The 57,671-nt window shown below is 68.4% G+C and carries 47 protein-coding genes (1 of these 47 running past the window's edge); 16 read left to right on the top strand and 31 right to left on the bottom strand.

Features of this window, described 5'->3' with window-relative positions; all coding sequences use genetic code 11:
- From V8201_RS15645 to V8201_RS15620, 6 genes are all read right to left on the bottom strand, one after another.
- Positions 1 to 153 carry the beginning of an alpha/beta hydrolase family protein gene (locus V8201_RS15645; protein ID WP_037531772.1) on the bottom strand. It extends 1,005 nt beyond the left edge of the window, so the window shows 153 of its 1,158 coding nt (coding positions 1-153); it begins with the start codon at positions 151 to 153; its stop codon lies off the left edge, out of view.
- Between the two features lie 4 nt (positions 154 to 157).
- Positions 158 to 1,060, bottom strand: coding sequence for a VOC family protein (locus tag V8201_RS15640; protein ID WP_037531771.1), 903 nt, complete (start codon positions 1,058 to 1,060; stop codon positions 158 to 160).
- A 40-nt stretch (positions 1,061 to 1,100) separates the two neighbouring features.
- Positions 1,101 to 2,216, bottom strand: a complete 1,116-nt coding sequence (locus tag V8201_RS15635; protein ID WP_336545876.1) for an FAD-dependent oxidoreductase — start codon at positions 2,214 to 2,216, stop codon at positions 1,101 to 1,103.
- 41 nt (positions 2,217 to 2,257) lie between these two features.
- The gene (locus V8201_RS15630) at positions 2,258 to 4,675 is read right to left on the bottom strand and encodes a TonB-dependent receptor (RefSeq protein WP_336545875.1); all 2,418 of its coding nucleotides are present in this window, start codon (positions 4,673 to 4,675) and stop codon (positions 2,258 to 2,260) included.
- A 96-nt stretch (positions 4,676 to 4,771) separates the two neighbouring features.
- Positions 4,772 to 5,698 carry a LysR family transcriptional regulator gene (locus V8201_RS15625; protein WP_336545874.1) on the bottom strand — a complete coding sequence of 309 codons (927 nt, stop codon included), beginning with the start codon at positions 5,696 to 5,698 and terminating at the stop codon, positions 4,772 to 4,774.
- Positions 5,699 to 5,800: 102 nt separating this feature from the next.
- A complete protein-coding gene (locus V8201_RS15620) occupies positions 5,801 to 7,132 on the bottom strand; it encodes a family 1 glycosylhydrolase (protein ID WP_336545873.1) in 1,332 nt (443 codons plus the stop codon).
- 279 nt (positions 7,133 to 7,411) lie between these two features.
- Here V8201_RS15620 and V8201_RS15615 point away from each other — a divergent pair, with 279 nt between their 5' ends.
- The 4 genes from V8201_RS15615 to V8201_RS15600 all read left to right on the top strand — a co-directional run bounded on the left by V8201_RS15615 (position 7,412) and on the right by V8201_RS15600 (position 12,088).
- Complete coding sequence (locus tag V8201_RS15615) at positions 7,412 to 7,585, top strand: hypothetical protein (protein WP_336545872.1); 174 nt, start codon at positions 7,412 to 7,414, stop codon at positions 7,583 to 7,585.
- Positions 7,585 to 8,568 carry an alpha/beta hydrolase gene (locus tag V8201_RS15610; protein ID WP_336545871.1) on the top strand — a complete coding sequence of 328 codons (984 nt, stop codon included), beginning with the start codon at positions 7,585 to 7,587 and terminating at the stop codon, positions 8,566 to 8,568. Before V8201_RS15615 ends, V8201_RS15610 begins: the two co-directional genes overlap by 1 nt.
- Positions 8,569 to 8,681: 113 nt before the next feature.
- Complete coding sequence (locus tag V8201_RS15605; protein ID WP_336545870.1) at positions 8,682 to 9,740, top strand: alpha/beta hydrolase; 1,059 nt, start codon at positions 8,682 to 8,684, stop codon at positions 9,738 to 9,740.
- Positions 9,741 to 9,832: 92 nt separating this feature from the next.
- Positions 9,833 to 12,088 (top strand): TonB-dependent receptor, encoded by a 2,256-nt coding sequence (locus V8201_RS15600; RefSeq protein WP_336545869.1) that lies wholly within the window; start codon positions 9,833 to 9,835, stop codon positions 12,086 to 12,088.
- Positions 12,089 to 12,157: 69 nt separating this feature from the next.
- Here the strand turns inward: V8201_RS15600 and V8201_RS15595 are convergent, their stop codons facing one another.
- From V8201_RS15595 to V8201_RS15580, 4 genes are all read right to left on the bottom strand, one after another.
- Positions 12,158 to 13,912, bottom strand: a complete 1,755-nt coding sequence (locus V8201_RS15595; protein ID WP_336545868.1) for a tannase/feruloyl esterase family alpha/beta hydrolase — start codon at positions 13,910 to 13,912, stop codon at positions 12,158 to 12,160.
- A 26-nt stretch (positions 13,913 to 13,938) separates the two neighbouring features.
- Positions 13,939 to 14,646: a DUF3237 family protein gene (locus V8201_RS15590; protein WP_336545867.1), complete on the bottom strand. Its 708-nt coding sequence runs from the start codon at positions 14,644 to 14,646 to the stop codon at positions 13,939 to 13,941.
- A 40-nt stretch (positions 14,647 to 14,686) separates the two neighbouring features.
- Positions 14,687 to 15,004, bottom strand: a complete 318-nt coding sequence (locus V8201_RS15585; RefSeq protein ID WP_271299999.1) for a 2Fe-2S iron-sulfur cluster-binding protein — start codon at positions 15,002 to 15,004, stop codon at positions 14,687 to 14,689.
- 79 nt (positions 15,005 to 15,083) lie between these two features.
- A complete protein-coding gene (locus V8201_RS15580; protein ID WP_336545866.1) occupies positions 15,084 to 17,519 on the bottom strand; it encodes a TonB-dependent receptor in 2,436 nt (811 codons plus the stop codon).
- A 205-nt stretch (positions 17,520 to 17,724) separates the two neighbouring features.
- On the opposite strand from V8201_RS15580, the gene V8201_RS15575 reads away from it, so the two are divergent.
- From V8201_RS15575 to V8201_RS15565, 3 genes are all read left to right on the top strand, one after another.
- Positions 17,725 to 18,093: a hypothetical protein gene (locus V8201_RS15575; RefSeq protein WP_336545865.1), complete on the top strand. Its 369-nt coding sequence runs from the start codon at positions 17,725 to 17,727 to the stop codon at positions 18,091 to 18,093.
- 109 nt (positions 18,094 to 18,202) lie between these two features.
- Positions 18,203 to 18,532, top strand: coding sequence for a UrcA family protein (locus V8201_RS15570; protein WP_200870339.1), 330 nt, complete (start codon positions 18,203 to 18,205; stop codon positions 18,530 to 18,532).
- A 135-nt stretch (positions 18,533 to 18,667) separates the two neighbouring features.
- Complete coding sequence (locus tag V8201_RS15565; protein WP_336545864.1) at positions 18,668 to 19,537, top strand: MBL fold metallo-hydrolase; 870 nt, start codon at positions 18,668 to 18,670, stop codon at positions 19,535 to 19,537.
- Between the two features lie 11 nt (positions 19,538 to 19,548).
- Here V8201_RS15565 and V8201_RS15560 read toward each other — a convergent pair whose 3' ends face one another.
- From V8201_RS15560 to V8201_RS15490, 15 genes are all read right to left on the bottom strand, one after another.
- Positions 19,549 to 20,478 (bottom strand): Vgb family protein, encoded by a 930-nt coding sequence (locus V8201_RS15560; RefSeq protein ID WP_373276493.1) that lies wholly within the window; start codon positions 20,476 to 20,478, stop codon positions 19,549 to 19,551.
- 30 nt (positions 20,479 to 20,508) lie between these two features.
- Positions 20,509 to 21,396 (bottom strand): sterol desaturase family protein, encoded by an 888-nt coding sequence (locus V8201_RS15555; protein ID WP_336545863.1) that lies wholly within the window; start codon positions 21,394 to 21,396, stop codon positions 20,509 to 20,511.
- Between the two features lie 115 nt (positions 21,397 to 21,511).
- A complete protein-coding gene (locus tag V8201_RS15550; protein ID WP_336545862.1) occupies positions 21,512 to 23,086 on the bottom strand; it encodes a tetratricopeptide repeat-containing sulfotransferase family protein in 1,575 nt (524 codons plus the stop codon).
- Between the two features lie 14 nt (positions 23,087 to 23,100).
- Positions 23,101 to 24,030, bottom strand: coding sequence for a response regulator (locus V8201_RS15545; protein WP_336545861.1), 930 nt, complete (start codon positions 24,028 to 24,030; stop codon positions 23,101 to 23,103).
- Positions 24,020 to 25,444 carry a hybrid sensor histidine kinase/response regulator gene (locus tag V8201_RS15540; RefSeq protein ID WP_336545860.1) on the bottom strand — a complete coding sequence of 475 codons (1,425 nt, stop codon included), beginning with the start codon at positions 25,442 to 25,444 and terminating at the stop codon, positions 24,020 to 24,022. The genes V8201_RS15545 and V8201_RS15540 overlap by 11 nt, the downstream gene beginning before the upstream one ends.
- Entirely contained in the window at positions 25,441 to 27,225 is a 1,785-nt protein-coding gene (atzF, locus tag V8201_RS15535; RefSeq protein WP_336545859.1) for an allophanate hydrolase, read from the bottom strand. Before atzF ends, V8201_RS15540 begins: the two co-directional genes overlap by 4 nt.
- On the bottom strand, positions 27,222 to 30,839 hold the full coding sequence (gene uca / locus V8201_RS15530) for an urea carboxylase (protein ID WP_336545858.1): 3,618 nt from the start codon (positions 30,837 to 30,839) through the stop codon (positions 27,222 to 27,224). The genes atzF and uca overlap by 4 nt, the downstream gene beginning before the upstream one ends.
- Positions 30,839 to 31,462: an urea amidolyase associated protein UAAP2 gene (locus V8201_RS15525; protein ID WP_373276492.1), complete on the bottom strand. Its 624-nt coding sequence runs from the start codon at positions 31,460 to 31,462 to the stop codon at positions 30,839 to 30,841. Before V8201_RS15525 ends, uca begins: the two co-directional genes overlap by 1 nt.
- Positions 31,463 to 31,471: 9 nt before the next feature.
- Positions 31,472 to 32,281: an urea amidolyase associated protein UAAP1 gene (locus tag V8201_RS15520; RefSeq protein WP_336545857.1), complete on the bottom strand. Its 810-nt coding sequence runs from the start codon at positions 32,279 to 32,281 to the stop codon at positions 31,472 to 31,474.
- On the bottom strand, positions 32,278 to 33,066 hold the full coding sequence (locus tag V8201_RS15515; RefSeq protein ID WP_271299988.1) for an ATP-binding cassette domain-containing protein: 789 nt from the start codon (positions 33,064 to 33,066) through the stop codon (positions 32,278 to 32,280). The genes V8201_RS15520 and V8201_RS15515 overlap by 4 nt, the downstream gene beginning before the upstream one ends.
- Positions 33,063 to 33,881 carry an ABC transporter permease gene (locus V8201_RS15510; protein WP_037531742.1) on the bottom strand — a complete coding sequence of 273 codons (819 nt, stop codon included), beginning with the start codon at positions 33,879 to 33,881 and terminating at the stop codon, positions 33,063 to 33,065. Before V8201_RS15510 ends, V8201_RS15515 begins: the two co-directional genes overlap by 4 nt.
- A 141-nt stretch (positions 33,882 to 34,022) precedes the next feature.
- Positions 34,023 to 35,117 (bottom strand): putative urea ABC transporter substrate-binding protein, encoded by a 1,095-nt coding sequence (locus V8201_RS15505; protein ID WP_373276491.1) that lies wholly within the window; start codon positions 35,115 to 35,117, stop codon positions 34,023 to 34,025.
- Positions 35,118 to 35,279: 162 nt separating this feature from the next.
- Positions 35,280 to 36,203, bottom strand: coding sequence for a LysR family transcriptional regulator (locus V8201_RS15500; protein WP_336545912.1), 924 nt, complete (start codon positions 36,201 to 36,203; stop codon positions 35,280 to 35,282).
- 116 nt (positions 36,204 to 36,319) lie between these two features.
- Positions 36,320 to 36,994, bottom strand: a complete 675-nt coding sequence (locus V8201_RS15495) for a hypothetical protein (protein WP_336545856.1) — start codon at positions 36,992 to 36,994, stop codon at positions 36,320 to 36,322.
- Positions 36,991 to 37,980: a sterol desaturase family protein gene (locus V8201_RS15490; protein WP_336545855.1), complete on the bottom strand. Its 990-nt coding sequence runs from the start codon at positions 37,978 to 37,980 to the stop codon at positions 36,991 to 36,993. Before V8201_RS15490 ends, V8201_RS15495 begins: the two co-directional genes overlap by 4 nt.
- A 181-nt stretch (positions 37,981 to 38,161) precedes the next feature.
- Here V8201_RS15490 and V8201_RS15485 point away from each other — a divergent pair, with 181 nt between their 5' ends.
- Positions 38,162 to 39,448, top strand: a complete 1,287-nt coding sequence (locus V8201_RS15485) for a PQQ-dependent sugar dehydrogenase (protein ID WP_336545854.1) — start codon at positions 38,162 to 38,164, stop codon at positions 39,446 to 39,448.
- A 37-nt stretch (positions 39,449 to 39,485) separates the two neighbouring features.
- Here V8201_RS15485 and V8201_RS15480 read toward each other — a convergent pair whose 3' ends face one another.
- Positions 39,486 to 41,192, bottom strand: a complete 1,707-nt coding sequence (locus V8201_RS15480; RefSeq protein ID WP_271299984.1) for a cation acetate symporter — start codon at positions 41,190 to 41,192, stop codon at positions 39,486 to 39,488.
- A complete protein-coding gene (locus tag V8201_RS15475; RefSeq protein WP_336545853.1) occupies positions 41,189 to 41,497 on the bottom strand; it encodes a DUF485 domain-containing protein in 309 nt (102 codons plus the stop codon). The genes V8201_RS15480 and V8201_RS15475 overlap by 4 nt, the downstream gene beginning before the upstream one ends.
- A 229-nt stretch (positions 41,498 to 41,726) precedes the next feature.
- Between V8201_RS15475 and V8201_RS15470 the strand changes: the two genes are divergently transcribed.
- Positions 41,727 to 42,746 (top strand): cupin-like domain-containing protein, encoded by a 1,020-nt coding sequence (locus tag V8201_RS15470; RefSeq protein WP_081792888.1) that lies wholly within the window; start codon positions 41,727 to 41,729, stop codon positions 42,744 to 42,746.
- An 18-nt stretch (positions 42,747 to 42,764) separates the two neighbouring features.
- On the opposite strand, the gene V8201_RS15465 is transcribed toward V8201_RS15470, so the two are convergent.
- Positions 42,765 to 44,264: a tryptophan halogenase family protein gene (locus tag V8201_RS15465; RefSeq protein ID WP_336545852.1), complete on the bottom strand. Its 1,500-nt coding sequence runs from the start codon at positions 44,262 to 44,264 to the stop codon at positions 42,765 to 42,767.
- A 3-nt stretch (positions 44,265 to 44,267) separates the two neighbouring features.
- Complete coding sequence (locus V8201_RS15460) at positions 44,268 to 45,779, bottom strand: tryptophan halogenase family protein (RefSeq protein WP_336545851.1); 1,512 nt, start codon at positions 45,777 to 45,779, stop codon at positions 44,268 to 44,270.
- Between the two features lie 684 nt (positions 45,780 to 46,463).
- Here V8201_RS15460 and V8201_RS15455 point away from each other — a divergent pair.
- Positions 46,464 to 49,865, top strand: coding sequence for a TonB-dependent receptor (locus V8201_RS15455; RefSeq protein WP_336545850.1), 3,402 nt, complete (start codon positions 46,464 to 46,466; stop codon positions 49,863 to 49,865).
- A 60-nt stretch (positions 49,866 to 49,925) separates the two neighbouring features.
- Positions 49,926 to 50,525 carry a CC0125/CC1285 family lipoprotein gene (locus V8201_RS15450; protein WP_336545849.1) on the top strand — a complete coding sequence of 200 codons (600 nt, stop codon included), beginning with the start codon at positions 49,926 to 49,928 and terminating at the stop codon, positions 50,523 to 50,525.
- Between the two features lie 98 nt (positions 50,526 to 50,623).
- Here the strand turns inward: V8201_RS15450 and V8201_RS15445 are convergent, their stop codons facing one another.
- Together V8201_RS15445 and V8201_RS15440 are read right to left on the bottom strand one after the other, a co-directional pair.
- Entirely contained in the window at positions 50,624 to 51,469 is an 846-nt protein-coding gene (locus V8201_RS15445; RefSeq protein ID WP_336545848.1) for an undecaprenyl-diphosphate phosphatase, read from the bottom strand.
- Positions 51,456 to 52,424: a lysylphosphatidylglycerol synthase domain-containing protein gene (locus tag V8201_RS15440; protein ID WP_336545847.1), complete on the bottom strand. Its 969-nt coding sequence runs from the start codon at positions 52,422 to 52,424 to the stop codon at positions 51,456 to 51,458. The genes V8201_RS15445 and V8201_RS15440 overlap by 14 nt, the downstream gene beginning before the upstream one ends.
- Before the next feature lie 318 nt (positions 52,425 to 52,742).
- On the opposite strand from V8201_RS15440, the gene nhaA reads away from it, so the two are divergent.
- The 5 genes from nhaA to V8201_RS15415 form a co-directional block, all read left to right on the top strand.
- On the top strand, positions 52,743 to 53,960 hold the full coding sequence (gene nhaA, locus V8201_RS15435) for a Na+/H+ antiporter NhaA (RefSeq protein WP_336545846.1): 1,218 nt from the start codon (positions 52,743 to 52,745) through the stop codon (positions 53,958 to 53,960).
- Positions 53,961 to 54,324: 364 nt separating this feature from the next.
- The gene (locus V8201_RS15430) at positions 54,325 to 55,488 is read left to right on the top strand and encodes a tyrosine-type recombinase/integrase (RefSeq protein ID WP_336545845.1); all 1,164 of its coding nucleotides are present in this window, start codon (positions 54,325 to 54,327) and stop codon (positions 55,486 to 55,488) included.
- Positions 55,489 to 55,812: 324 nt separating this feature from the next.
- The gene (locus tag V8201_RS15425) at positions 55,813 to 55,986 is read left to right on the top strand and encodes a helix-turn-helix domain-containing protein (protein ID WP_336545844.1); all 174 of its coding nucleotides are present in this window, start codon (positions 55,813 to 55,815) and stop codon (positions 55,984 to 55,986) included.
- Positions 55,986 to 57,065 (top strand): CHC2 zinc finger domain-containing protein, encoded by a 1,080-nt coding sequence (locus V8201_RS15420; protein WP_336545843.1) that lies wholly within the window; start codon positions 55,986 to 55,988, stop codon positions 57,063 to 57,065. The genes V8201_RS15425 and V8201_RS15420 overlap by 1 nt, the downstream gene beginning before the upstream one ends.
- Positions 57,065 to 57,671, top strand: a 607-nt coding sequence (locus V8201_RS15415) for a DUF3987 domain-containing protein (RefSeq protein ID WP_336545842.1), incomplete at its 3' end; no start/stop codon positions are given. The genes V8201_RS15420 and V8201_RS15415, both read left to right, overlap by 1 nt.

The raw sequence follows: 57,671 nt of genomic DNA, 5'->3' as shown, positions 1-57,671 counted from the left end.
GAACTGCGGCGTGCCGGCATCGCCGCCGCCCGCCGCCGCATCGCGGATCGGCTGGCACATATCGACGATCTCACCGATCCGCCCGCCGCTCTCCAGCGCGATCGCGACCGACAGATTCCAGATGTAGTTCGGGAAATATTCGAACAACGCCATCGGATCAGACCCCCGCCGCGGTGAACAGGCGCGGATCGGGCTTGGGATGCGGCATCGTCTGCGGGCCGCCGACGCCGATCCCCCATTGGTCCATCGTCGTCGGTCCGGGGGCATGGACCTGATCGACATGCGCGTCGAAATCGACGTGCTCCAGCTCCGAACTATATTCGACCGCGAAGCCGTTCGGCGTGGTGAAATAGCTGAACGTGTTGTTGCCCGCGGTATGCCGCCCCGGCCCCCACAGGATGTCGGTGCCGGCACGCTTCAGCCGGCGGATGCCCGCCATCATGTCGTCCACCGTCAGCATGTCATAGGCGACGTGGTTGAGGCAGGCCGGCCCCGGCAGCAGCGCGAGCCGGTGATGCGCGCTGTTGCAGCGCAGGAAGCACATGAAATCGCCGAGCCAGTCGCTGACCCGGAAGCCCAGCACCTCGACGAAGAAGCGCACCATCGCCCGATGATCCGGAGAATGCAGGACGATATGGCTGATCTTCTGCGGGATGCCTTCCCAGCGGTTGAGCTGGCGCGGCGTGCGCCGGTCGACGCCGGCGGACACTTCGAACGGCAGCCCGTCGGGCGAGAAGAAGCGGAAGCCATAGCCGCCGCCGAGCGTATCGAGCGCGCGCGGGGCGAAGATCACCCGGCAGCCGGCGGCGACGACCCGGTCGTGCAGCGCCTCGACATCGGCATCGCCGTCGGCGGCGAGCGCGATGACGTCGATGCTGTTGGTGTCGTCGGCCCGCAACCGGACGACATAATTCTCGTCATGGCCCTCGGCGGCGAAATGCACCATCCCGTCCTTCTCGCCCGCGTCGATCAGTTTCCAGTCGTCGCGATAGAAGGCACGTTCGGCGTCGAGGTCGGCCACCGCATAGCCAACGTAACGGATTTCGGTCACTCGGCTCATCACATCAGCTCCTGTGCGCAATCATGTCGATGGGGGGGGGTCAGATCGGGGCGGTGACCATGTCGAACATGGCCTTGGTCGCGGCGGCATTGTCGACCGCGGGGGCGCGCCCGATCTGGCCGTGGCAGATGGCGAGGCTCGAGCGCACGATATAGGCGCAGCGATCGAAGCGCCGGTCGCGATAGGCGGTCAGCGCCGCCGCCAGCGTGTCATGCCGGCCGAGTTCGTCGGCGAGCACGATCGCATCCTCGATCGCCATCCCCGCGCCCTGCCCGAGATGCGGCGTGGTCGCATGCACCGCGTCGCCGAGCAGCACGACCCGCCCCTTGTGCCATGGCCCCTCGACCAGCAGCGCTTCGAGCGGGCGGTAGACGACGCCGGCATCGTCGGTGATCCCCTCGGCGAGCGCGCGGATCGCCGGCGCGGAGGCGGCGAGCTTGCCGCGCATCGCCGCCGCCAGCCCCTCGGTGGGGTAGAAGGGATTGCCCGGCTCGCTGGTGGTCACGAACAGGTACATCAGCGTGGCGGAGATCGGCACCAGCCCGACGCCGTTCGGCCCGTTATAGACCTGCAAGGCGTCCATGTCGGCGAGCCGCGGCAGATTGTACCGCCACACCGCCTGGCCGGTGAATTCGGGTACCGGCGCATCGGGGAACAGCCTGCCCCGCGTCTGCGAATAGGCGCCGTCCGCGCCGATGACGAGATCGTAGCGGCCGCGGCTACCGTCGGAGAAGGTCACCGTCACGCCGTCGCCGTCATCGGCGAGATCGGTCGGCATGATCCCCAGCCGCACGGTCGCGCCGCTCGCCAGCGCGCGGTCGCCCAGCACGCGGTGCAGCGCCGGTCGGCCGATCCCGACGTTCGCCGGCCGGTCCTCGACCAGCCGCGGCGACGGGATGCGCGCGACCTTCTGCCCGCTCGGCACGAACACCTCGACCGCGTCGAAGCCGACGCCCGCCGACAGATAATCGTCGAGCAGGTCGAGCTGCGCCATCGCGCGGACGACATTGGCCTGCTGGATAATGCCGACGCCATAGACCGACCAGCCCGGATCGCGCTCGACCACCTCGACCGTGTCGCCGCGCCGGCGCAAGGCGATCGCCGCGGTCAGTCCGCCGATCCCGCCGCCGATCACGAGGATCTTCATCGCATCCATCGTTTCGCCTCCCCCTGAGATTTCACCCGGCGAACCACCGATCAATACCGCACCCGCGCCCGGATGCCGAAGTAACGGCGCGAGTCGCGGCTGAGGAATTGTGCCGTCGCCAGCCCGGTGTTGGTGACGCCGGCGTCGGTGTTGCTTCCCGATGCGGCGGTGATCTGCGTCGCATAATGTTTGTCGAGAAGATTGTTGGCGAAGAGACTGATCTGATAGCCGCGCCCGTCATCGGCCTTCAGCCCGATACTGCCGTTGAGCACGCCGTAACCACGCTGGAAGGTCAGCGGATTGCCGCCGATGTCGAAATTGACGGAGCTCTGATACGACCAGTCGGCCTGGACGAAGCCATCGAACGGCAGGCTGGGCAGGGTGACGTCATACGTCCCCGAGACGGTGTATTTGAACTTCGGCGCATTGGCGAGCCGCGCACCGGCGAGATTCTGCACGCCGGTCGAGGTCGTCGCGCCGACGCAGACGCCCGGCGTGGTCGCCACCGTGCCGACGACGAACGGTTCGCCCGGATAGCAGGTGGCGGTCGAGAATTCCTGGATGCGCGCGTCGGTGTAGGAGGCTCCGCCGTCGAGGCGCAGCGCGCGGAACGGGCGGATCGACACGTCGCCCTCGATGCCGCGGCTGCGCAGGCGCGGCGCGTTGGCGAGCAGGAAGGTCAGCACGCCGCCGACATTGGCCGCGGTCTGCGTCTGGAAATCCTTATAGTCGGTCCAGAAACCGGCGAGGTTGAGCTGGACGTGATTGTCGAAGAACTGGCCCTTCAGCCCGACCTCATAGGCCTTGGAATGTTCGGGGCGGATCGGCGTCGACGCGCGGGTCGGCGTGAAGCCGCTCGACACGTCATAGCCCTGCCCCTTGTAGCCCGTGGCATAGGAGGCATAGACCATCGTCGACCGGTTGAGGTCCTGGCGCAGCGCCGCCTTGTAGGTGATCTGGTCGTCGCTGCTGTCGCCGGCGCAGCCGGTGCCGCAGGTCGCCGCGGTCGCGCTCGACCGCAGATCGGTGAAGCGGACGTCGATGGTTTCGCGGTTGAAGCGGATGCCGCCGTCGACATGGGTGGTGCCGGTGATGTTGAGCGTCGCCTGGCCGAAGGCGGCATAGCTCTCGGTCCCGGCCCGGCCCGTCCATTGCTGCGCGCCCGGCCCGAAAGCGAAGCGCTGGAAGCTGCGATCGGTATGGCCGTTGGCGTAATAGAGGCCGCCGACATAGCTGAACGGCCCGCCGCCGCTCGAGACGAGGCGCAGCTCCTGCGAGAATTGCCGCGCGTTATAGTCTGAGATCTGGCTGACGCCGCCGGCATTGCCGGCGATCGAGGCGAGGTCGGTCAGATCGGTGTCCTCGCGCGTCGCCAGATCCCAGGTCTGATACCCCGTCACCGAGATCAGATTGGCGAAACCGAGGTCGAGCGTCGCGCGGCCGATGTAGAGCGACTGCTCGCTGTCGCTCTTCGGCCGGACGTTGACCCGCGTCTCGTAATTGCCGGTCCCTGGCACGATCCCGACCAGTCCGGGCGCGAGCAGATTGCCGGCGAAATAGGGCTGCACCGCGAAGATGCGCGTATTGGCGGACTGGATATAGCGGAAGGTGCGCACCGGCTCGGTCACGTTGCGCGAGGTGCTGGCGATCAGCGCGATGTTGAGCCGCGAGGTCGGGTCGATGTCGACGCGGATGCGCACGCCATTGCTCTTCTCGCCGCCGAGCCGGTCGCCGCCGGCGCGATTGTTGATATAGCCGTCGCGGTCGACGACGAAGAAATTGGCGCGCACGCCGAGCCAGTCGGTCACCGGACCGGAGATCGATCCGTCGAGCCGGAATTCCTGGTCGGTCGTGAGTTGCGTCGCGACGCCCGCCTCGAGTTTCGACGACGGCGCCTGCGACGCGATGTTGACCACGCCCGCCGACGCGCCCTTGCCGAACAACGTGCCCTGCGGCCCGCGCAACACCTCGATCCGGGCGATGTCGGACAGGCCGGAGAAGGCCTGCGCCTGTTGCAGCAGCGCGACATCGTCGAGCACCACCGCCACCGCCGGTTCGACGCCGATGCTGAACGCATTGGTGCCGATGCCGCGGATGTTGATGCTGTTCGAGGTCGCGACATCCGTCTGCGTGACGGTGAGACTCGGGACCGCGCGGGTGACGGCGGCGACGTCGTTGATGCCGCGGGCGATCAGCGTGTCGGCGGTGAGCGCGGTGACGGCGACCGGCACGTCGCGCAGCCGCTGTTCGCGCTTCTGCGCGGTGACGACGATGTCCTCGAGCTGACCGCTGTCCTGCGCCGCGGCCTGCGCCTGCGCATTGGCGCCGACGCCCTGATCCGCCTCGGCCGGCTGATCGGGCCGGGTCGCGCCGGGCGTTTCGGTCGGAACGATCTGGCCCGCCTGGGCAAAGGCCGGCGATCCGACCAGGGCAGCCGCCGACGCGAGCAGAACCGCAGTGCGCTTCATACATCCTCCCAATGTTCCGGCGTTGTCGCCGTCTGTTGACAGGGTGATATGGAACCGGCGGCATTCGGGAAAATTGTTAATTTAGCTCGTTTTCCATCACTCCGATTTGTGATCCGGCGGCGGCGGCGCGAATCTGGCGACGGCGTGGCAGCGCGTCCGCAGCCAGCGCAGGCCCTGGTCCAGATGCCGGGTCGAATGATATTGCAGCACCTGGATCATCGGCGGAATATCGAACGGCAACGGCGCGATGCGCAGGTCGAGCCGCTCCGCCATCAGCATCGCCAGCCGTTCGTGCATCAGCGACAGCCGCAGCGTATCCGGCAACAGCCAGGGCACCTGCAGGAAGGACGGCACCGCCACCTCCACCTTGCGCAGCAGGCCACGCTGCGACAGCGCGTTTTCGATGAAGGTGTTGCGGCCGTCGATCTGGACGACGACGTGACCGGCGGCGGCATAAGCGTCGACGCCGATCGGCTGCGCGAAGATCGGATTGTCGCGCCAGCCGACGACGACGTGCCGCTCGCGCCACAATTCCTCGGTCGGGTGGCGCAGGTCGGCGAATTCGATCGGCACGATCGACAGATCATATTCGCCCTTGGCCAATCGATCGGACGTGTCCTCGCGGGGCGACAGCAGGTCGAGCCGGACGTGCGGCGCCTCGCGCCGCAACTGGGCGAGCAGCGGCTGGATGAACACCGTCGTGGTGTAATCGGACGCGACGATGCGGAACCGCCGTTCGGAGACGGCGGGATCGAAGCCGGTCGCGGACGAGATCAAATTCTTGAGCAGGACGATCGCGCTGGCGATCTCGGGCGCGAGCGACAGGGCATGCGGGGTCGGGATCATCGTCTTGCCGTGGAGGACGAGCAATTCGTCCTGGAACGCCTCACGCAGTCGCTTGAGCGAGGCGCTGGTCGCCGACTGGGTCAGATTGAGCCGTTGCGCCGCGCGCGTCACGCTGCGCTCCGCCATCAGCGCCTCGAACGCGACGAGCAGATTGAGGTCGAACTTGTCCAGCCGCATGCGCTTCTCCGCCGGGCCTCGTGCCGCCGCCGACGCCCTCTCCTGCTACCGGAATGGCGCAGGGAGCCAGGATTTACCATCGCCTGGCATATGCGCGGGTGTTCAGACCGCGCGACGCCGGGCGATCGCGGCGAGAACATGCGCACTGGGCTTGAGCGTGCGCCGGAACGTCGTCCGGTCGACGCTCGCCAGCCCGTAGCGGGGGCCGTAACCGAAGATCCATTCGAAATTGTCGAGCAGCGACCAATGGCAATAGCCCAGCACCGGCACGCCCTGCGCCATCGTGTCGTGCAGGTGCGCCAGCGCCGCCGGGATCAGCGCGGCGCGTTGCCGGTCGTCCTGCGTGTTGACGCCATGTTCGGAGACGAGCACCGGCACCTTCGCCACGTCCCAGGCATAGTGCACCGCACCGGCGAGCGAGGGTGGATAGATTTCCGCGCCGGACGCATTGAGCATCGCCCCTGCGGGGGGCGGCAGCCGGCCCTCCGCGCCGATGCGCGACCGCTCGTAATTCTGCACGCCGACGAAATCGTCGCCGCGCGCCGCCTCGAGCCAGTCGGCATAGCAGAGGCGGCGCTTGCGATCGCGCGCCTCGGGTGCGCCGACCGCCTGATCGTCCTCGATGGCGAGCGTCACGCCGACCGGCAGGTCGGAGCGCACCGCCTTGATCGCCGCCCGCCCGGCGTGATGCGCGGCGATCATGATCGGCAGCGCCGCCTCGGTCTGCGCGGCGCTTTCGATCATCATCGCGACGAAGCGGTCCGACCCATAGGCCTGCGCCGCCGCCGCGCGCACCGCATCGCTGCCGGCCAGCGCGCGGGCGGGCAATTTGTAGCGCAGCAGGCGCATCAGATTGGGTTCGTTCAGCGTCGCCGCGGCGTGGATGGCACCGGCCAGATGCCGCGCCGCGCGGTCGCAGAAGCGCGCGAACAGCTGCGGCGCCTCCGGGTTGGTCCAGCCGCCGGCGGCGGCGAACCAGCGCGGGCAGCTGAAGTGGCTGAACGTCACGATCGGCTTGATCCCGCGCGACCGGCAGCCGTCGATCATCGCCTTATAGTGATCGAGCATCGCGATCGAGACCTGGCCGGGCTCCGGCTCGATCCGCGCCCATTCCAGCGAGAAGCGATAGCTGTCGAGGTGGAGACCGCGGACGATGTCGAGGTCGACCGGCCAGCGCTCGAAGCTGTCGCAGGTATCGCCCGACGGCTCCTTGAAGTTGGACGGGGTGAGATGCTCGACCGCCCAGACGTCGCTGTTGGTATTATTGCCCTCGGTCTGGTGGCCGGAGGTCGCCACGCCCCACAGGAAGGAGGGCGGGAAGACGCGCGGCGCGGCGGCCGCCGGCGCGGGGGTCAGGCCGACCGTCGCCGCCGCGCCGGCCAGCGGTATCATCGCCGCATTCGCGATCATGGCCCGCCGGTCTATGGTCGTCATGCGAGGTCTCTCCTGCTTGCGCCGGCAAATGACGGCCGCGGGCGGATGATCGCCCGGCGAATGTCTCCGGCTCGGCTGTTTGCGATGAGGGTAAGCCGGACGGAGCAGCGATGATAATCGTTTGAATCGCTGGTGAACCATCGATGCGGTGCGTGGTCCGGTCAGGAGCGCGGCGTCGAGGCGCTGCCGCGATGCGGTCGCGCCGCGTCTGTTGCGATGCTGCCGGAAGCGGGATAAGTTCCGAACAATCGATTGCAGCGGCTGCGGCGGGGGGAGACGATGCTGACACGACGCCAAGGGCATCGGCGGATCACCGCGGGCGGGCCGACCCATGCCCATGCCCATGTCACGCCCGACGCCTTCGATGCCGGGGCGTCGCAGGCGCGGGTCGCGCGCGACTGTACCGGCGCGTGCCCGAGCGGGCCCGCCACGGCCTTCGGGGGGCGCGGCTGATGCGCTTCCCACCGACGATCGACCGCCGCACCCTGCTCGCCGCGACCGGCGCGGGGCTGGCGCTGCCGCAGGCCGCGACGGCGCAGCGTGCGCCCGAACCTGCGCCGGGGCCGCTCGGGCCGCTGTCGGCGGCGTGGCGGGCGGCGGAGACGCTGCCGCTGTGGCCGGGCACGCCGCCGGAGACCGGCTTCGCCGCGCAGCCGCTGCCGCCGGACAGCCCGCCGGGTTTCTTCCGCAACGTCGCGCGCCCGACGCTGCACGTCTTCCGGCCGCAGTCGGGCAACGGCCGCGCGGTGCTGCTGATCCCCGGCGGCGCCTATACGTTCATCGTCGGCACGCATGAAGGCGGCGACACCGCGCAGGCGCTGGCGGCGCGCGGCTATACCGTCTTCGTGCTCATCCACCGCCTGCCCGGCGAAGGATGGAGCCACCGCGCGACCGTACCGCTGCAGGATGCGCAGCGCGCGATGCGCGTGATCCGCGCGGCGGCGGGACGGTATCGCTTCGCGGCGGAGGCGGTCGCGGTGGTCGGCTATTCGGCGGGCGGTCACCTCGCCGCCTCGCTGGCGACGGGATTCGGCGAGCGCGTCTATGCGCCGCGCGATGCGATCGACACGATCGATCCGCGTCCCGCGGCGGCGGGGCTGATCTACCCGGTCATCACCCTTGCCGCGCGCTACACCAATGCGGCGAGCGTGGAACACCTGCTCGGCCCCGCCCCCGACGAGGCGCTGGTCGCGCAGCGCTCGCCCGACCGCCACGTCGATGCGACGACGCCGCCGACCTTCCTCGTCCATGCGCTCGACGACACGGCGGTGCCGCCCGAGAACAGCCTGATGATGCTGGCGGCGCTGCGCGCGGCGAAGGTTCCGGCGGAGATCCACCTGTTCGAGCGCGGCGGCCACGGTTTCGGCCTGGGAACACCCGGCGCGCCGAACGGTGAGTGGCTGGCGCTGTTCGATGCCTGGATGCACCGTCACTGACGGCTGCTCGCAATCGTTTGCGAGTTTTGTCGCGAGGCTCTTGTCGGAGACGGCGTTTTCGATCACCCTCCCGACGAGAGCGCGACAGCGCCGGATATCGGGAGGATGCAGCGATGGACCTGACACGGCGGGATTTCCACTTCGGCCTGATCACCGCGGCGGCGACGCTGCCGTCGCTGGCAGCGGCGCAATCGCCGGCAGGCGACGCAGCGATCCTGGCGCGGGTCGATCCCGAATTGCGCGTGGGCGCGAGGATGATCCTTTCCCGCCCGTTGCCCGATCCGCTGACCCCCGACGCGGTCCGCGCCATCCGCCGGACGTTGCCGCCGGCACCGTCTCCACTGCCGCCGCCCGCCGCCGCGGTCGAACGACGGGTCGCGCCCGGCATCGCCGGATCCCCGCCGGTCGGCGTCATCGTCATCAACCGCAAGTCCGGCACGCCGCCCCGCCCCGCCATCCTCCATATCCACGGCGGCGGCATGATCCTTGGCCGGGTCGCCGACACGATCGTCGCGTCGCAGCGGCTGGCGGAGGAACTCGATTGCGTGGTGGTCGAAGCCGATTACCGGCTGTCGCCCGAGACGCCGTTTCCCGGGCCGCTCGACGACTGCCACAGCGCGCTCGTCTGGCTCCACGCCCATGCGGCCGAGCTGGGCGTCGATGCCAGGCGGATCGCGGTGATGGGCGAGAGCGCCGGCGGCGGGCTGGCGGCGATGCTGGCGATCGCGGCGCGCGACCGGCGCACGGTGCCGCTCTGCTATCAGCTGCTGATCTATCCGATGCTCGACGATCGCACCGGCAGCATGCGGGCCGTGCCGCCGTTCATCGGCACGATCGGCTGGAATGCGGCGGCCAACCGCTTCGGCTGGACCAGCTTCCTCGGCCGGCCGGCGGGCAGCGTCCAGGTGCCGACCGGCGCGGTGCCGGCGCGGGTCGACGATCTGAGGGGGCTGCCGCCTGCGTTCATCGGCGTGGGGTCGCTCGATCTCTTCGTCGGGGAGGACATCGCTTATGCCGCGCGGCTGATCGACGCCGGGGTGGCGACGCAGCTGCACGTCACGCCGGGCGCCTATCACGGCTTTGACGGCATCGCGCCCAAGGCCCGCGTCGCCATCGCCTTCACCGCTGCCTGGAAGGGCGCGCTGCGCGCCGCGTTCGCCGCATCGGCCTGACATAAATCAGGCCGTATTGCATGGCTTTGGATGCCGTGATACGCCAGCGCAACCGATTGCGTAAGATGGTCGGTCGATCAGGAGAGGATAGCATGATGATCTTCATGCGTGCCGCCCGGCTTGGCAGAGACGCCAGCCCGTCGCATGCCCGTGGCGCCCTGCGCCTCCATCTCGGCGCGTCGCTCGGCGCCTGCGCCATCGCACTCGCCGCGACCCCGGCCGTGGCGCAGCAGGATACGTCCGCCGCGCCGACGACCGCGACCGCCACCGCCACGGCGGTCGACACCGCGCCGCAATCGACCAGCGACGTGCCGACCCCCGACGGCTCAGACATCATCGTCACCGCATCGAAGACCGGCGCCGAGCGGCTCAACCGCGTGCCGCAGGCGATCCAGGCGTTCACCGGCGCGACGCTCAAGGAGCGCAACGTCCGCGACGGCGCCGACCTGATCCAGCTCATCCCCGGCGCATCGCAGGCGCAGGAGATCGGCGCGGGCTATCGCATCTTCTCCTTCCGCGGATCGGGCGCGGGCGGACCGATCGGCGACGGGCTGGTCGGCTATTATCTCGACGACACGCCCTTCGGCGTCCCCAACAATCAGAGCGCGCCGCCGGTCAATTACTTCGATCTCGACCGGGTCGAGGTGCTGCGCGGCCCGCAGGGCACGCTCTACGGCCAGGGCTCGGCCGCCGGCACGATCATCTACCACACCAAGAATCCCGATCTGCGCCGCGTTACCGAAGCCGGCGAGGCGGAGGTGTCGACGACCAACGATGCCAGCAAGATCAACTATCGCGCCGCGGCGGCCTTTTCGCTGCCGCTGATCACCGACACGCTCGGCCTGCGGATCAGCGGCGGATATGATTACAAGGCCGGCATTGCCGACATCTATGCCGGCGCGCCGACCGGCACGCCCCGCGCGCGCAACGCCAATGACGTCGTCGCCAAGGACCTGCAGGCGGTGCTGCTGTGGAAGCCCGACGCGCTGACCACCGTCCGCCTGCGCGGCTGGTATTTCAGCACCGACCAGAATTACCTCAACGTCACCAATTCGGTCGATCCGCCCTATGCCGCCTATCAGGGCGACGTCGTCGGCTACGACCGCCGCCGCGCCCTCTATTTCTCCGGCACGGTCACGCGCGACATCGGCAAGGTGACGCTGACCAATGCGACCTCCTATCAGAAGTCGCTGCCCGGCGGTTTCCAGGTCGGGCTCAACCTCGGCGCCCCGCTCGGCATCGGGGTGCTCAACAATGGCGGCGACGCCAAGAACTTCGTCAACGAATTCCGCGTCGCCACCGCCGGGTCCGGCCCGTTCCACGGCGTCGCCGGCGTCTTCTACCAGAATGCGACCGGCCTCTATACCTTCGACATCAACTTCCCGGCGCTCGCGCTGTCGGGCAACACCGTCACCAAGACCGAGAATTACGCGATCTTCTCGGAGGTGAGCTACCAGCTGTTCGGCGGCAAGCTCGTGCCGCTGGTCGGGCTGCGCTATTTCAACGATCATCGCAAGTCGGACTCGCTGTCGAACGGCACGCGCGTGTTCAGCAACGCCAATCCCGACGCGGTCACCTGGCGCGCCAATCTGGCCTATTATCCCGATCAGGATCTGATGGTCTTCTTCAACGCGGGAACCGGCTTCCGCAGCGGCATCCTGCAATCCAAGGCGCAGGCCGATGCGGTGATCGCCGACGGCGTGCCGAGCGCGCTGTCGCTGACCCCAGACCGGTTGCGCAACCTCGAAATCGGGTCGAAGGCGACGCTGTTCGGCGGCGGGCTGCGGCTGGCGGTCAGCCTGTACGACATCCGCTACACCAACATCCAGAGCGCCTTCAACACGTCGATCGGGCTCGCCGCCTTCGCCAATCTCGGCGACGGCTATTCGCGCGGACTCGATGTCGAGGCGACGTGGCGGACGCCCGCCAAGGGGCTGGTCCTGTCGGTGGTCGGCAACGTCAACGATTCGAAGTTCAGCCGCGTGCTGCCCGCCTTCGGCACCGCCAATCCGCGCATCGGCGACGGACAGCGCCTGCTCAACACGCCGCCGTTCAACTGGCGCGGCGACGTCACCTACGATCGCGATATCGGCGGCTACGACCTGTTCGCGACCGGATCGGTCACCGCGATCGGGCGGTCCCGCAACGGCGATGCGACGGTCGATACGCTCGATCCGTATCAGCTCTACCGCGCCAGCGTCGGGGTGCGGTTCGATCGCTACGAGGTGCGGCTGTTCGCCGACAATATCTCGGATTATCGCGGCCCGACCGCGGCTAACGGCCCGACGCTGCTCGCCGGACCACGGCCGCGGACGGTCGGGCTGACCGTCCGCCTCAATAGCAACTGAGGCACGGCCGCCCGTGCCCGCAGGGGCATCGGCGGCACGTCGCCCGATGCCCGCGCCTGACGCCGCGGCCTAGCTGCAGAGGAAGTCGTCGGCCCGTTCGGAGGCGTGGCCGGGCTGCCGCGGTCTGGCGATCTTCGGATAGGGGCAGAGCGGACGGGTGCGCCCCGGCCAGGGCGAGGCGGGGTTCGCACGGGCGACGATCCGGTCGGGTGCGACGCCCCGCTCGACCCAGGCGACCAGGGCATCGAAGGCGTCGAACCGGTCGGTCGCCGGGCCGCCCGAGCAATGGCCCATGCCCGGCACCGGGAAGACGCGGACGAACGACGCCGCCTTGCCGCCCGTCGCGCGATCGACGCCGCTCCACCAGGCGATCGTGTCGTTGATCGAGAAGACGGGATCGGAGCCGCCGTGCGGCACGATCATCTTGGCGCCATGGCGGCGGAAGGCGGACAGATCCTCGGATCGCGCGGCGATATCCGACCAGGCCGATCGCGCGAAGCCCGGCGCGGTGGCGAAGATCGCCGGCGCATCGCGATCGACGTTATAGGCAAGCTGGTAATCCATCCCTGCCTGCGGCGTCGCGGCGAGCAGGCGCGGCGGGGTCGAGAAGATCGTCGCCAGCGCGGGCGCGCCCATCGCGGCGTTGATCGCCGGGATCATCGGCCGCGGCCCCTGCGCCGCCAGCCCGATCTTCCACACCCGCCAGCCGTCATCGGACAGGCCCGCGTCCCACGGGAAGCTGGCGTAGAGCGCCCTGCCCCAGCTGTCGTGCGGCCCGGCATAGGCTTTCGCCAGCGCGTCGATCTGAATCGGCGCGAGGCAGCCGGCCGCTTTGTCGCCGTGGCAGACGCGCGCGCGCAGCCGGCCGAGTACCGCATCGGTGCGGCATTGCGCGAAGGCCCCGACGATGCCGTCCCTGAGGCCGTCGCGCGCGTCGCACGCTTCCAGCACCGCATCGCGGGCGAGGCGCAGGTCGGCGTCCGAGAAGCTCTCGCCAAGGCGCGCGATCGGCACGCTCGCCTCGCCCGCCCGGCGGACGATCGCGGCGAATTGCTGCGTGTTCCACGCCTCGGCGATTGCCGCCTTGGGCAGGGCGAAGCCGGGTGCCGCCGCCAGGATCCCGTCGAACGCGTCGGGATAGCGCTGCGCGAAGGCCATGCCCTCCTGCCCGCCCTTCGAACAGCCGGCGAAATAGGAATGGACCGGATCGCCGCCATAGACATAAGCGATGATCGCGCGCGCGGCGTCATAGCTCGCCTTGAGCGAGGCATGGCCGTAATCGGCGCGCGCCTGCGGATCGGCGCCGAAGGCGACCATGCCGCCGCGCGCCGGATCCGCGTTGGACGTGTTGGAATGCCCCGCATCCTGCGTGATGACCGCATAGCCGCGGCTGATCCCGAGCGGCTGGCCTTCCGCGATCACGCCGAGCGCCTCGTCGACATTGCCGTCGGTGCCGCCGCCGCCCTGGAACAGGAAGCGCCGGTTCCACTGGTCGGGCAGCCGCATCTTGAAGCGGATCGCATACCGCTGCCCGTCGCGGCCGACATGCTCCGCCAGCATCCCGCTGACCTCGCAATGCGCCGGCAGCGGCGCGGATTGTGCGCCACGCCCGATGTCGACGACGAGGCCCGCCGCATGCGGGGTGGCCGCAGTGATGCGAATCCCGCCGCGCGACCAGGAGGCGAGCGCGGCGCAGCGAGTCCCGCTGCGGCCGGCATCGGCCTGCGCCGCCGCGGCCGGCGCCGGCGCGCCGTGCAGCGCGACCGCGGCGCCGACGGTGAGGCACAAAGCGGAGGTCGTCGCCAGCAGCAGTCGGTGCGTCACGGCAAGCTCCTCTCGCGAAACCCGGTTCAGGCGACCCGGTAGACGGTGATCCGCACCGCCGGATCGCGGCGTTCGGGGACCGGGCCGATCATACCGAGAAACACCGCCTGGTTAAGCCAGCCATGCTTGCCCATCGGCACTTCGAACACCGGCGTCGTGCGGACATAATCCTTGCCGGCCAGTCCCTTGTTATAGATGTGGATGAGCGTGCCGTCCGCCTCGCGCATCAGGTACGACGCCTCGACCATCGTGAAGCCGTCGCTGCGCACCACCTGCCAGTCCATCCCCTCCGGCAGGATGGTGCCGGACAGCCGCGGGCCGGCGAAGGTGCCGCCGGTGATCGGGATGCGCACGCGCTTGCCGACCGGGGTGATCCCGACCTGTTCGACCGGGCCGAGCGTCACGATCGCCTCATAAGCGAGGTCGAGGCCGATGCTCGTCAGCGGCGCGGTCCGTCCCGGCGTCTGCGCCGCACGCGCCGGCGCGGCGAGCGCTGCGCCGACGCCGAGCGAGCCCGCCACCAGATGCCGCCGCGACACCGCCGTCTCCACCGCGGCCGGCACGGCAAATATATCGCCTTCGGTCATATCCGTCCTCTCCATCGCCGGGCGGTCCGCCCTGTCGCCTGATCCGACCGCCTGCCCGCCCAGCCGGGCGAGGAAGCGGTCGCGCCACAGGCTATGCGCCGATCCGCCGGGAGGCACGTCGAAAATCGGCGCTGCGACGCCGTTCACCGACGGCTCCGCTGCGACGGGTCCGACCGCGGTCAGCCGGTCAGGCCTCCGCCCCGATCGTCACCCGCAGGCCGTCGAGCCGGGCGTCGAAGGGGATCTGGCAGGCGAGCCGCGATGTCGGTGCGCGGTCGTCCAGACCGTCGAGCAGATCCTCTTCCTCGCTGCTCGCGGGGGCGAGACGCGCGGCGTCGGCGGGGTCGACGATGACGTGGCAGGTGGCGCAGGACAGACAACCGCCGCACAGCGCGAGCAGTTCGTCGATCCCCGCCTCGCGGATCACCTCCATCACGGAGAGGCCGGGCGCGGTTTCAAGGGCGCGGGTGTCACCCTCGCGCGTCGTGACGATCAATCGGGTCATGGGGTCCTGGTCTTGGCTGTGTCGCGGGTCTGCGGGATGCCGCCGCCCGCGGGGCGGACGGCACCCGTCGAGCGGCGGATCAATAATGAAGGCGGAATTCGACGCCGACGCGCCGCGGCGTCAGCACCCCGCGCGCGTAATAGCGCTCGACGACATCGGTGCGCACCTGATTGTACGACGATATGTCGTTGCTGATCGCGGTCACCGCATATTTGTCGAAGATATTGTCGGCGAACAGGCCGAACTCATATTGCGACGTGACGTAGTTCAACGACGCGCCGTGCGTCACATAGCTGGGGATGCGTTCGCCGTTGCCGCGCAGGCCGACGCGCGAATAGATGCCGCCGCGATAGACGGACGCCCAATTCGCCTCGATCCGGCGGCCGTCGCCGAGCGGATAGGTGTAATTGATCTGCAGGCTGCCGCTGTTCTTCGCCGATCCGGGCAGGCGATCGCCGGCGAAGGCGTCGTAGCGCACCCCCTGGCTGACGACGAGGCCAGCGACATCCTGCGTCAGATGCGCGTCGACATAGGAATAGGTGCCGGTCAGCGACAGGTTGCGCACCGGCCGCACCGTCGTCTGGACGTCGAAGCCGCGCGACACGGCGTCGGCGCCGTTGACGGTGATGCCGATCGCGCCGTTGACCGTCTGGCTCGGCACCTGCACGCCGGTCCAGTTGATCTCATAGCCGTCGACGGTGAATTGCAGCCTCTTGTCGAACAGGCTGGCGCGGACGCCGACTTCCTTGTTGCGCGTGCGGTCCGGGCCGTAGACCAATTCATTGGGCAGCGCGCAGAGGTTCTGGCCGGCGGGCAGCGGCTGGATGCAGGGGACGACGCGGTTGACGCCGCCGACGCGATAACCGGTCGAATAGGTGAAATAGGCGAGCAGGTTCTCGCTGAACTTGTACGAGGTATTGCCCTTCCACACCACGCCGTCCTTGGCGGTATCGCCGGTGCGGATGCGGCTCGCGGCGATCGTGGTCGACGGATAGGGCATGCGCGTCAGGCCGCCGCCGAACAGCGGCGTGTCCGATCCGCCCTCGACGCTCGCGTCATATTTGAAATAGCGGATGCCGCCGGTGACCTGCCACGCCTGGGTCAGGTGCAGCGTGCCTTCGCCATAGGCGGCCTTCTCGGTCGTCTTGCTGTTGACCAGCGAGATATATTCGAGGTCGTCGGGCCGGTTGATGCCGGCGAAGGCGGCGAAGCCGGGCGTATATTCGTTGCGCGTGCTGCCGAACTTGAGCCGGTTGTAGAAGCCGCCGATCACCCAGTTGAACGGCCCGCCATGCGCGGAGACGATCCGAACCTCCTGGTTGAACTGCCGGTAGCGCTGTTCATTGTTGGCATAGGAGGAGAATTGCGGGAACGCCTCATAGCCGTAATCGAGGTCGAGCAGCAGATCGGTATTGTCGTCGGTGCTGGTGATATGCTGCTTGGTATAGGCGGTGGTGCTGACCAGCTGCGCGATCCGGCCGAGGTTGATGTTGAATTCGGCGGAGAACAGGTCGGCCCGGCGGTCGACCGGTTCCAGATAGCGCCACGGGCCTTCGTAATCGCCGGTGCCGAGCACGCCCGCGCCATTCGCCTGACGGCCGCCGGTCTTGGTCGTCTGATGCGCGTAGGTGAGATACGCCTTGATGTCGGGATTGACCTCGAGCAGCAACTGGTTGCGCGTGGTGAAGGTGTGTTCGTAATTGACGTCGCGCCTGCGCGTGAAGTTGGCGCCGTAATCGGCGTTGCTGCCCAGCGATGCGGCCGCGCCGGTCGCCGCGCGGCCCGGCTGCGGGTCCGACACGCCGGGCTGCTGAAGCAGGTAATTGTAATCGATGAAGCCGGCATTGTCGTAATATCCGGTCGAGGTGCGGAAGGCGATGTGGTCCTTGACGATCGGCAGGTTGATCGCGACGTCGCCGAGCGCGCCGAAATCCCCCGAATGCGACTGGGCATAGCCGCGGCCGTGCGCGTCGATCGTGATCCGGTCGGTCTCCGGACGGTTGGGGATGTAGCGCACCGCACCGGCGAGCGTGCCGAGACCGTAGAGCGTACCCTGCGGCCCCTGCAGCACCTCGACGCGCGCGACGTCGATCAGCTTGAAGTCGAGGTAGAGTGGCACTTCGCCCAGATAGACGCCGACCGCATTGCCGCTGTCTGCGCCGCCCACGCTGGTGTCGCCCGAGGCGATGCCGCGCAGGATGATCGCGCCGGTCGAGCCCGGGCCGGTGTCGGCGACGGTGACGCCCGGCGTGAAGGAGGCGAGCGAGCGGATGTCGTCGAGCCGCTGCGTCTGGATCGTCTCGGCGGAGACGGCGCTGATGTTGATCGGCGCGTCCTGCAACGTCGTCCGCCGCCGGCTGCCGGTGACGACGATGTCGTTCGCGTCCGAGACGATCGACGGGTCCGCCGCCCCCGCAGCATTCGCCGGCGCCTCCTGCGCCAGCGCCGGCGCGCTGAGGATGCTCATCAGCGCGGTCGCGCCCATCAAGCCTGCGCGGGAAAAACCTACTGCCATCAACGCCCCCTTGTCACAAAACCAACGGCCGCCGAGGCATTGCCGGTCGGTGCCGGCGTCCCGATCGGGCCGTTCGCGTGTGCAGCAGAGTGTGGATATTGGCGGCGAACCGACATGGGGCGTTTGACGTAACCGGCCGATCGTCCGCACCGCCTACGTCAAACGGCGGATGCCGCCGTGCCGCGTGTCGCGCTAGCCAGGACCCATGGCGATCCGGCTCTTCCTGCTGGCGGCGACCGTCGCTGCCCTGCCCTCTGCCGCGGCGGCAGCGCCGCGTGCGACGCTGGTGCATTGCGGCACCGAGACCTGCCTGCGCCTGTCAGGGGAGCGCGCCGATGCCGCCACCCCGGTGCGGATCGGCGGGCGGGCGCTCGCCGTCGAGGGTGGACGCCGCTGGCGGATCGTCGTGCCGCTGGCGACCGCCCGGAGCTGGCCGATCACGCGCCATTATGCGGTGTCGATCACCTTTGCCGACGGCGACGACGATCAGGCGCGCACCGCGAGCGTGGCCCTGCCGCCCGGATCGCTCGGCGGCCGGCTGGAGCTCGCCTCGCTGGTCATCGCCGCCCACTGATCCGCGCCGCGGTGGCGGCGGCCGGGTGCTTGTCGACGGGCACCATCACTCCTACATTCATGCGACCGTGTTGCCGGAAGAGCGACAGGCCCGAATGCAGGAGATGATGATGAAACTCGGTGTCGCGGCGCTCGCCGCTGTTCTGGCGGCCACGCCGGCCCTCGCCGCACCCGGCGGCAACCCCTTCTCGGCCGACAGCGCCGTGCTCAACCTGCGCGGGCTCGATCTGACCACCGTCGACGGCCAGCAGCGGCTGGCGATCCGGATGGATCAGGTCGCCAGCACGGTCTGCGGCGAGAAGCTGAGCAGCGTCCATCTCGCCCTCGGTGCGCAGGCGCGCGAATGCCGTGCCGACGTGATCGCCGACATCCGCACCCGCATCGCCGCCGCGACCGCGGCGCGCGGCGAGGCGCACGGCACGCAGCTGGCGATGCGCTGAGGGGTCGACGGAGCCGCATCCCGGCTCCGTCAAACGCCCCATGGCCGCGCGGATCGCTCCGCCTAGGCTGACGGGATGATGCCTTCGTCAGCCTTGTTTAGCAGACCGGTCGGGCCTTCGGTCCGTCGGGCGCTCATGCTCGCCACTGCGGCGTGGCTGACGCTCGGCGCGGCGGCGCCCGGCGGGCCGTCATTCGCGCCCTGGATCGACGGCACCACGCCGGGCGAGCCCGAAACGCAGGTGCAGCGCATCGACGCCGACACCGTCGTCATCCGCCAGTCGGTGCGCACCAATTTCGAGGCGCCGTTCCTCTACCTCCTGTTCGGACGCGACCGCGCGTTGCTGATCGACAGCGGTGCCGGCGGATTGCGCATCCGGCCCGTCGTCGACCGACTGATCGCCGACTGGCGCCGGCGCCATGGCGACCGGCCGATCCGCCTGATCGTCGCGCATTCGCACGGTCATGGCGATCATCACGCCGGCGACGACGAATTCCGCGACCGCCCGGATACGCAGATCGTCGGCCTCGCCCCCGAACAGGTCGCCGCCGTCTTCGCGGTTCGCGACTGGCCCCGGACGATCGGTCATTACGACCTCGGCGGCCGCCCGCTCGCGATCCTGCCGACGCCGGGGCACGAACCCGCGCATATCATGGTCTACGACGCGCGCACGCGGCTGCTCTTCTCGGGCGACATGCTCTATCCGGGCCGCCTCTACGTGCCGCGCGACCGTTTCGCCGTCTTCCGCGCCAGCGCCGACCGGCTCGCTGCCTTCGCCCGCACGCATCCGATCCGCGCCCTGCTCGGCGCGCATATCGAGATGACGACGACGCCGGGGCGCGACTATCCGATGCAGGCCGCGACGCATCCGTCCGAACATGGTCTGGCGCTGCCGCCGACGGCGATCGCGGAACTCGACGCGGCGGTAAATGCCGCCGCGACGCCGCCGGCGATCGATCGCCACGCCGATTTCATCGTCTACCCCATCGATCCCAAGCCGCGCTGATCGCGCCGCGGTCAGCGGCCGATCGACTTGGGGCTCTTCCACCACGACAGCGTGTGCGCGTCGTGCGCGCTCGTCCACACGCCCGCCCGCGTGTAGCGCAACGCGCCGCTGCCCGCCGCCGCGCCGACCCGCGCAGTGATCGCGAGCGTCCGCGCATCGATGACGACGAAGGTCTGGCCGGCGGTGGTGCGCAGCCAGACCTTGCCGCCGCCGGTATCGATATCGCCGTATTTCAACGTCTCGTCGACCTTGACCCGGCCGGTCACCGTGGCGCCGGCGGGGTCGATCCGCGCGACGGTGCCGTCCCCCTGTTCCTGCACCCAGACCGCGCCTTCGCCCACCGCGAGGAAGCCCGGCTCACGACCCAGCGCAACCGTCGCGGTGACCGTATTGGTCGCGGGATTGATGCGTTGCAGGCTGCGGCCGGTGCCGCTCACCGCCCATAACGCGCCCTCCCCGAACGCCAGATAGAAACTGTCCGGATTGACCGGGATCGAAGCGGTCACGCCGTTGGTCGCGGGATCGATCCGCGCGATGACGCCGGCCGCGTCGCTCGCCACCCAGATCGCACCCGCCCCGGCGGCGACGTTGAGTTCGCCCTTGGGATTGGCGATGCCGGTGGCGATCACCGCGGTGATCGTCGCGGTCTTCGGATCGATGCGGTTGAGCGTCAGCGCCTTGCAATCCGCCACCCAGAGCGAGCCATAAGCGATCGTCATCGCGCCGCACGGATGCGCCATCGCCACCGCCGCCTGCTTGCCGTGCACCGACCAGCGCTCAACCCGGCCGACGTTGGTCGCCCAGACGCTCTTGCCGTCGACGGCGAGGAAATCGGCAAAGCCCGGCACGGTCAGCACGCGCGCGGACGGCGTCGCGGCCAGCGCCGGCGCGATCATCAGGCAGGCGGAGATCACTGCCGCCACCCACGTCTTCGCTGTCATGCGCACATAGTCCCCCGTCAACGATGGCGATCAGATCGCGGCTTCGGTCTGCTCCGCGGCGTCGCGGCGCCGGCGCGCCCGCGCGATCAGCGGTTGCGCCGGGAACAGGAACTGCTCGCGGATCGTCAGCCGCCGGCGCGCGTCCTGCCCCACCGCCTCCGCCTCGCCGTCGCAATAGGTGCCGAAGATGCGGTCGAGCAGGATCAGCGAATTGCCGTAATTGCACCGCGTCTCCTCATAGCCGACCGAATGGTGCAGGCTATGGTTGCGGATCGTCGTGAAGACATAGGCGTACCAGCGCGGCGGATCGCAGCGCGTATTGGCGTGCGCGAAGGTGGAGACGATTGCGAGGATGTTGAGCGCGCAGAACTCCGCGGCGAGCGGCAGGTCGAACAGCGCCAGCACGCTGAGGCTGATCAGGAACAGCTCGATCGGATTGCCCACCGCCCCCTTCATCGCGTTGAGCTGCGTCAGATGATGATGCGGCGCGTGCGTCGACCAGAAGAACGCCTGATTGTGCATCAGCCGGTGCATCCAATATTGGCCGAATTCGATCAGCACGATCACCATCGCGACTTGGACCACGAACGGCAGGTGCATCGCCCAGGCGGTGGTGATGCCGAGCGCATGTTTGGCGGCGGTGAGCGGCGCATCGGCGAGCGTGCGCGACAGCCAGGCGATCGCGGTATAGTTGAGCGTCAGGTAGAACAGGTCGGTGAGGAACTCCTGCCGGGTGAGGCGCCAGCTGCGGTGCCGTTCGCTGACCCATTCGAGGCCCTGGATCACCGCGGTGCTGAGCAAGGTCGCGGCGACGATCGACCAGGGATTGTCGGTCACCGCGGCGGGCGCGACCGCCCAGCCGAACAGCACCGCCGCCACCATCATCGGCTGCACATAGCGCAAGAGGGTCGTCGTCATCGTGTTCCGCCCGATCTGCCGGCGCCACGGGGCCGGCCGCAGCGCAGACGATAAGGCGGCCGACCGGCAGCACAGGTGGGCAAATGACGTAGCCGCGGCTGGCGCGCGCACGCGACTAGTCGACAACGATACCGCGTTCGGCGAGGAAAGCGCGGGCCGGCGCGAGCGCCTCGGCATGGCGGCGCCAGCGATCCACCGCATCGCGGTAGAGCGGCCGGCGGACCTGCGCCGCGCTCGGCGTCGACACCGGCGCGGCATTGCTCTGGAACGAGAGGCAGGCGTCCGGCCAGTCGAGCCCGCAATGAGCGAGCAGCCGGCGCGTCGCCTGCTCCTGGTTTGCCACCAGATCCTCATAGCCGAGTTCGAGCACCCGCCCCGGCAGCACCTCGCGCCACAGCGCCATCAGCCGGTCGAAACGATGATAGTAAGCCGCGATGTCGAGCAGATCGTAGCTATAATCGTAATAGCGCGAGCCGATCGCGAACAGGTTGCGGAAGTTGGCGAGGATCGTGTCCATCGGATTGCGCCGCAGGCAGACGATCGCGGCATCGGGCAACGCGCGGGCGATCAGGCCGATGTACATCATATTGCCGGGAAACTTGTCGATGAACCGCGGCTTTGCGCCGGCGACATGCGCGGCGGCGCGGGCGAGGTAAGCGCGACCGATCGCACCCGGATCGACGGCCGCCGCCGCGGCGATCGTCTCGGGATCGAGCACGGTGCGGCTGCGCGTGCCGCTCGCCAGCTTGACCGCCAGCGGCATCGCCTGCAGCTCGCCGGCGCTCTCGACCTCGGGATGCGACGACAGGATGCGATCGACCAACGTCGTCCCGGTCCGCGGCATGCCGACGATGAAGATCGGCCGCGCGCCCGGCGCCGGACTCGCCGGCGCGGCGGCGGGCCGCAGCCAATGCGCTTCGACCGCATCGAAATTGGCGGCGTCGCTGGCGAAGCGATAGGGCAAGGCGGCGCGATGCTCGGCATTGGCCTCGGCGAGCGCGGCGAAGGCCGCCATCGGCTCGCCGAGATCGTCGAGCTCCTTGGCGAGCGCATAGCCGAGCAGCAGCCGGTCCGGCCCCGCCCGCGCGGCGCGGCGTGCTTCGGTCAGCCGGTCGACATGGTTGCGCTCCGGCGTCTGCCGGCGCAGCCCGGCGAGCAGGTGATGCGCGCGGGCATGGCCGGGCGACCGCGCGATCAGCGCTTCCACCGCCTGCTCCGCCGCCTCCTGCCGGCCGACGAAGCTCAGCGCGGCGGCCTGATTGTAGCGGAACTCGACGTTCCCCGGCTCCAGCCGCACCGCCGCGTCGAAATGCGGCAGCGAGGCGGCATGGTCGCCGAGCCGGGCATAGACGCAGCCCATCGTGTCGCGGCCGAGCGCGTCGCCCGGCGGCGCGGCCTCTGCCGCCCGCAGCGCGCGCGCGGCGTCGTCGTCGCGGCGTACCAGCGTGTAGAGGCGGGCGAGCTGCGCGTGATATTCCCCCTGCCCGTCGCGCCCCGTCGCCGCCTCGACCAGCTCGATGGCGATCGTCACCTTGCCGAGCAGCGCCGCGGCGATGCCGGCGAGGAACCAGGCCTCGGCGACGTGCGGCGCCTCGATCCGCCAGCGGGTGGCGGCATCGAAGGCCGCGCCCGTCTCGCCGCGGGCGAGCAGCGCGCGGATCGTCGCGGCGCGCGGTGACGGAGAGGTCATGCGGCGGCGTCCTCCTAGCGGGTCAGGGTGGTCACCGCGATCGCCGTCGCCGACGCGCGATTCTCCACCCCCATCTTCTCGAATATCTGTTCGAGATGCTTGTTCACGGTCCGCGGGCTGATCTGCAGGATGTCGCTGATCTCGCGATTCTGCTTGCCGCGGCTGATCCACAGCAGCACCTCCGCCTCGCGCGCGGTGAGGCCGTGCTGCGCGGCGAGCATCGCGCGCTCCTCACCTTCATGCCGTTCGGCGAGGCGGAAGACCCATTGGCCGGCGGCGGTGCAGCGCAGCAACGTGGCTTCGAGCGTCCGCTCCCCCGCGGCGACGGCGATCCGTGCGCCGGGTGCGGGCGGTGCCGCCTGGAGGTCGCGCAGCGCCGCGCGCACGGGATCGGGCAGACCGCCGGCGGCGGACGACCAGCCGGGAAACAGCCGTTCGAGCATCAGGCTCGCCGCCGGGGTGAGCCATTGCGGCGTGCCGGCGCGATCCACCGCCAGCGCCGGGCGACCGCTGGTGTCGAGCGCGAGCTGGCTGCCATGGGCGACGCGCGCGGTGGCGAGGTGGACGCGGATGCGCGCGAGCAGCTCGTCCACGACGATCGGCTTGCTGACGAAATCGACGCCGCCGACGCTGAGCCCGCGCACGACATGTTCGGTCTCGGTCAGCCCGGTCATGAAGATGATCGGCAGGTGGCGCAGGCCGGGCTGGTCCTTGATCCGGCGCGTCGTCTCGAACCCGTCGAGCCGCGGCATCACCGCGTCCATCAGGATGAGGTCGGGGACGACCGTCTTGAGCGAGTCGAGTGCGGCGAGCCCGTCGATCGCGATCAGCACGGTCATCCCGGCGCTCTCCAGCGTGGTGGTGAGAAAGCGCAACGCTTCGGGCGTGTCGTCGACGACCAGGATCACCGGCCGGACGGGATCGGCGGGGTCGCTATGCGGCATCGTCGATCGTCTGTACCAGAGACCGCAGGTCGAGCGCCTGCAAATGGCGGCGCAGGATGGCGACGAGCCCCGCCGCTTCCGGAACCGACGTCGCGAGCGCGTCGAGCGCCCGCTCGACGCCGCGGACATGACCGATCCCGGCCTGCGCGCGCGCCTGTTCGAGCAGCGCCCCGGCTTCGGGCGGCAGGGCGTCGCGCGGCATCGCATCGTCGGCGGACGCCGGCGCCGGCGCCGGCGTGTCCGCTTGCTCCCAGCGCAGGTCGAGCTGGCTGCCGATCAACGTGACCAGGGCATCGAGTTCGACCGGCTTGGTCATGAAGGCGTCGTGGCTGTCGCGCCCCTCGCGCGGCGCGCCGAGATCATGGGCATCGGCCGACACCAGCACGATGCGCAATGCGCCGCCATGATCGGCGCGGAGCCGGGAGGCGACCTGCCAGCCGGTCATCCCCGGCATCTGGATGTCGAGCAGGACGATGTTGGGCGCGATCCGTGCGGCGAGCGCGAGGCCGTCGGGGCCGTTCGCCGCGGTCTCGACCCGGAAACCGAGCGGGACGAGCAGCGAGTGCAGGATCGCGCGCTGCGCCGGATCGTCGTCGATCGCCAGCACCGTGCGGCGCGCGCCATGATAGCCGGTGATCGCCCCGCCCGGGTTGGCGCCGCGCACGGCGCGATCGACCGCCGGCAGCATCACCCGGAAGCGGAAGGCGCTGCCTGCGCCGGGCGTGCTGGTCACGGCGATGTCGCCGCCCAGCACGCTCGCCAGCACGCGGGTGATGGCGAGGCCGAGGCCGATCCCGGGCTGACGCTGCGCCTCGCTCGAGCTGCCGCGATCGAACGGCGCGAACACCCGGTCGAGATCCTCCGCGGCGATGCCGATGCCGGTATCGCGGACGGTGATGTCCGCCACCTGGCTGCGATAGCCGACGTGCACCGCGACGCTGCCGGCATCGGTATATTTGATCGCGTTGGAGACGAGGTTGATGAGGATCTGGCGCAGCCGCTTGTCGTCCGCCTTGACCCGATCGGGCAGCCGCGCGTCGATCTCGAGCGTCAGCGCGAGGCCCTTGGCCGCCGCCTGCATCCGGAACATGGCGACGACCTGCTGGAGCAGCGCGCGGATGTCGATCGGCTCGGCGCGGATCGTCATCACGCCGCTTTCGATCCGCGAGATCTCCAGCAGCCCTTCGACGAGGTTGGTGACATGCTCGGCCGAGCGGCGGATGATCGTCCCCGCCTCCGCGCCCGAGATGCCGGGATCGCGTTCGAGCAACTGGGCATAGCCGTAGATGACGTTGAGCGGCGAGCGGATCTCGTGGCTGACCGCGGCGAGATAGCGCGTCTTCGCCTCGTTCGCCGCCTTGGCGCGTTCGAGTTCGGCGCGGATCGCCGGATCGCTGGCGGTGGGCGCGATCATGATCCCCCCGGACGGGCGAGACCATCGATATAGGCGCGCCAGCCGCCGAGCGCGGTGATGTCCTCGGCGCCCTCGATCGCGCGCGGCTCGGCGACGAAGCCCTTGACCGTCGAACCGTCGGCGAGCGTCACCGATCCGATCGCGAGCGGCGCCGGCACCTCGACGACGAAGCTGCCGAAGGCGGCGACGTCGAGTTCATAGACCTCGACCGCGATTGCCGCGCCGTCGGCGGCATGGACCAGCGCCGGCTTGGGCGGCGTGCTGTTGGCCATCGCGTAGAGCCGGTAGGTCGGCGCGGTGGTGGTCGCGGCCACCAGGCGCGCATTGCGCGAGGTCAGCTGCCAGTGCAGCGGCATGCCGTCGAGATGGGCGCCGACGACGGCGAGCTTTACAATGTCCATAGGGTCCTCGGTGGTCAGGGGCGGTGACGGTGGCGGCGCGGCGGCGGCGAGATAGGCGTCCCCCGCGTCGAGCAACGCGCGGTCGGTCCAGGCGGGCGCGATCAGCGTGATGCCGAAGCCGGTGCGATTGTCGCGCCAGCCGGCGGGCAGCGCGAGCGCCGCCATGTCGAGCAGATTGACGAAATTGGTATAGAGGCCGAGGTTGCTGTTGAGCGCGATCGGCGCGGCGCGCATCTCGGCGATCCGGTAGATGGTCGGCGTCGTCGGCAGCGCGAGCAGGTCGATGTCCTGCCACATCGCGTCGGCGTGGCGCTGGAGTTCGGCGAGGCGATACTGGCCCTCGAACACGTCGACGCCACTGACCGTCCGCCCGTGTTCCATGATCGCGCGGACGGTCGGATCGATCGCCTCCGGCCGGTCGTCGAGCAGCGGCCGGGCGGCGGCGGTGCGCTCCGCCACCCAGGGCCCACCGTAGAGCAGCATCGCCGCCTCGCGCAGCGGCGCCATGTCGATCTCGACCACTTCGGCACCGCTCGCGGCGAGCGTCGCCAGCGCCTGATCGTACAGGCGTTCGGACGCGGCGTCGCCGAGGAACAGGCGCTGGTCGGGCCGCGGCACGCCGATCCGGCGCAGGGCGACCGGCCGATCCGCGACCGGGCGGGAATAGGCATCGGCGGCATCGAAGCCGGCGACCACCGCATCGACCGCGCGGGCATCGGCGATGTCGTGGGTGAGGACGGTGATGCAGTCGAGCGTGCGACAGGCGGGGACGAGCCCGGTCGTGCTCCACCGCCCCTTGGTCGGCTTCATGCCCACCAACCCGTTGAACGCCGCCGGCACGCGCCCGGAGCCCGCGGTGTCGGTGCCGAGCGCGAAGGCGACCAGCCCCGCCGCCACCGCGACCGCCGACCCCGAGCTCGACCCGCCGCTGACATAGGCGCGGTTGAACACGCAGGCGGGCGCGCCATAGGGGCTGCGCGTGCCGTTGAGCCCGGTGGCGAACTGGTCGAGGTTGGTCTTGCCGACCGGCACCGCCCCCGCCGCGATCAGCCGCGCCACCACCTCGGCCGATGCCTCCGGCCGATAGGCGAAGTCGGGACAGGCGGCGGTGGTCGGCACGCCGGCAAGGTCGATATTGTCCTTGATCGCGAAGGGCACGCCGGCGAGCGGCAGCGTCTCGCCGGCGGCGATCCGGGCATCGACCGCCGCGGCGCGCGCCAGCACGTCCGCCTCCGCCAGCCGCGTGATCCACACCGCGGGCTGGATCGCGGCATAGGCCTCGATCCGCGCCAGCGCGTCGCGGGCGACCGAGACCGCATTGGTTTCTCCCGCGGTCACCGCCGCGGCGATCGCGCCGGCCCGGATACGTCCGTCGCTCATGCCACCTCCACCGCGAGCATCGCGCCGCCCGGAGCGAGCGACTGTCTCTCCTGCACATAGACCGCGCGGACGACGCCGGTGACCGGGCTGACCACCGGTGATTCCATCTTCATCGCCTCGATCACCGCGATCGTCTCGCCGGCGCTGACGCTGGCGCCGTCGGCGACGAGCAGCTTCCACAGGCTGCCGCCGAACGGCGCCTCGACCAGCTCGCAGCCTTCCGGAATCGCGATCTCGGCGGTGGCGGCGCCGGCGTCGGCTTCCTCGGTGAGCGCGGCGACGCGATCGAACTCGCCGCTCCGCTCCCAGGCGGCGCGCTCCGTATCGAACGCCGCCTGCCGCTGCGCCTGAAAGGCGGCGATCGACGCGTCATTCTCCGCAAGGAAGGCGCGATAGTCGGACAGGCGGAACACCTCCTCCTCGATCCGGATCGCGCGGCGGCCGAGCGGAAAGTCGCGCCGCCATTCGGTCAGTTCGTCATGGCTGACCGGGAAGAAGCGGATGCGATCGAAGAAGCGCAGCAGCCACGGCTTGCCGTCCTGGAAGGCGTCGGTCTGCCGCCACGCGTTCCACACCTGGATGGTGCGGCCGAACAGCTGATAGCCGCCCGGCCCCTCCATGCCGTAGATGCACATGTAGGCGCCGCCGATGCCGACGACGTTGGGCGGCGTCCAGGTCCGCGCCGGATTGTATTTGGTGGTGACGAGGCGGTGGCGCGGGTCGATCGGCGTCGCGACCGGCGCGCCGAGATAGACGTCGCCCAGCCCCATGACGAGATAGTCGGCGTCGAAGACGATCCGCTGTACGTCCTCAATGCTGTCCAGCCCGTTGACGCGGCGGATGAACTCGATGTTGTCCGGGCACCAGGGCGCATCGTCGCGCACCGATTCCATGTACTTGTCGATCGTCTGATAGATCGCCGGATCCTGCCACGACAGCGGCAGGTGGACGACGCGCGACGGGATCTCGAAATCGTCGAGTCCGCCAAGCCGCTCCTCGGCGGCGACCAGCGCGGCGATCAGGTCCCGCTGCGACAGCAGGCGGCTGTCGTAATGGAGCTGGAGCGAACGGATGCCGGGCGTCACGTCGATCATCCCCGGCAGCGCCATTGCCTCGATCTCGAGCATCAGCGCGTGGACGCGCAGCCGCAGTTCGAGGTCGAGGACGATCGGGCCATATTCGACGAGCAGGTTGCGGTCGCCCTGCTGGCGATAGGTCACCGCCGGCCGGACGCCCTGCGCCGGAATCGCGTGCAGGATCGGCGAGCCGAGCGTTTCCTCTTCGGGCGCGCCGGCGCGATCCGCCGGGGGCGCCGCCAGCGTGGCGACCAGCCGGTCCTGCGCCTGCTCCGCCGCCACCGCGGCGGCGGTGTCGATCGGCACGAAGCGGACGCTGTCGCCCGGTGCGAGCTGCCCGACCTTCCACAGATCGGCCTGCGCGACGACGAACGGGCAGACGAAGCCGCCGAGCGACGGGCCGTCGGGCCCGAGGATGATCGGCATGTCGCCGGTGAAATCGACCGCGCCGATCGCATAAGCATTGTCGTGGATGTTGGACGGATGCAGCCCCGCCTCGCCGCCGTCCTGCCGCGCCCATTGCGGCTTGGGGCCGAGCAGGCGGACGCCGGTGCGGTTGGAATTGTAATGCACCTTCCACGCGGTGGCGCGCAGCATCGCGATATCGTCGGCGGTGAAGAAGTCGGGCGCGCCGTGCGGGCCGTAGAGCACATGCAGCGTCCAGTCGCGGGTGATCGCCGGCCGGTCGGCGGCGGCCAGCGCCGCCGAGGGGGCGGCGGGCGGATCGGTGCGCGCGAGATGCAGCGTGTCGCCGGTCATCACCGCGCGGCCGGCATGGCCGCCGAACTCGCCGAGCGTGAAGGCGCTGCGGCTGCCGAGGAACATTGGCACGTCGAGCCCGCCGGCGACCGCGATATAGCCGCGCATGCCGCCGCCGGTGACGCGGCCGATCCTGAGCGTCTGCCCGGCGGCGACGTCGACCGGTGCGTAGCAGCCGATCGGCACGCCATCGAGCGTCGCGCCAAAATCGGCGCCGGTCAGGCACACGCGCGCCGCGGCGTTGAACAACAGGGTCGGTCCCGCGGCGGTGATCTCCAGTCCCGCCGCCGCCTCGTCATTGCCGATCAATCGGTTGCCGAGGCGGAAGGCGAGCGAATCCATCGGCCCCGAGGGCGGCACACCGACGTGCCACAGGTGGAGCCGGCCCGGATGATCCTGCACCGTGGTCGAGGCGCCGCCCGCCAGCACGCGGATCGTGCGCGGCGTATAGGCGATGTCGGCGAGCGCGCGCGTCGATACTGCGCCGGAGGTGAACACGTCGGAGCGCACCACGGTGCGCAGCCAGTCGAGGTTGGTCTCGATCCCGGCGATGCTCGTCCGGTCGAGCGCCTCCTGCATCGCGGCGACCGCCGCCTCGCGGGTCGGCGCGGTGACGATCAGCTTGGCGAGCATCGGATCGTACCAGGCGGACACCTCCGTCCCGGCGGCGATCCAGTGATCGACGCGCGGCCCCTCCGGAAAGGCGACGCCGACGAGCCGGCCCGAACTCGGCCGATAGTCCTGCGCCGGGTCCTCGGCATAGAGGCGGACCTGGATCGAGGCGCCCTGCGGCGTGGGCACGAAGCCGTCGAGGAAGCCGGTATCGCCCGCCGCCCCGCGCACCATCCATTCGACCAGGTCGACGCCCGTCACCTGCTCGGTGACGCCATGTTCGACCTGAAGCCGGGTGTTGACCTCGAGGAAGAAGAAATCGTCGCGCTCCGCGTCGTAGAGGAACTCCACCGTGCCGGCCGAGCGATAGTCGGCGGCGGCGGTGAGCCGCACCGCCGCGTCGATCAGCGCGCGGCGCGTCGCCTCGGGCAGCAGCGGCGCGGGGGTTTCCTCGACCACCTTCTGGTTGCGGCGCTGGAGCGAACAGTCGCGTTCGCCGAGCGCGACGACATGGCCTGCGCCGTCGCCGAACACCTGCACCTCGATATGGCGCGCGCGCGCGACATAGCGTTCGAGGAAGACGCCGCCGTCGCCGAAATTGCCCGCGCCGAGCCGCGCCACGGTGGCGAAGCCGTCGCGCACGTCGGCGGCGTCGGTGCAGACCTTCATGCCGATCCCGCCGCCACCCGCGGTGGCCTTGAGGATCACCGGATAGCCGATCCGCTCCGCCGCGGCGAGCGCGGCGGCCTCGTCGCTGAGCAGGTCGGTGCCGGGGGCGAGCGGGACGCCGTGCGCGGCGGCGAGGTCGCGCGCGGTGTGCTTGAGCCCGAAGGCACGGATATTCTCGGGAGTCGGGCCGATGAAGACGATCCCGCGCGCGGCGCAGGCCTCGGCGAAGGCGGTGTTCTCCGAGAGGAAGCCATAGCCGGGATGGATCGCCTGCGCGCCCGTCGCCTCTGCCGCGGCGAGGATCGCGGCGACGTCGAGATAGCTTTCGGCGGCGGGCGCGGGGCCGATGCGGACCGCCTCGTCGGCCTGCGCGACATGCGCCGAGCCCGCGTCCGCGTCGCTGAACACCGCGACCGAGCCGACGCCCATCGCCTTGAGCGTGCGGATGATACGGCAGGCGATCGCGCCGCGGTTGGCGATCAGGACCTTGGTGAACATCAGCCGATCACCTGCATGCGCACCGGCGTGGGGTTGAAGCCGTTACAGGGATTGTTGATCTGCGGGCAGTTCGAGACGACGACGATCACGTCCATCTCGGCACGCAGATCGACGCTGAGGCCGGGCGCGGAGATGCCGTCGACGATCCCCAGCGTTCCGTCCGCCTCGACCGGCACGTTCATGAAGAAGTTGATGTTCGACACCATGTCGCGCTTGCCGCGCCCGGCGCGGACGTTGGCGTCGAGGAAATTGTCGACGCAGCTATGCTGCGCCTTGGTGTGGTGGCCGTATCGCAACGTGTTCGATTCGCACGAACAGGCGCCGCCGATCGTATCGTGATAGGCGACGTCGCTGGCGACGATCGTCATCATCGCCCGCCCCTCGTTGGACAGCAGCACCGCGCCGGTGCGCAGGAACAGGTTGCGCTGCGTCGCGATCGTGTCCTGTGCGCTATAGCGTTCGGCGTCGTCAGCGGCGGCGTACATCAGGAAATCGACCGCCTGATTGCCTTCAAGGTCGATGATGCGCAGCGTCTCGCCGGCGGCGATGCGGTGCATCCACGGCGCCCGCGCCGGAACGGTCTCGTCGTGGCGGATGGCGCCGGGAAGAGGGGCAAGGGTCATCGTCATCCTTCAGCGCGCGTAGAGGTCTTCGGTGTTGAGGAAGGCGCGCAGGCCTTCCGGCGTCGCGGTGCGCAGCGGATCGTCCGCCGCCGCCGGCGCGCCGCGCCACGCGGTCGCGCGCAGCGGGGTGACGGTATAGGCGTTGCGCGGATCGAGCACGTGCGGGCAATTGGCGAGCGCGACGATCAACTCCATCTCGGCGCGCAGCACCAGCGTCCGGCCGGGTGCGAACGGCCCGATCTGCGGCTCGGTGGCGCCATCGTCGGCGATGCGCACGCCCTTGAACCAGGTGACGCAGGGGTGGACGTCCCTGCGGCCAAGCCCGTGCTTGGCGACGGCGAGCATGAACCGGTCGCGGGCATTGGGATACGGCCCGTAATTGCTGCCCTCGCCATAGCGGCGCGCGTTCGACGCGGCATTGGACGCGCCGCAGAAGGCGTCGTGCGTACCGGCTTCGTCGTCGAGGATCGACATCATCACCCGGCCCATGTCCGACAGCAAAAGCCGCCCGGCGCCGAGATAGCCGTTCCACTGCACCTTGACCGTATCGGCGACGTTGAGCCGCTCGGTCGGCATCTCGGCGTTGAACAGCAGCATCGCCGCGCAGGCATCGCCGCCGAGGTCGATCAGCCGCAGCCGGGTGCCGCGCGCGATCCGCCGTGCGGCATAGCCACCCGGCGCGATCGTCTCCTCCCAGATCACGTCTCCGGGCGCATCGGCGGCGGCGGCGGGCAATGTCGGCATCGCCTCCACCCGGGTGCCCGCCATCGCGCGGGCATGATCGCGCGCGCCGGAGGGGTCGGCGGTGGTCGTCGTCATGCAATGGGTCTCCCGGACGGGTCCGTGGTGAGCGCCGCGAGCAGCGCGGGCGGCGGCGGTGTCTTGCGATCGAGCGGCAGGTCGTAGGTGACGGTCGCGCCGAAGCGGTGCGGCGCGTGCGGATCGTGGCGCCGCTTGTCGAAGGCGAGCACACGCGTGCCGAGCTTGAACGCCTCGCCGATGTCGTGCGTCACCATGACGATGGTCAGGCCGTGATCCTGCCACAGCCGGGTGATGAGCGCATGCATGTCGAGGCGGATGCCGGGATCGAGCGCGCCGAACGGCTCGTCGAGCAACAGGATGCGCGGATGCTTGACCAGCGCCTGCGCGATCGCCAGCCGCTGCTGCATCCCGCCCGACATCTGCGCCGGATAGACGTCGAGACTATGGTCAAGCCCGACCGCGGCGAGCATCTCGACCGCGCGGTCGCGCGCCGCCCGCCGCCGTGCGCCGAACAGCCGCGCGGTCAGCGGCGCACCGGCGCATTCGATCCCGAACAGCACGTTGCCGAGCGCGGTGAGGTGCGGGAAGACCGAATAACGCTGGAAGACGACGCCGCGATCGGGACCGCAGGCCGCCGGCATCGCCCGGCCGTCGAGCAGCACCTGCCCGCGCGTCGGCGCCTCCTGCCCGAGGACGAGGCGCAGGAAGGTGCTCTTGCCCGCCCCCGACGGGCCGACCACCGCGACGAAACTGCCCGCGTCGAGCTGGAGCGAGACACGTTCGAGCACGATCTTGTCGCCATATTCGACCCAGATGTTGCGCAATTCGAGCAGCGGCGTCATCGGCCTGCTCCGTGCGCCCAGGGGAAGCCGCGGCGGCTGATCGCCATCAGCAGCGCATCGGCGAGGATCGCGAGCAGCGAGATCCAGGCGACATAGGGCAGGATGATGTCCATCGCGAAATAGCGGCGGACGAGGAAGATGCGATAGCCGAGCCCAACGTCGGAGGCGACCGCCTCCGCGGCGATCAGGAACACCCAGGCCGGCCCCATCGACAGCCGCAGCGCCTCGATCAGCCGCGGCATCAGCTGCGGCAGCGCGACGCGGATCGCGAGCTGCCAGCTGTTCGCGCCGAGCGTCTGCGCCTTGGCGAACTGCTCGGCGGGCAGCCCGGTGACGAAGCCGGTCAGGTCGCGCGTCATGAACGGCGCGATGCCGATCGCGATCAGCGCGATCTTCGACGCCTCGTCGAGCCCGAGCACGATGAACAGGATCGGCAGCACCGCGACCGGCGGAATGACCGCGATGATCGCCACCATCGGCCCGAGCAGCGCCCGGGCGAGCGGCACGGTGCCGAGCAGCAGGCCGAGGATCAGCGCGGTCGCGGTGGCGATGGCGAGGCCGATGCCGAGGCGGTACAGGCTCGCCAGCGTATCGGCGACGAGCAGGATGCGATCGGTCGCGGGGTCGCGCTGGGTGGTGAAGTCGTGCGCCGCCTGCGCCATCGCCGCAAAGGTCGGCAGCACCTTGTCGGCCGGATTGGCGGCGTGGCGCGCCTCCGAGGCGAGCAGATAGACGAGCAGCAGCGCGACGATCGGCAGCGCGCCGAGCAACAGCCGCGATGCGCGCTGCGGCCGGATGTCGACCAGCCGCCTCATGCGGCGGGCCGAGCCGCGGGCCGGGTCGTGATGGTCGTACGCGGTGCCATTCCCGTCCTTCTGTTCGGCCATGCCACCGGCACGGCGCTCCGTTCGCCGGGGCGGCACCCCGGCGGCCTCCGTCTCTCGCTCAGGGTGCGGCTACAGCGTCCCGCTCGCCGCCAGCTTCATGTAAGTGGGATCGAAGCGCAGCTTGACGTTCTTGGGATCGCCGAGCGACTTGCCGCCGGCGAAGCTGATCCCGATCGCGTCGACCGATCTGGCGCTCGGCCCGAACAGACCGTGCGCGAAGCTGAACTGACGCACCCGGTCGGTGACGGTGATGAGGTCGGGATTCTCGGCATAGGCCGCGGCATCCTTCGCGTTGGCGTAGAGATGCGTCGTCTTGAGCTGTTCGTCGAAACTGGCCTCGGTGGTGCCGGCGGCCTTCGCCATCGCGGCGCGCGCCGCCTTGCCGGTCGCGTCGGTGCGGGTCATCAGCGCCATCGTCTCGTACCAGATGCCGGCGAGCGCCTTGCCGAGGTTGGGATTGGCCTTGAGCGTCTCGGTGCTGACGTTGAGCGTGTCGAGGATCTCGTTGGGGATCTTGGAACTGTCGAACACCTCGGTCGCGCCCGGCGTCGCGCGGATCGTCGCCAGCTGCGGGTTCCAGGTGGCGACCGCGGTGACGCCGGGCGAAGCGAAGGCGCCGACGATATCGGCGTCGCCGGTGTTGACCGTCTTGACGTCGGCGAGCTTCATCCCGTTGAGCTCGAGACCGCGGGCGAGCAGGAAATGCGAGACCGACAGTTCGACCAGCTTGACCGAGCGTCCCTTAATGTCGGCCATCGTCCGGCCGTTCTTGAGCACGACGCCGTCATTGCCGTCGGAATAATCGCCGATCAGCAGGACGGTCGTGTCCTTGCCGCCCGCGGCGGGAATGGTAAGCGCGTCCATCGTCGTCGCGGTGACGCCGTCGAGCTTGCCGGCGGCATATTGATTGACCGATTCGACATAGTCGTTGACCTGCACCATGCGGATGGTGATGCCGTATTTATCGGCCCATTTCTTCACGATGCCGGCCTGCTGCGCATAGGGCCAGGGCATCCAGCCGGTGTAGATCGACCAGCCGATCGCAAAGTCCTTCTTGACGGCGCCGGCGCCCGCCGCCGAACCGGCCGGCTTGCTGCCGCACCCGCCCAGCGCCATCAATGCCGCTATCGCTGCCATGCCGCCGAGCCACGGTCGATCTACCATTCAGCGGTCCCTTTGCCGTGCCGATGCGCCCCGCCCTCGCCAAGCCATTGAAGAAGCCGGCGAAATCATGCGCGCATCAGCGCCTTACCCTCGTCGCCAAGGTTGCCGCGCCGGAGATCATCGATGAAGGGGCAAAATTCCGATGGAAGACATAGACCGTGTCTATGCCCTGCGCTGCGCCCGGTTGCGGCGCATCACCTCGTCGAGGAACAGCTGCGTCGCGGTGTCGCGCGAGGGTTCGGCGCGGGCGAGCAGGAAGATATCGTAGGACGGCTCCGCATCGGGATGGAGCAGCGGCCACAGCCGCCCCCTGGCGACCGCGCTTTCGGCGGCGAGCACCGGCAGGAAGCCGATGCCGACGCCGAGCGAGATCAGCCGGATCGCCTCGTTGATATCCTCCGCCCGGCCGGTGGCGCGGGTGCCGAGCCGGTAACGCCGGCGCAGCCGGGTGATCGTCTCCAGCTCGTCCTCGCCGGTCAGGACGAAGCCTTCGTCCTTGAGCTCGCCGAGCCGCTCGACGCGGTGCCCGAACAGCGGATGCGTGCGCGCGCAATAGAGCTGCTGACGCTCGACGAGCAGCGGTTCGTAGATCAGCCCGCCGCGCACGTTGCTGTCATAGCCGACGCCGATCTCCGCCTCGCCATGTTCGAGCGCGTCGAGCACCGCGCGCCACGGCGAGACGCGGATCTCGATATGGATGTTCGGGTTGCGACGATGGAAGCTGGCGATCGCCTCGTCGAATTCGAGCGACGACACCGCGGAGATCAGCTGGATGCGGACGACGCCCTCGATCCGCTTGGTCGCCTGCGCGACCTGGTGCGGCACCATCCGCGCGGCCTCGAGCATCTCCTCGCACAAGGCGAGCAGCGCGCTTCCCGCGGCGGTCATCTCGACGCCCCCCGCCGAGCGGTTGAGCAACTGCACGCCGACCTGTTCCTCGAGCCGCTTGAGCGCGGCGCTGATGCTCGGCTGCTGCCTGTTGAGCTTGCGCGCCGCCGCGCCGATGCCGCCCGCGCGGACGATCTCGACGAAGGTGCGCAGCAGGTTCCAGTCGACGCGGCTGGCAAACGTCTTGTCAGGCAGCATCACGTCGTCGATCACATGGCCAGCTCCGCAACCCCGTGCGGCACACCTTTAGCCGGGCGCCCTGCCCGTGCAACGCCCTTGCCATCCGCGCGACCGGGGCCGCGCCGTCCGGCTGCTCAGCCTTGGCGCAGGCTGCGCCGGAACAGCGCCCCGACCCGCCGCGCCTCGAACACCCGCCCGATCGCATAGAGCGTGGCGAAGATCCCGGCGAAGACATAGCCTTCGGTCGGCGACGGCTTCTTGTCCTTGTCGTCATCGCCGCCCTTCTTCTTGGGTTGCTCGGGTGCCGGCGCGCCGAGCGCCTTGTCGATAGGATTGAGCGGCGCCGGCGTCTTCTTCGCCTTCGGCTTCTTGGCCTCGATCTTGGGGGATTCGAGCTTGCCGAGCGCGACGGTCGCCTGCGCGAAGGCGAGGAACAGCAAAGGCGCGAGGAAGCAATAGAGCAACGCCTTGCTCAGCAGCCGATAGCGCAGGACCAGCCCCTCCGCCTGCGCCTCGATCCACAGCATGCCGCCGCTGAACACCGCCATCCGGTCCTGCGCCGCCGCGTCGCGCTTGCTGAAGGTCAGCGTGTCGCCGTTCCGCTCGCGCGCGGTGCCGGTGGTGCGGAACAGCGGATCGAGCCGGTCGAACGCCTCGTCCGGCGATTGACCGGGGTCGAGCGGCACGCTGCCATGGATATGCCAGATCCAGTCGGTCAGCCGCTTACGCAGCGTCGGCGCTCCGGACGCATCCGGCTGCGCTGCGCCGGTCGGCAGGGTGTCGGCGGTCATCATCGCGGCGGTCGTCATTCGGCCGGCACCACGTGCGGATAGGCATTGGGCGAGAACCGCGCCTTGATGCTCTTCCAGGCTTCCACGAAGGTGAAGCTCATCGTCTCGCCGATCGACATCGGCCGGCCGCCCTCCATGCCGAGCAGTTCCGCCTCGCCGTCGACGCAGGTGCCGAACATCCGGTCGATGATCACCCAGGTGCTGGTGTAATTGCTGCGGCTCGCCTCGAAGTCCTGCGAATGGTGGACGCTGTGATGCTCGGTGGTGTTGAACAGGAAGCGCCACCAGCGCGGCGAATTGAAGCGGACGTTGATATGCTGGTAGGTGCCGACCGCGAGGCCGAACGCGCCGGCAAGCAGCACGGCGCGCGGCACGAAGTCGAAGAAGCCGCCGACGCCGAGGCCGATCAGGAACAGCTCGACCGGATTGCCGACCGCGCCCTTGTTGATGTTGAGCTGGGTGATGTAATGGTGCGGCGCGTGCGCGATCCACAGCGGATGCCAATTGTGCATGCCGCGATGCATCCAATATTGGCCGAAGTCGAAGACGAACGAGATCAGGAAGGCCTGCAACAGCAACGGCAGGCTGGTAAACCAGGACAGTTTGTCCCAGTCGAACGAATGCTGCACCGCCTTGATGATCGCACCATCGCCGATGTAACTGTCGACGACGCGCAGCAACGTGTAGCCGAGACCGACGTAGAACAGGTCGCTGGTCAGCTCCTTCCAGGTCAGCCGCCAGCTGTCGTGACGGGGCGCGAGCCATTCGAGCCCGAGCAGCAGCACCTTGAAGCCGACGCCGATCGCGACGGCGGTGGACGCCTTGGCGATGCTGTTGGGCGCGTAGAACCAGAAGGCGAGCAGCGCGAACAGCATCACCGGCTGGAACCAGGTGAAGAACAGCCGCTTCGCGGGACCGCCCTCGACCTTCGGGATATTCTCCCATCCGACGGTGACGGGCGCCTGCGCGCCGATCACCCGCTTGCCTACCCGAACACCGTCCATCTGCACCTCGCATCGCTACGATCCGACAGCCTTATGTCGGTAAGTGCGCGGCGGCGTGATACGTCATCAGACGTATAAGCGGCGGCGTGGGCGCCGGGTGCGATGCGGGTTGCCGAGAGAGGCTAAGTGTCGGAAAGATGATGATAACCGGGCAGCTCGCCCACTCGCCGAAGGATCGTCCATGTTGCGCACCACCTTGATCGCCGCCACGGGGCTGGGCCTGCTCACCGGATGCGGCGGGTCCGGCGGGTCGGCCGGCTCCGGCGCCCCGCAGCCGACGGAACAGGCGCAGGCCGCGGCAGCGCCGGTCAATTACGGCAACAGCAAACCCGCCGCGACCAAGCCGTTCCGGACGGTGCCGGTCGCCACCTTTGATTCGCCCTGGGCGCTCGCCTTTCTGCCCGACGCGACGATGCTGGTGACGGAAAAGCCCGGGCGCCTGTGGCTGGTGACGCCGAACGGCGGCAAGACCGCGGTCGGCGGCGTGCCGACCGTGCACGACTCGGGGCAGGGCGGCCTGCTGTTCGTCGCCACCGCGCCGGGCTTCGCGCAGAACCGCCAGATCTATTTGACCTATGCCGAACCGGGCGAGGGCGGCGACGGCCTTACCCTCGCCCGCGCGACGCTCGGCACGGCGGACGGCAAGCCGGCGTTGCAGGGGCTGGAGGTGCTGTGGCGTCAGCTGCCGCGCGGCAACGGCGGCCAGTTCGGCGGCTATATCGCCTTCTCGCCCGACGGCCAGTCTCTATTCCTGACCTCGGGCGAGCGGCAGCGCTTCACCCCCGCGCAGGATCCAGACCAGGCGCTCGGCAAGATCCTGCGGCTGACGCTCGACGGCAAGCCCGCGCCCGGCAACCCGCATGCCGGCCAGACCGGCGCGGCGACGATCGCGGTGATCGATCCGCCCGCCAATACCGGCGCGGCGGCCAAGGCGCCGGTGCGCAAGGTGACGCTGACCACGCCCAACCTGACGCCTGCCGAGACCTGGACCAGCGGCCATCGCAATCCGTACGGCCTCGCCTTCGACGCGCAGGGGCGTCTCTGGGAAACCGAGATGGGGCCACAGGGCGGCGACGAGCTCAACCTGATCGAGCCGGGCAGGAATTACGGCTGGCCGCTCGTTTCCTACGGCGACAATTACGATGGTACGCCGATCGCCAAGCCGGACAGCCGCCCCGATCTGCAACAGCCGGTCCTCTACTGGAACCCGGTGATCGCGCCGGCAGGCTTCGCCTTCTACGCCGGCAACATGTTCCCGGAGTGGCGCGGATCGGCCTTCGTCGGCGGCCTCGCCTCGACCGCGCTGATCCGCCTCGCCTTCGACGGCACCAGCGCACGCGAGGCCGAGCGGTGGGACATGGGCGCCCGCATCCGCGCGGTGATGGCCGGACCCGACGGCGGCCTGTGGCTGCTTGAGGACGGCGACTCGGGCCGGCTGCTGCATCTCGTCGGCAACCGCGGCGGGTGAGCGGCGGGCGGTGCCGCCGCCCGCCGACCGCTTTGAGTCAGTGCGACGCCCCGCCGACGGCGCCGATCCCCGTCTCGGCACGCACCCGCTGCGCGAGATAGCCGTCGCGGTCGACCGCGGCGCGCGCGCTGCGATCGAACAGCGACACCAGCCAGATGGCGAGGAACGCCGCCGGCATCGAAATGATCGCCGGCGACGAATAGGGGAAGATCGCGGCCGGGTGGCCGAGGATCGTCACCCACACCGCCGGCGACAGCACCGTCAGCCCCACCGCCAGCACCAGCCCGAGCGTGCCGCCGACCACCACGCCGCGGGTGGTGCAGCCCTTCCACAGCAGCGACAGGAGCAGCACCGGGAAATTGCCCGACGCCGCCACCGCAAAGGCGAGGCTGACCATGAAGGCGACGTTCTGCTTCTCGAAGATGATGCCCAGCAGGATCGCAAGGATCGCGAGCACCAGCACGGTACGCCGCGACACGCGCAGCTCCGCCGCCGAATCCGCCGCGCCCTTGCGGAAGACGGTCGCATAGAGATCGTGGCTGACCGCCGAGGCGCCCGACAGCGTCAGCCCGGCGACCACCGCGAGGATCGTCGCGAAGGCGACGGCGGAGACGAAGCCGAGGAACACATTGCCCCCGACCGCATGCGCGAGGTGGATCGCCGCCATATTGCCGCCGCCGACCAGCCCGCCGGCGGGATCGAGGTAGCGCGGCTCGGTCGCGACCAGCACGATCGCGCCGAAGCCGATGATGAAGGTCAGCAGGTAGAAATAGCCGATCCACCCCGTCGCCCACAGCACCGACTTGCGCGCCTGGCGCGCGTCCGGAACGGTGAAGAAGCGCATCAGGATATGCGGCAGGCCGGCGGTGCCGAACATCAGCGCCAGCCCGAACGACACCGCCGACACCGGGTCCTTGATGAAATTGCCCGGCCCCATGATCGATCGCCCGCGCACCGCCGCCGCGCCCGGATCGAGGCCGGCCGCGGCGGCGAGGTCGGTCTTCACCGCCACGGCGCGCGCGAACAGCGCCTCGGGCGAGAAGCCGAATTGCGCGAGCACCGCGAGCGCCATGAAGGTCGCGCTGCCGAGCAGCAGCACCGCCTTGACGATCTGTACCCAGGTGGTCGCGGTCATCCCGCCGAACAGCACGTACAGCGTCATCAGCACGCCGACGATGACGACGGCATATTCGTAGCGCAGCCCGAACAGCAATTTGATCAGCTGCCCGGCACCGACCATCTGCGCGATCAGGTAGAAGAGCACGACGGTGAGCGTGCTGATCGCGGCAAAGCCCCTGACCGGCGGTTGCGCGAAGCGGAAGCTGGCGACGTCGGCGAAGGTGTAGCGGCCGAGGTTGCGCAGCCGCTCGGCCATCAGGAACAGGATGATCGGCCAGCCGACCAGAAAGCCGATCGAATAGATCAGCCCGTCATAGCCGTCGGTGAAGATCTGCGCCGAGATGCCGAGGAACGACGCCGCCGACATATAGTCGCCGGCGATGGCGAGGCCGTTCTGGAAGCCGGTGATGCCGCCGCCCGCGGTGTAGAAATCGCTCGCGGTACGCGTCCGTCGCGCCGCCCAGCGGGTGATCGCCAGCGTCAGCACCGCAAAGGCGGCGAACATCGCGATCGCGGTCCAGTTGGTCGGCTGCCGGACCGTCTCGCCCGCCAGCGCATCCGCCAGCGCCGGAGCCGGCATAAGCACCACGCCCGCGGCGAGGGCGAGCGCTGCCCGGCGTGTCACGCGCGCGACTCGCTGCGCAGCGCCTCGCTCAACGGATCGAACTCGCGCGCGGCGCGGCGCACGTAGAGACCGGTCAGCACGATGGCGAGCAGGATGACGCCGAAGCCGACAACGATGCCGACCGAGGTCACGCCTTGCCCGATCGGTCGCGCGAGCAGCGCCTTGTCGAAGGCGATCAGCAGGATGAAGCCGAGATAGGCGGCGAGCATCACTCCGGTGAGCCCCCAGGTGAACCGCCGGCGCCGCCGCACCAGCGCGACATATCGCGGATCGGCTGCGATCCGGGCCCATTCGGCTGTATCCATGCTCGCTCCCCCGCTTTTGCCCGATCATGCAGCAAAGGCGCCGGGCCGCAAGCCGTTTCGGCCCCGCCATGTTCACGCAAACACGTCGGCCCATCCGTTGTGCGCGTCAGTGGATTGACGCTAAGCTCCCGTCCGATCCGGAGAATCAACGCGCAACCGACGGTCGCATGGCAATCGGCGGGCGCGGGTCGGACAGGGGGAGGCGCAAGATCATGGCGGAGGGCGTGCGATGATGCCGCTGGACTGGGCCAGGCCGCTGCCCGAATGCGGGCGGGTGGATGCGGCGACCTTTGCCGACACGATCGTCCGCCAGGGGCAGCCCGTCGTCCTGCGCGGACAGGTCGCGGACTGGCCGGCGATCGCCGCCGCCAATGCCGGCCGGGAGAGTCTGGCGCGCTACATCGGGCAATTCGACCAGGGCGCGCCGGTGCAGGTGATGGTCGGGCGACCGGAGATCGCCGGCCGCTATTTCTACGACGCGACGGTGCAGGACTTCAATTTCCATCGGCGGATGGTGCCGTTGAAGGTGTTGCTGTCGGAGCTGGTGCGCTTTGCCGGCGATCCCGCAGCGCCGGCGCTCTACGCCGGGTCGGCGCCGACCGGACAGCTGCTGCCCGGCTGGAGCGACGCCAATCCGCTCGCGCTGACGCTGCCGGGCGCCAAGGCGCGGATCTGGATCGGTAACGAGACGCGGATCTCGACCCATTTCGACGGATCGGCGAATCTCGCCTGCGTCGTCGGCGGGCGCCGCCGCTTTCTCCTCTTCCCGCCCGACCAGCTCGCCAATCTCTACGTCGGGCCGCTCGAACAGACGATGGCGGGGCAGCCGACCAGCATGGTCGATCCCGATGCCCCCGACCTCGACCGGTATCCGCGCTTCGCGACGGCGATGCGGCATGCGCTGGTCGCGGAGCTGGCGCCCGGCGACGCGATCTTCATGCCGACCTTGTGGTGGCACAACGTCCGCGCGTTCGGGCCGCTGAACGTGCTCGTCAATTACTGGGCGGAGGACCCGACGGCGAGCAGCCCCTTCACCGCAATGATTCACGCGATGCTCGCGGTGCGCGATCTGCCCGCCGCCGAACGCGCGGTCTGGCGGGGCTGGTTCGATCACTATGTCTTCGATGAGTCCGCCGGGCGGGTCGCCGATCATCTGCCCGAGGCGGCGCGCGGCGTGCTGGGGGCGGCCTCCGCCTCCCGCAGCCAGCGGATCAAACACTATCTGGTCGCCATGCTGGGCGGCGGCTGACGATCGCCGGCGCGCCGCTCACCCGCCGGCGATCGTATCGAGGATATCCTGATGCGACGGCATGCGCTCGACGGTCAGGTCCATCGCCCGGGCGATATGCGCCATCCGCCGGTCGAGCTCCTGCTCGGGCAACTGGTGCGCCAGCGGGTGTTGGCGCTTGGGCGCGATGCCCTGGCCGTGCAACACCGCGAGCCAGCTCGTCTCGCTGAACAGCTCATTGTCGTGCCGGTAGAGGCGGCCGTTCTCGCGGAAGATCGCGATCCGCTCCGCGAGTGACGCGGGCAGCGCCATGGTGCGGCAATGGCGCCACAGGGACGAATCGTCACGCGTCGTGGCGGCGTAATGCAGGATGATGAAATCGCGCACCTGCTCATATTCGATCCGCGTGCGCCGGTTGTAATAATCGATGTCGTGCTGGTTGAAGCAGCGATCCGGAAAGTTGGTGAGCAGGCGCGCGATCCCCGATTGGATGAGGTGGATCGACGTCGATTCGAGCGGCTCGAGGAAGCCGGCGGCAAGGCCGAGCGCGACGACGTTGCGATCCCAGGCCTTGCGCCGCAGACCCGCCTTGAAGCGCAGGACGTTGGGGTTCGACAGCGGCTCGCCGTCGAGGGCGGCGTCGAGCGAGCGCAGCGCCGCCTCGTCATCGCAATAGTGCGAGCAATAGACGAAGCCGTTGCCGGTGCGGGCCTGGAGCGGGATGCGCCATCGCCAGCCCGCCGCCACCGCGGTCGCGCGCGTATAGGGCATCGGCGCGTCGACCCGCGCGCAGGCACGGGCGACGGCGCGGTCGCACGGCAGCCAGTGGCTCCAGTCCTCGAACCCCGCCGCCAGCGTCTGGTCGATGAGCAGGCCCCGGAACCCCGAACAGTCGATGAACAGATCGCCGCCGAGCGCGCGCCCGTCCTCCAGGACGACCGCCTCGACATGACCGGTCTCCGCCGCGCGCCGCACCGTGGTGATCCGCCCCTCGCTGCGACGCACGCCGCGCGCCTCCGCACGCTCGCGCAGAAAGCGGGCATAGCGGCCGGCATCGAACTGATAGGCGTAGTTGAGCGTGCCGAGCGGCGATCCCGGCCGCGCCTGATCCGGTCGCTGGAACCGGCCCGCCGCCGCCGCCTGCGCGCCGATGCTGAACCGGTCGAGCGGCAGCGCATGGCCGAGCCGCGTCTGGCGATACCAGAAATGATGGAAGTGGAGCCCCTCCATCTCCTGACCATAAGTGCCGAAGGGGTGGAAATACCGGTCCCCGATCCGGCCCCAGTCGACGAACTCGATGCCGAGTTTGAACGTCGCGCCGGTCTGGCGGATGAACTCCGCCTCGTCGATGCCCAGCAGGCGGTTGAAGTAGAGGATATGCGGGATCGTCGCCTCGCCGACCCCGACGGTGCCGATCGCCTCCGATTCGACCAGATCGATCTCCACCCCGGTCAGCATATGGGACAGCGCCGCGGCCGCCATCCAGCCGGCGGTGCCGCCGCCGACCACGACGATGCGGCGGATCGCCAGCGGGTCCATCGCTCAGCGCCCCGCCGCGCAATAATGCGCGAGATAGTCGGCATGCGTCGGCAGGCGCTGCACGGCATCGGCCATGGCATGTGCCATCGAACGCAGGCTGTGCGCGACGTCGCCGACCGGCAGGGTCGCGATGACCGGATCATAGCGTCGGGGCATGATCCGCTGCCCGAGCATCACCGCCACCCAGCTTGGCCGCGCGAACAATTCGTCATTGTAGCGGAAGACCCGTCCGGTTTCGCGGAACAGCTCGATCTTGTGGCGGAGCGTGTCGGGCAGATCCATGGTCCGGCAATATCGCCAGAACGGCGTGTCGTCGCGCTCCGTCGCTGCATAATGCAGCACGATGAAGTCGCGCACCTGCTCGAACTCGACATCCATGTGCCGATTGTATTCCGTCCGCAGGATGTCGGGCATATCCTTGGTCGGGAAGAGCGAGATGAAGCGGCTGATCCCCTCCTGAATGAAATAGAGCGAGGTCGATTCGAGCGGCTCGAGGAAGCCCGCGGACAGGCCGATCGCGACGCAATTGCCCGACCAGAAACGTCGGCGGTGCCCCGCGGTGAAGCGGATCTGCCGCGGTTCGGCGAGTGGCGCGCCGTCCACCCTCGCGCGCAATACGGCCTCGGCCGTATCGTCGTCCATGAAGTGACGGCTGTAGATATGGCCGTTGCCGGTGCGGCGCTGCGTCGGGATGCGCCATTGCCAGCCGGCCGGCTGTGCGGTGGACCGGGTATAGGGCAGTGGTGGGCCGACCGGCGCGCTCGGCATCGCCAGCGCGCTGTCGCACGGCAGCCAGGCGCTCCAGTCGGTATAAGGGACGTCGAGCGTCTCGCCGATCAGCAGGGCACGAAAGCCGGTGCAGTCGAAGAAGATATCGCCCGTGATCCGCTCCCCCGAAGCCATGACGACGGCGGCGATCCCCTCCCCGGACGCGGTGCGATCGACCTGCGTGACGATCCCTTCGACACGGGTCACGCCGCGCGCCTCGGCATAGCGCCGGAGATAGCGGGCGTAGAGCGCGGCGTCGAAATGATAGGCGTAGCGAAGATGCGACAGGATCGATCGCGGATCGGGATGCGGCGCGGTGAAGCGCCCGGCCCGCGCCGCCAATGCGGAAAGGCTGTACGTCTCGATCGGCGTCTCGACGCCGTCCGCGCGCAGCCGCAGCCAGTAATGATGGAAGTCGACCCCCTCCATATCCACGCCATGCTGGCCGAAGGGGTGGATATAACGATCGCCCGGCCGGGCCCAGTCGATGAACTCGATGCCGAGTTTGAAGGTCGCCTCGGTCGCGCGCATGAATTCGGCTTCGTCGATGCCGAGCATCTGGTTGAAGGCGAGGATGTCGGGAATCGTCGCCTCGCCGACGCCGACCGAACCGATCGCTTCCGATTCGACCAGGGTGATGGTCATCGCACCGCGCTCGTCGATCAGGCTGGACAGCGCCGCCGCGGTCATCCAGCCGGCGGAGCCGCCACCGACGATGACGATCGATCCGATGGACGGCGCCGTCATCGACCGGGAGCCTGCGCCGGGGCTCGTGCCGGCCTGTCAGCCACGCCGACCGGACAAATCGCCGAAGTATCGTGTCGCCGATTTGCTGCGATCGCGACAATGCCAGTATCGACCAACACAGTAATTTGAACCCTCATTCCGTTGAATCTGCGATATTAGTAAAGTTTTTTATCCAACGACTGCAAGTCGTTGCGGGGAAGACGTAGCGCCATCCGGCTTCGTTTATAGACCCGATCCGGTTCTAATGTAGCAGGCACCGGCAAGCGAAGCCTCGCCGTTATGTCTGACAAGCCCGTGAAATCCGCGCTTAAGTCTCGCAACCGCCGAGCTTTAGTTTCGGCATATCGATGTTGACCGGCTCGCGGCGACACATGGCGCATGATTTCGCCCATCAAAACGAATTCAATCTGTGCATTTTCCGCCCCCTTTTCTTTCCTTTCAATGAGATAAACCTGCCCACTGAATTTGCAAAGGGGAAAGCGCCGCCACCTCAATGTTAGGCCGGAATACGACAGAATAGCGTCTATAATTTTTCGTCTTGCGCCTTACAAATACCTGACATAGCAATACTCTTACATTTGATGACTGGTTGTCGACCGGGGTTGGAGAGCCCCGGATCGTTCCACAAGGCCGGCGTCGAAGGGAGAACGGGTTCGGTGCGCCGAACGTGGAGGGGGTGCCATCATGAAGAATAGCGTACGCTCGGTCGTGTCCGGGCCTTTGAAGTCGCTGCTGCTTACTACATCGGCATTGTCGGTGTTCGCGGCGATCGTGTCGCCCGCGGCCGCGCAGACGGCGACGCCGCCGATCGACGAGCAGGCATCACCGCCGAAGACCGGCGCCCCCGACACCGATCCCGCCACCGTGCCCGACGATGGCGCCGCCGATCCCGGCCGGCCCAATGACATCGTCGTCACCGGCATCCGCAAGGCGCTGGAGAGCGCCAAGGAAATCAAGCGCAACGCGGATACGGTGGTCGATTCGATCACCGCTTCCGATATCGCTACCCTGCCCGATCTGTCGGTCGCCGAGGCGCTCGGCCGCGTTCCCGGCGTGACCATCTCGCGCTTCGCGACCGGTGGCGCCTCGCCCGACTTCCCGTCGCCCGAGGGCCAGGGCAATTTGATCCGGGGCCTCGGCTTCGTCCGCTCCGAATTCAACGGCCGCGACGCGTTCAGCGCCAACGGCGGCCGGGTGCTCGATTTCTCCAGCATCCCGCCCGAATTGATCGGCGCCGTCGACGTCTACAAGAACCAGACCGCGGACCTGATCGAAGGCGGCATCAGCGGCACGATCAACCTGCGCACGCTCGAACCCTTCGACCGGCAGAAGCCGTTCCTCGCCATCTCGCTCGACAATACCTACACCGATCTGCGCAAGAAATCGTCGCCGTCGGGCAGCATCACCGCCGGGCGGCGGTGGCGGACGGGGATCGGCGAATTCGGCGTCATCGCCTCCTATTCGCGCTCGAACCTCGATTCGCGGATCAACGGCTGGCAGCAGAACGCCCCCTTCCCCCGCGTTCTCGATGCGTCGGGCAACGTGCCGCAGACCAATCTGACCGGCGCCGCCAAGCTCGGCGAGTTCACCGGCGTCGATCCGTCGAACATCATCGGCACGACGCCCGGTTTCCAGATGCGGACGAACGACGTCGACCGTGACCGGCGCAGCTATTACGGCGCGATCCAGTGGAAGAACGACCGGCTGCAGCTGACCGCCAAATATATCCGCGTCGAGGAGACCACCGACAGCATCGAACATACGTTCGAATGGTTTCCCGAACACGATACCGGCACGACCGCCGGGATCACCAACCTCAAGGTCGACAAGGGCTTCTCGTCGGCCGGGGTGGCGATGTGCAGCGGCGCCGGCGCCTTTCCGTCCAATCCGGGTGACTGCGAGACGCTGATCCCGATCCAGGGCGGCCTGATGGAATCGGGCTTCGTCACCAACCGCATCGATTCCTGGACGGGCGCGGTCGGCTCGCCGGTCGGCTCGCTCGGCATCGGGCGGATGGATCGCAGCAAGACCCAGGATATCAGCCTCAACGCCAAATGGCAGGCGACCGATCGCCTGCTGGTCACCCTCGACGGGCAATATACCAAGGCCAGCGCCAGCACCCGCCAGATCTGGGCCGGCTTCAACACCTATCTCGATTGGCAGATCGCGCCCAATCTCGACAATCCGCGGATCAACTTCTCGGTCGATCCGGAGCATCAGTTCAATCCGAACAACACCCGCTACACCGGCGACAGCGCCACCAATCCCCTCGCCCGGCCGACGTCGAGCGCCGACTTCAACGGGTCGACCTTCCAGTTCGCCGCCGATCAGTTCCAGGTCGGCAAGGGCGACCTTTATGCGCTGCGCGCCGATACCGCCTACGATCTGTCGGGCGGTGAGGGCTTCGGCGGCTGGTTCGACAGCGTCAAGCTCGGCGCGCGTTATGCCAAGCGGAGCCAGACCAATGCCGAAATGGCGCTCAACTGGGGATCGATCGCGCCGCCGTGGGACGGTCGCGGCGGCTATGGCATCGTCGGCACCTTCCAGGACCCCAACCAGGCCGCGGAGGTCGTCAGCTTCAGCAACTTCTATCGCGGCGGCGTGGTCCAGGGCAGCAACCAGTCCTTCGTCTTCGCCAACCGCAACCTGCTCAGCAGCTATTCGAACTTCCGCAAATATCTGAACAGCGAACCGCAGCTCGCGCCGCCCGCCGGCTGCGCACTGCCGACCTGCGCCGGCAATTTCGGCTGGCTGCCGCGCGGCACCGACGACGGATCGCGCTTCGGCTCGCCGACCTTCCGCCCCGAGGATATCTCGGACATCACCGAACGCACGTTCAACGCCTATATGCGGCTCGACGCCAAGCACGAGTTCGACAATGGCATGTCGATCGCCGCGAATGCCGGCGTCCGCTACGTGCGCACCGAACTGAATTCGGCGGGCTTCCAGGCGTTCCGTCCGTTCGTCGCGGATACCCAGACGTCCGCAATCGATGCCAACGGCGTGCGAACGCGAACCGACGATGCGGAGAGCCGGGACGATCCCCGTGACTTCCTGCCCGGCGCGACCGCTTATTCGGAGCAGGCCGCCGTCCCGATCACTTACAAGCAGACCAACGTCAACTGGCTGCCCTCGTTCAACGTGCGCTGGAACATCGATCGCCAGCAGCTCGTCCGCTTCGCCTACAGCAAGGGGCTGAGCCGGCCGAACGTGCAGGACCTGCGCGCGTCGCAGGAATATGTCGTGACCACCAACCGGATCAATTATCCGACGATCACCGACCGCAACGATCCGCTCTACGGCATCGATCGGGGCGCGCAGAGCATCACGGTCGGCGAAATCCGCGTCAATCGCGGCAATCCCCGACTGCGCCCGACGCTGGCGGACAATTTCGACCTGTCGATCGAACGCTATTTCCGCGGCGGCTATGTCTCGATCGCCGGTTTCTACAAGAGCCTGTCCAACATCATCACCAACGGCGACCTGCCGCTCGGCACCACGCAGCTCGACGGCCAGACCGTCAACATCATCTACAGCGGCCAGGTCAATCAGGCGAAGGCCAAGATCAAGGGCGTCGAGGTCAGCTACCAACAGTTCTTCGACAAGCTGCCCGGCGTGCTCAGCCATCTCGGCTTCCAGGGCAATTACACCTATATCGACTCGTCGGCGACGCCACCGGCCAACGGCGTCGACAGTAACGGCGACGGCGTGCCGGACGATCAGACCACCGTCTTCCGCTTCGGGGTCGACAATCTGCTCGGCCAGTCCGACCATATCCTCAACGCGGTCGGCATCTACCAGGACAGCGCGCTCGAACTGCGTCTCGCGTACAATTGGCGATCGAAATATCTCACCTCGTATCGCGATTACGTGACCGGCAACCCGGTGTTCAACTCGGCGGCCGGGTTCCTCGACGCCTCGGTCCGCTTCAAGGTCGGCGCGCTGACCTTGCGCACCTCGATCGCCAATATCCTCGACACGAAGAGCAAGTCGCAGGTGCAGATCGACAAGAGCGGCCAGATGTTCGACCGGTTCAGCTTCCTCAACGATCGACGCGTGGTGTTCGGTGCGCTGCTGCAATTCTGACCGGCGCCGCGCTCCGGCGCTGGCGCAGACGAGGATCGATCCTGCCCAATGGAGGTGGTCATGAAGCTCGGCATTTGGATTGCAAGCGTCGCGATGGTCGTGGCCATGCCGGCGACCGCGCAAAAGGGGTATAAGGCGGCGAAGACGGCCAAGGACGTCGGCTATCGCTCGACGACCGGCACCGATGGACGGATCACGATCGTCTACACCGGCGCCAGGGGCGCGAAGCCCGATCAGGTGGCGAAATTCGCGATGCTGCGCGCCGCCGAACTGACCAAGGAGGCGGGCATGACCTGGTTTGCCGTCATCTCGGCACAGACGAGCGATCTCGCCAACGGCACCGGCTCCAGCCTGCGCGACAAGACCGGACCGGATTTCGCGACCGGATCGACGAGCGCCGCGAGCGGCGCGGCCGGCCAGGCGGGATCCTCGCCCGGGGTCAGCGACGGCGCGGTTCCGACCGGCCCGACGACGGGCGGCTTCGGCGGCGGCGACGTGCCCTATCAGGTGCTGGAACGCTGGCGCCCCAGTCAGACGGCGCAGTCGGTCGTCGTCATCCAGCCGGGATCGGGGGACAACGCCGCCTTTCCCGGCCTGACCCAGCAGCCGACGATCTACAGCGCCGACGACGTCATCGAACAGGTCAGAGGCACACGCTAGGCCGGCCACGCCTTTCCCAATTTCCCATCGCTCTCGCGATGGTTCCACAGTCCCCTCTGGAGGCGGCCGGCCAGCCGCCTCCATTTTTTTGCGTCCTGCTATCGCGCGGCGATCATCCCATTCGCCAACAGCAGCAGCACCGCCGTCCCGGCCGCGATCCGGTATAGGACGAAGGGCAGGAAGCTGCGGCTCCGCAGCAGGCGGAGGAACCCGACGATCACCGCATAGCCGACACCGAACGCCAGCACCGTCGCCAGCAGCGTCGGCCCGCCGCCGATCGGGTTCGGCTTGTCATAGCTGTCGAGCAGCTCGAACACGCCGGACGCGAGTACCGCCGGGATCGCCAGCAGGAACGAATAGCGCGCCGCCGCCTCCCGCGTATAGCCGAGCAGCAGCGCCGCGCTGATCGTGCCGCCCGATCGCGACACGCCCGGAATCAGCGCGAGCGCCTGCGCAAAGCCCAGCAGTACGCCGTGCCGCCAGCCGAGCGTCTCCAGCGGCAGCCGGCGCGCGCCGATCCGGTCGGCGAGACCGAGCACCAGCCCGAACCCGATCAGCATGGTGGCCGTGATATAGAGATTGCGCAGCCCGCCCTCGATCTGATGCTTGAACGCCAGACCGAGGATCGCGATCGGCAGCGTGCCGAGGATGATGAGCCAGCCGAGCCGCGCGTCCGGCGACAGCGTCGCCGGGCGTTTCGTCACCGCGGTCAACCAGGCCAGCGCGATGCGCCAGATATCCCGGCGGAAGTAGAGCAGCACCGCGGCCTCGGTGCCGATCTGCGTGATCGCGGTGAAGGCCGCGCCGGGATCGGTGCCGGACGGCAGCAGCGCACCCGCGATCCGCAGATGCGCGCTGGAGGATACGGGAAGAAACTCGGTCAGCCCCTGCAGGACGCCGAGGAACGCCGCCTCCAGCCATGGTGCGCTATTATGGATGGTCATCGAAGCTCCGGACACCGTCATCGACGCACGGTCGGCGCAAGCCGACGAGTTCATGGCCGACGAACAACAGCCCGCCGATGGCGAGCGGGATCAGATAATAGATCAGCCGGAAGGCGAGCAGCGCCGCCACCAGCCCTGGCCGGTCGACCTGCGGCAGAGCGGCGATCATCACCACCTCGAACACGCCCAGCCCGCCGGGGGCGTGGACGAGCAGGCTGGTGACGATCGCGAACAGATAGCCGACCAGCACGGCGGGATAGAGCATGATCGCCGGCTGGGGCAGCAGCACGAACACGACACTCGCGGCGACGAGCAGATCGCCGGTCCCGAGCGCGAACTGGACGATCGCCATCCGCCACGTCGGCAGCCGCAGCGGCCAGCGCCACAGCCGTATGGCCCGCCCGCCCAAACGCCCGAGCGCCACCATATAGGCGGCCAACAGCGCGAGCAGGCACAGGCCGGCGGCGGTCTGGAAACCCGGCGAGATGGCGCGGTGCGCGACGGGCGGCAGGCTCGGCAGCAGGACGAGGCTCAGGCCGAGCAGCAGGACGGCGCCCAGCCAGAAGGTCACGCCGGCGACGATCATGATCTGGCCGACATCGGCAAGCGGCACGCCATGGCGGCGGTAGATACGGTATCGCGCCGCGCCGCCGGTCAGGGCGGCAAAGCCGAGATTGTGGCTGAAGATATAGCTGGTGAACGCCGCCAGCGCGACGCTGGCATAGGGGACCGGCCGCCCGACGAGCCGCAACGCCACCACGTCGAACCCGGTGAGGATGCCATAGCTCAGCACCGTCAGCATCGCCGCGCCCGCGAGCGCCGCGGTCGGCAGCGCGCGAACCGCGGTCATCACCGCGCTCCACTGGGTATCGGCGAGCAGGTGGCGCAGCGCGACGACCGAAATCGCGAGCACGGCGAGCGTCGCGGCAGCGACCAGGAGCGAGCGCCACGACATGTCAGGACGATGCGGGAGCCGAGGACGCCCGACGCGCGCGGAACGGGCAGGCCGGGATGAGGTCGCAGGCGGTCACCGCGCCGGCCTACACAGGTCGCACCGCAAAGTCTGCCCTGCGTCGGACGTCTGGCGGCGACGGCGCCTGCCGCGGGGCCGCGATGGATACCCGCGTATCGGCGGACCGGGCGATGGGCGACATCGGCTTGTGTCGCCACCGTCATGATGCCAAGACCGCCGCGGGTGTCGGCGCGCGCGCATCGACAGGGTCTCTCGTTGGTCGGGCCGCCAACGGCGACCCCTCATGCCCGGAGCCGCCGCATGACCGATCAACCCGCGCCCCCGTCCCCCGTCGTCGCCATCGCCACCAGCCTGGTCGAAAAGCCCCGATCCGCGCTGCGGGCCTTTCTGCGCAGCGGCGCGTCGGGCGGGCTGGTGCTGATGGCGGCGGCCCTCGCCGCGATGATCATCGCCAACAGCGGCCTCGGCGAGGCCTATTTCGGCATCCTCGCCGCCCATGTCGGCCCGTTGTCGGTGCTGCACTGGATCGACGATGCGCTGATGTCTCTGTTCTTCCTGCTCGTCGGCCTCGAGATCAAGCGCGAGCTGGTCGACGGGCATCTGGCGAGCTGGTCCGATCGCATCCTGCCGACCCTCGCCGCGCTGAGCGGCATGGCGGTGCCCGCGGCGGTCTATCTGGCGATCGCCGGGACGACGCCGGGACTGGCGCGCGGCTGGGCCATTCCCTCGGCGACCGACATCGCCTTCGCGATCGGCGTGATGGCGCTGCTCGGCAAGCGCGTGCCGGCGTCGCTCAAACTGTTCCTAACCACCGTCGCGATCGTCGACGACATGGGCGCGGTCGCCGTCATCGCGCTCGCTTATACCAACGACATCAGCGGCATCGCCCTGCTCGCCGCCAGTCTGATCGCGGGCGTGATGTTCGTGCTCAACCGGCTCGGGGTGGTGCGGCTGCTGCCCTATCTCTGCCTCGCGCTGCTGCTGTGGATCGCGGTATGGATGTCGGGCATCCATGCGACCATCGCCGGCGTGCTCACCGCCAGCCTGATCCCGATCCGCCGCTCGCCGGGCGCGCCGGACGCGGCGGGATCGCCGCTGCACCGGCTCGAACACGGGCTGCAGCCGTGGGTCGCCTACGCGATCGTGCCGCTGTTCGGTTTCGCCAACGCCGGCGTCCCCCTCGCGGGCTTCGGCCTGTCGACGCTGCTCGCGCCCCTGCCGCTGGGGATCGCGGCCGGGCTGGTGATCGGCAAGCAGATCGGGGTGCTCGGCGCGGTCTATGGCGCGGCACGCCTCGGCTGGGCGGGCAAGCCGCAGGGCGCGTCCTGGCTGCAGATCTACGGCACCGCCTTGCTCTGCGGCATCGGCTTCACCATGAGCCTGTTCATCGGCGGACTCGCGTTCAGCGACGCGACGCTCGAGCATGCGGTCAAGCTCGGCGTCCTCGCCGGCTCCGTTGTTTCCGCGCTCGCCGGTTCCATGGTCCTGTACCTCGGCGGGATGCGGCGGGGGTCATGACGATAGCGGTCGTCGCGCGCGCCTGCCGTGTGCGCGCAATCGCGGATGACGGCCGATGATCGACGCCATCCATTGCGATCGAACGCGCGTCGGAACCGTCGGGCAAGGCGCATAGCCGCGCTCGCCCGGCCAGTTGCCAGAACATCCGAAGCTATGCGGCGACAGGCAGATGCTGCGGGGGACGCCATTCCGGCAGGAATGGGGTGGCGGAGACGGAGTCCGTATAACTGACGTACGCCAGCGGTCGTGCAGGGCTGCAAAATGGCTAATTTCCGCGCTTTAGCAGCTGTCTGCGTTCGCCATCATCCGTTGACGTTCCCCCACACCCGCGACATAAAGTGGGAACGCAAGTGGGAACGAGACGATGGCAACGGGCAAGCTGACAGCGTTGAAGGTGAAGGCGCTCAAGGAGCCGGGGCGGCACAGCGACGGCAACGGTCTGGTGCTGTACGTCAAGGAGAGCGGCACCAAGACCTGGGTCCTGCGCATCCAGGTGGATGGCAAACGCCGGGACTTTGGCCTTGGTTCGCTGGCAGACGTGTCGCTCGCCGAGGCCCGTGAGAAGGCTGATGGCCTACGAAAGCAATATCGCAGTGGCATCGACCCGGTTGCCGCCAAGCGTGCCGTGAAACAGGTTGAAGCCGGTGTCCCTACCTTCAGGGCAGCTGCCGCTCAGGCGCACACCGAACACAAGGGCGGCTGGAAGAACGTCAAGCACAAGGCTCAGTGGATTTCCTCTCTTGAGGCATATGCGTACCCAGCGATCGGCGATCTACCTGTCGACGAGATCGAAGGCCCTGCCATTCGTGATCTGCTGGCTGACATATGGCTCAGCAAGCCGGAGACCGCCCGCCGCGTCCGCCAGCGCATCGGTGCTGTCCTCGACTGGGCTTACGCCAAGGGATACCGCAAGGCGGAGGCACCGATGCGCTCGGTTACCAAAGGGCTTCCCCGCCAGCCCAAGAAGGACAACCATCACGCAGCCCTTGCCTATGAGGAGGCGCCAGCTCTGATGGCATTGCTGGCGAAGAGCGATAGCGTTGGCCGTCGCGCCTTGCGGTTCCTGATTCTTACCGCGGCACGATCAGGCGAGGTACGCGGTGCCACCTGGTCTGAGATTGACCTTGACCAGAAGCTGTGGACCGTCCCCGGCGATCGAATGAAGGCAGGCAAGACGCACATCGTGCCACTGCAGCCAGCCGCCATCACCATATTGGAACAGATGAGAGAGGCGTTTGGCGATGCGCCTGATCAGCCGCTCTTCCCCGGTAAGGCCAACAAGCCGCTTTCGGACATGACGCTCACCAAGGTGCTGCGTGACGGCTTTTCAAACGACATCACCGTTCACGGCTTCCGGTCGACGTTCCGGGACTGGGCAGCCGAGCAGACCGATGTAGCCGGTGACGTTGTCGAAGCCGCTTTGGCGCATGCCGTCCAGAACAAGGTCGAGGCGGCATACCGCAGGACCAATTATCTCGAAAAACGTCGCGCGCTGATGGATAGCTGGGCAGCGTATCTCATCGTTTAGCCTCTAGCGGGTTACGGTCACTACGGACAGTAGCCTGTCAACGTCGTGATTCCACGTCGATGGTTCTGAGCGGCATCTATTCTAATCTGCAACCGTCAAATGCGCGCCAGAATGCCCCTCGCGAGATTAGCGGACAGGTCACACAAGCGTAAAGCCGTAAAAATCCCGATTTTTTCCCGATAAAATCCCGATTTTTGTCGGGAAATAATCGGGATTTTAGGCTCTTCCCAAAAATTATTAATCGCAGCAGAAGGTTCTCACCGCAGCAGATCGCAATGTTCTGCAAGCGGTTATATAGAAACCTACAGTATAGAAGGTAGAACAATGGGCTGCGCTTGCATGTCTGTCGATGACGCTTGCCGATATATCGGGCTTAAGCGAACGAAAATGTATCAGATGATCAAGAATGGGGAGGTTCGAGCTATTAAGCTAGGCCGCCGCACGCTGGTGACTACCGCTAGCTTGAATGATCTTGTTTTGTGTGGGGAGGCGCTGTGATGGCCTATAATATCTATAATGACGCGTTCAACGATTGGGCTGAGATCATCAAGGCCCGGTACAGTATCTCATCTGTGATCGGCGAAACGGTTCGGCTGCGCGGCAGGAACGGCGTCTTCAAGGGCCACTGTCCTTTCCATGACGACAGCACGCCCAGCCTCTCGGTGGATGACAACAAGGGCCTGTTCCATTGCTTCGGATGCGGCGCTGCCGGTGACGTAATTTCCTATGTGCAGCGTATGGAAGGCCTCAGCGCTTGGGATGCAGTTGCCCGTCTTGATGGCGGCGATCGCGTCATCACCAGGCAGCCGAGCATTCCGTGGGATGACGAAGCCGAGCGGATCAAGGCGGCAAAGGACATGTGGGCCGCAAGCGAGGTCATCGAGGGCTCGCCTGTGGTCAGCTATTTCGAAAGCCGCGCTTTGCCGGTCGAATATGTCGGGATGCAGGAAAACATCCGCTTTGCTCGCGGCAGCTTTGATAACTCAGCGAAAAAGCACCCGATGCTGATCGCGGCAGCCCGTGATGTGCATGGCGACGTGGTCGGTGTGCAGCGCATCTTTCTGACCGAAGAGGGCAGCAAGATCGACAAGGACTGCAAGCGCACACGTGGCCGTGGCAAGGGAGCAGCGATCCGCCTCGCCGGCGAGAACGCCAGCGTTGAAGCTCCTGAGCATATCGTCATCTGTGAGGGGCTGGAGGATGGCCTGAGCTATGCCCGCTACCACCCGGACGCGATTGTCTGGGTCGCCATGGGGGCGTCTAACATGGCCAACATCGTTTTGCCCGACAGCTGCCGGAAGGTGACCATCGCGCATGACAATGACGAGACTGGCCGGAAGGTGGCCGGTGAAATGGCCGAAGCATTGGTCAAGCGTGGTCTCGAGGTTTACCTCGCGCCGCCGCCTGAGGCGTTCAAGGATTGGAACGAGTTCCTGACCTACTGGGATGATGAAGATCGTGTCGGCCCCACTAACCCCCTGCCGTGGCGGCACTGGTCGGAAGACGATCTGTACGACGAGGATGGCAACCTGAAGGCGGGCATCCGGTTTCCCATCGAACTGAAGGATGCCGCGTGATGATTGCGGAAACCGGAACGCAGCAGCTCACCCAGCTGCAGCCCCCTGTTCGGATTGATCCGGACGCCGTCTGGCCTGATCCGTCGCCTCTGCCAGCAGCGCTGCTGCCGGTAGACGGCTTCATGAGCGACATGCTGCCCACCGACTTGCGTCGGTGGGTGGTGGATATCGCCGAGCGCATGAACGTGCCGATCGACTTCGTTGCGGTGCCTGCGATAATCGCCGCTGCCAGCCTGATTGGCCGGCGGGTTGGCATTCGGCCTCAGGTTCATACCGACTGGACGGAAGCTGCAAACCTGTGGGGGGCCATTACTGGCCCCCCCGGAACCTTGAAGTCGCCGGCAGTGCGTGAAGCCTTCATGGCGCTGCACATGCTCGAGAAGCGCGCCGCCAAGCGCAACGAGGCGGCGATGGACGAGCATCGGCCACGTCAGCAGCTCTATGAGCTTGAGAAGAAGGAAGGGACGCGGGTGGCTGGCAAGCTGCTTCAGGACACCGAGGCACCGGAGATCGGCAGGCTCAACGCTCTTGACGTGACCCCTGTCTTTCATCCAGCTGCGACCAGAGACCGACGGGTGTTGTCGCGCATGAGCGCAGGTGAAGCAA

The sequence above is a fragment of the Sphingomonas kyungheensis genome, from assembly GCF_037120395.1.
Lineage (GTDB): Bacteria > Pseudomonadota > Alphaproteobacteria > Sphingomonadales > Sphingomonadaceae > Sphingomonas > Sphingomonas kyungheensis.
The sequence above is the reverse complement of the archived record's forward strand: the minus strand, read 5'-3'. Positions and strand labels throughout refer to the sequence as shown.

Coding starts and splice junctions, on each gene's coding strand:
- atzF (WP_336545859.1), bottom strand. CDS start 27,225: ATGAGCGACGGACGTATCCGGGCCGGCGCGATCGCCGCGGCGGTGACC.
- V8201_RS15460 (WP_336545851.1), bottom strand. CDS start 45,779: ATGACGGCGCCGTCCATCGGATCGATCGTCATCGTCGGTGGCGGCTCC.
- V8201_RS15490 (WP_336545855.1), bottom strand. CDS start 37,980: ATGGACGGTGTTCGGGTAGGCAAGCGGGTGATCGGCGCGCAGGCGCCC.
- V8201_RS15475 (WP_336545853.1), bottom strand. CDS start 41,497: ATGGATACAGCCGAATGGGCCCGGATCGCAGCCGATCCGCGATATGTC.
- V8201_RS15585 (WP_271299999.1), bottom strand. CDS start 15,004: ATGACCCGATTGATCGTCACGACGCGCGAGGGTGACACCCGCGCCCTT.
- V8201_RS15420 (WP_336545843.1), top strand. CDS start 55,986: ATGGCCTATAATATCTATAATGACGCGTTCAACGATTGGGCTGAGATC.
- V8201_RS15575 (WP_336545865.1), top strand. CDS start 17,725: ATGGCGATCCGGCTCTTCCTGCTGGCGGCGACCGTCGCTGCCCTGCCC.
- V8201_RS15580 (WP_336545866.1), bottom strand. CDS start 17,519: ATGGCAGTAGGTTTTTCCCGCGCAGGCTTGATGGGCGCGACCGCGCTG.
- V8201_RS15605 (WP_336545870.1), top strand. CDS start 8,682: ATGGACCTGACACGGCGGGATTTCCACTTCGGCCTGATCACCGCGGCG.
- V8201_RS15445 (WP_336545848.1), bottom strand. CDS start 51,469: ATGACCATCCATAATAGCGCACCATGGCTGGAGGCGGCGTTCCTCGGC.
- V8201_RS15515 (WP_271299988.1), bottom strand. CDS start 33,066: ATGACGCCGCTGCTCGAATTGCGCAACATCTGGGTCGAATATGGCGAC.
- V8201_RS15560 (WP_373276493.1), bottom strand. CDS start 20,478: ATGACAGCGAAGACGTGGGTGGCGGCAGTGATCTCCGCCTGCCTGATG.
- V8201_RS15570 (WP_200870339.1), top strand. CDS start 18,203: ATGAAACTCGGTGTCGCGGCGCTCGCCGCTGTTCTGGCGGCCACGCCG.
- V8201_RS15640 (WP_037531771.1), bottom strand. CDS start 1,060: ATGAGCCGAGTGACCGAAATCCGTTACGTTGGCTATGCGGTGGCCGAC.
- V8201_RS15455 (WP_336545850.1), top strand. CDS start 46,464: ATGAAGAATAGCGTACGCTCGGTCGTGTCCGGGCCTTTGAAGTCGCTG.
- V8201_RS15430 (WP_336545845.1), top strand. CDS start 54,325: ATGGCAACGGGCAAGCTGACAGCGTTGAAGGTGAAGGCGCTCAAGGAG.
- V8201_RS15565 (WP_336545864.1), top strand. CDS start 18,668: ATGCTCGCCACTGCGGCGTGGCTGACGCTCGGCGCGGCGGCGCCCGGC.
- V8201_RS15550 (WP_336545862.1), bottom strand. CDS start 23,086: ATGACCTCTCCGTCACCGCGCGCCGCGACGATCCGCGCGCTGCTCGCC.
- V8201_RS15485 (WP_336545854.1), top strand. CDS start 38,162: ATGTTGCGCACCACCTTGATCGCCGCCACGGGGCTGGGCCTGCTCACC.
- V8201_RS15600 (WP_336545869.1), top strand. CDS start 9,833: ATGATGATCTTCATGCGTGCCGCCCGGCTTGGCAGAGACGCCAGCCCG.
- V8201_RS15520 (WP_336545857.1), bottom strand. CDS start 32,281: ATGACGACGACCACCGCCGACCCCTCCGGCGCGCGCGATCATGCCCGC.
- V8201_RS15510 (WP_037531742.1), bottom strand. CDS start 33,881: ATGAGGCGGCTGGTCGACATCCGGCCGCAGCGCGCATCGCGGCTGTTG.
- V8201_RS15525 (WP_373276492.1), bottom strand. CDS start 31,462: ATGACCCTTGCCCCTCTTCCCGGCGCCATCCGCCACGACGAGACCGTT.
- uca (WP_336545858.1), bottom strand. CDS start 30,839: ATGTTCACCAAGGTCCTGATCGCCAACCGCGGCGCGATCGCCTGCCGT.
- V8201_RS15635 (WP_336545876.1), bottom strand. CDS start 2,216: ATGGATGCGATGAAGATCCTCGTGATCGGCGGCGGGATCGGCGGACTG.
- V8201_RS15620 (WP_336545873.1), bottom strand. CDS start 7,132: ATGACGACCATAGACCGGCGGGCCATGATCGCGAATGCGGCGATGATA.
- V8201_RS15615 (WP_336545872.1), top strand. CDS start 7,412: ATGCTGACACGACGCCAAGGGCATCGGCGGATCACCGCGGGCGGGCCG.
- V8201_RS15555 (WP_336545863.1), bottom strand. CDS start 21,396: ATGACGACGACCCTCTTGCGCTATGTGCAGCCGATGATGGTGGCGGCG.
- V8201_RS15465 (WP_336545852.1), bottom strand. CDS start 44,264: ATGGACCCGCTGGCGATCCGCCGCATCGTCGTGGTCGGCGGCGGCACC.
- V8201_RS15505 (WP_373276491.1), bottom strand. CDS start 35,117: ATGGTAGATCGACCGTGGCTCGGCGGCATGGCAGCGATAGCGGCATTG.
- V8201_RS15500 (WP_336545912.1), bottom strand. CDS start 36,203: ATGCTGCCTGACAAGACGTTTGCCAGCCGCGTCGACTGGAACCTGCTG.
- nhaA (WP_336545846.1), top strand. CDS start 52,743: ATGACCGATCAACCCGCGCCCCCGTCCCCCGTCGTCGCCATCGCCACC.
- V8201_RS15625 (WP_336545874.1), bottom strand. CDS start 5,698: ATGCGGCTGGACAAGTTCGACCTCAATCTGCTCGTCGCGTTCGAGGCG.
- V8201_RS15610 (WP_336545871.1), top strand. CDS start 7,585: ATGCGCTTCCCACCGACGATCGACCGCCGCACCCTGCTCGCCGCGACC.
- V8201_RS15450 (WP_336545849.1), top strand. CDS start 49,926: ATGAAGCTCGGCATTTGGATTGCAAGCGTCGCGATGGTCGTGGCCATG.
- V8201_RS15495 (WP_336545856.1), bottom strand. CDS start 36,994: ATGACGACCGCCGCGATGATGACCGCCGACACCCTGCCGACCGGCGCA.
- V8201_RS15545 (WP_336545861.1), bottom strand. CDS start 24,030: ATGCCGCATAGCGACCCCGCCGATCCCGTCCGGCCGGTGATCCTGGTC.
- V8201_RS15540 (WP_336545860.1), bottom strand. CDS start 25,444: ATGATCGCGCCCACCGCCAGCGATCCGGCGATCCGCGCCGAACTCGAA.
- V8201_RS15440 (WP_336545847.1), bottom strand. CDS start 52,424: ATGTCGTGGCGCTCGCTCCTGGTCGCTGCCGCGACGCTCGCCGTGCTC.
- V8201_RS15630 (WP_336545875.1), bottom strand. CDS start 4,675: ATGAAGCGCACTGCGGTTCTGCTCGCGTCGGCGGCTGCCCTGGTCGGA.
- V8201_RS15470 (WP_081792888.1), top strand. CDS start 41,727: ATGATGCCGCTGGACTGGGCCAGGCCGCTGCCCGAATGCGGGCGGGTG.
- V8201_RS15425 (WP_336545844.1), top strand. CDS start 55,813: ATGGGCTGCGCTTGCATGTCTGTCGATGACGCTTGCCGATATATCGGG.